The sequence below is a fragment of the Clostridioides sp. ES-S-0108-01 genome (assembly GCF_020662285.1).
Taxonomy (GTDB): Bacteria; Bacillota; Clostridia; order Peptostreptococcales; family Peptostreptococcaceae; genus Clostridioides.
The window spans coordinates 1-57671 of record NZ_JADGMN010000017.1 but is presented as its reverse complement, the minus strand read 5'-3'; the positions used below and the strand labels follow the sequence as shown (position 1 = coordinate 57671).

Below are 57671 nucleotides of genomic sequence, written 5' to 3'. Positions count from 1 at the left end.
ATCTCAATATTTTAGGTGTAGATATACATGAAGATGGTTTGGATTTCAATATGTTAGAAGACCGTTTAATTAAGTACAAAAATAAAATAAAGTTTGCATATATTACACCCTCTTATCACAATCCCACAGGTATCGTAATGACTCCTGAAAATAGATACAAATTCTATAATCTTATGAAAAAACATAACATAGCAATTATAGAAGATGGATTTAATGAAGAATTACTCTACAATAGTTCTCATATATTTCCTATCTGTTCTCTTGATAATATGAATAATGGTGTTGTATATATCGGTAGTTTTTCAAAGATTTTATTTCCTGGAATGAGAATTGGATGGATATTTGCAGATAAAAAAGTAATAGATAAATTGGAAAGTGTGAAAAGGTGTAGAAACATACATGTATCCTTTTTGGACCAGGGAATTCTATTTGATTACTTGAGTAATGGTGGTTTTGAAAAATACGTAAAAAAAATACGTAAGTTCTATGGAGACAAATTCAACTTTGCATATGAATGTGTAAAAAAATATATAAAAACAGAATACATCTTGGGTGATGGTGGTTTGCATATATTTATAAAACTAAAAAATATAGATACTAGAGCTCTATTAGAAAAATGTTATGAAAAAAATGTTATATTTATGCCTGGAGATTTATTTTTTACAGATAACTCTGGCTCTGACACTTTAAGACTTGGATTTTCTAGGTTATCTTTTGAAGAGATTGAAATTGGAATAAAAATAATTGGAGAAACTATAAATGAAATCTTCTAGGTTAGCTAAATATTGTTAGCCTAGTTTATTTTTATGAGGTATAATATATATAGTTTATATGAATCTAATACTGGGGGATAATATGAGTAAAAAGTCAAGACGAAAAAAAACTAATAAATTAAAATTAACAATTGTAATAACTGTATTATTTCTTGCCTTATTATCTATATATGAGATACTTTTCTCTAATTCCAACAAAAAAGATAATATAAAAAGTCAAGAGACTATGCAAAATAAAAATAATACAACAGATGATTCTAAAAATAATCAAAGCTCTATTAAAAAACAGGAAGATAACAATATTAAACCAACTTTTTCATATTCTTCAATACCAGATAATATAAAAAATAAAATGATTGGTAAATCTATGCCTTCTGATGAACCTATAAGCTTTGATAGTCTATCTTATTTGAAACTTACATACTATGGATTTGATGAAAAAACTCATCAAGGAGAAATGATAGTAGACAGTGAACTGGCTCCAGAAGTCGTGGATATTTTTAAAGAATTATACGAAAAAAAATATCCAATTGAAAAAATCAAGCTAATAGATGATTATGATGCTGTAGATGAAAAATCTATGTCTGATAATAATACCTCATCATTTTGTTATAGAACTATAGCTGGTACAAATGTAGTTTCAAATCATGGTAAAGGACGTGCTATAGATATAAATCCATTACAGAACCCTCAAGTTTCTGGAGATAATGTTAGCCCTAAAGTAAGTACAGTCTATGCTGATAGGTCTACTGTGAAATTTGGAATGATAAAAAAAGGTGATGATTGTTATAATGCTTTTGTAGGCAGAGGTTGGAGTTGGGGTGGATATTGGAAAAACCCAGATTATCAACATTTTGAAAAATAATAGATTAGAAATAAAGGTGAATTATATGAATTTAATGACATTGGAAAACATAAGTAAAAGTTATTCTGAAAAAAAATTGCTTGAAAATATATCTCTTGGAATAAATGAAGGTGAAAAAATAGGACTTATTGGTGTAAATGGTACTGGTAAATCTACTTTGCTTAAAATTATTGCAGGAGTTGAAGAAAGCGAAACTGGTAATATAATAAAAACTAATGGTATTAGAATAGAATATCTACCTCAAAACCCAACTTATAATGAAAATTCAACTGTACTTGAACAAGTATTTAATGGTACTTCAGAAGAATTAAAGCTACTTGGTGAATATCAAGAAATTCTAGAAAAACTTAATTCAAACTTTACAGATGAATTAAATAAAAAATTATTATCAATACACGAAAGAATAGATGCCTTAAACCTTTGGGATTTAGAAAGTGAAGCTAAATCAGTGCTTACAAAGCTTGGTATAAATGACTTCAATCAAAAAATAGAAGAACTTTCTGGTGGACAAAGAAAAAGAGTTTCTTTAGCATCAGCTCTTATTACACCTTGTGAGCTTTTAATACTAGATGAACCTACAAACCACTTGGATAATGATACTATAGATTGGCTTGAAGAATATCTTAATTCAAGAAAAGGTTCATTGCTTATGATAACTCATGATAGATATTTTTTAGACCGTGTTACAAATAGAATTATTGAACTGGATAAAGGCAGATTATTTAGTTATGATGGTAATTATTCAATATTTTTAGAAAAGAAAATGGAAAGACTTTCATTAGAAGCAAGTATTGAAGATAAACGACAAAACTTAATTAGAACAGAACTTGCTTGGGTTAGACGAGGAGCTCAAGCTCGTAGTACAAAACAAAAAGCTCGTTTACAAAGATTTGATGAACTAATAAATAGAGAAGCTTTCAAACCTAATGAAAATCTCGATATATCCGTTGCATCAAGTAGACTTGGAAATAAAATAATAGAAATACACAATGTATCCAAATCATTTGAAGGAAGTACTGTTATAGATAATTTAGAATATACCTTAGCTCGTACAGATAGAATTGGTATAATAGGTAAAAATGGTATGGGTAAATCAACCCTTATAAACATAATTGATGGGAAAATAGAACCTGATAGTGGGTATATTTCAATCGGAGAAACTGTTAAAATAGGTTGTTTTTCCCAAGATGACTCTCATATGGATATTAATATGAAAGCTATAGACTATATAAAAGAAGCTAGTGACTATATAGAAACATCAGATGGAACTAGAATTACAGCTTCTCAAATGTGTGAAAGATTTCTTTTTAATGGTACTATGCAGTATACTCTGATAGGAAAATTATCTGGTGGTGAAAGAAGAAGATTACATCTTCTTAGAATCCTTATGCTGGCTCCTAATGTACTTCTTCTTGATGAGCCTACAAATGATTTAGATATTGAAACGCTTAAAATATTAGAAGAATATCTCGACGAATTTAGAGGTGTTGTAGTTACAGTATCACATGATAGATATTTCTTAGATAGAATTTGTAATAAAATATTTGCATATGAAGGCAATGGAAAAATTCATATCTATACAGGTAATTACAGTGATTATCTTATTTATAGAGAGGTTCAAGGAATTGAGTTTGAAGAATCTAAAAAGGAATCAGTTAAAAAATATAACTCCACTATATCAAAAAAAGAAAAACCTAAAAATGATAAAAAACTTAAGTTTTCATATAATGAACAAAGAGAGTTTGAGAATATTGACTCCGACATAGAAAAACTTGAATCTAAAATTTCAACACTTGAGGAAAGTACTTCAAAATTTGCAACCGACTTTACTAAACTTCAAGAAATTTTGGATGAGAAATCGAAGCTAGAAAAAGAACTTGAATATAAATATGAAAGATGGGAATATCTAAATAACTTAGCTGATGAAATAGCTAATAATAAATAATATTAACGTAATCTTTAGTTTAATAATTTTTACTTTAAATCTACAAATTCTAAACATCTTAAAGAGATTGTCTCAAAATGAACTTTTTTAGTTCATGAGACACTCTTTTTTGTATTAAATCAAATATATGTTAATCATTTTAACAAAAAGAGGCTTTTCTCTATTTTGAGACAGCCTCTTTTATAATTCTCTTCTAACTTTTACGTACTGAGATATCTTACAATAATTTTTCTTATATCTATATATCCAGCCTTTCAATATAGTGACAATTAACTTCAATATGATTTAAAAAAACTAACAATCTTTCATAAAGCGGATGAGATTCTTCTCCGTATTTAGCTTCTAAGTTCTCACCTATTTTTCTAACAGTCTTTTGACCATCGATTTGTAAAAACACGAAACTAGAATATTCATCTAGTTCTATTTTTTTATATTTAGGTATTCTAGCTTTTAACTTTCTAAAAAACCTTTGAATCTTGTGGTCCTGTTTTTCAAGTATAGTAACAACACTATTTTCATCCACTTCATACTCAAGTCCATTAGTGATTTTAAATACAATATCTAAAACATCATTACTCTTGCTCATTATTTTTTACTTTAGATAAAATAATAGGTAATATTGTAAGTATAACTAAAACTAATAGTAAAGCAATTGCCATTGAATTTGTTGCAGCAAATCCACTTGGTACTTTTGGAGTTATAACTTTAGTTACTTGTAATATTATACCTATTAAACCAATGATAGAACCACCAGCAACAAGACCAGAAGATAAACTTACACCATTAGAAACTTTAACTTCTTTTTCTTTTTCAGTTTTAGATGCTAATTCAACAAATAAACGAATTAATGCTCCAACTAATATTATAGAAGTAGTTGCAATTGGTAAATAGAATCCTATAGCTATAGTCATTATTGGTAATTTTAACGCATATAAAACAATTGCCATAAATACACCAACAATAATCATAACCCAAGGTAAACTACCTGACATAATACCAGAAGTTAATGTCGACATCAAGTTTGCTTGTGGTAATGCAAATTGTACATTATCACCAGTTGCTCTAAGTTGGTCAGAAAGTAATAAAATTACTCCTACAACAACTATAACACCAACTATACTTGCAATTGTAAAGTAACGTTGCATTTCATTTTTGCTACCACCAATGATGTAAGTTACTTTTTGAGATTGAGTATAACCTCCAGCTATAGCAATAGCAACAACTATAAATGAACCAAATAAAAGTAATGATTTATTAGATTCTAAATCAGTCCAACCCATTATAACAAATACTAATGTTACAATAACTAGAGAAGCTATAGTCATACCAGAAACTGGAAGATTTGATGTTCCTATTGTTCCTGTTAAACGACCAGCTACTATGACAAATAATAAAGATAATAAAAGAGATATGATAGCTCCAATAATTGCCATAGCAATATTACCAGAAATTAAAAACGCTGCTAAAAATCCAACTACTACTCCACCTAATAAAAGTATCATTTGTATAGATGAACCTTCTTCTCCTTCTCCAGTACTTGATTTAGCCTTAAGTGTTTCTTTTATAGAAGCGATTATAGTTGGTATAAGTTTTATTGCACCAATGATACCTCCACAAAGCATCATACCAGCACCTATATATTTTACATAACTGCTAGATATAGCTCCAACATCCATTTGGTTAAGAGGCATTGCAGGGTTATTCCATACCATAGCTCCATCTTTAGCCATGTCTGTAAAATATCCTATTAAAGGAGCGATACCAAAGTTTGATAAAATACTTCCTGCAAACATTGTTAAAGAAACTTCAATCCCTACTATAAATCCAATTCCTAAAAGTAGAGGATTTACTTCAATATCAAATTTCCATTTGTAGAATTTGCTTCCTACAAGACTCATTACATTGTTTGCTACATTTAAGAATGAACCAGTTAATACAGTAATAAATCCACTTATTATAAATCCAATTCCCATGTACTTAATTGAATCTCCACCAGCCTCTGAAGCAACAAGTGTCTCAGATATAGCCATTGATTCTGGGTACATAAGTTTACCATGTTCTTCAACTATTAGATAGTTGTGAACTATAGAAGCAATTCCTATACCAAATAAAACTCCACCAACTCCAACAGCTAAACCTTCTAAGAATGTAATTTGACTTCCTATCAATATAACTGCTGGTAATACGAAAATAAATCCACTTGCAACAGATTCTCCACCACTTGACATACCTTGGATTAAGTTCTTCCCAAGAATACCCTTTTGACGAGCAAATGCTCCAACAAAAGCAGAACCTATTATAGCTCCTGGAATACCCGCGGCAACTGTAAGACCGGCTTTCATTCCAGAGTAAGTTGTAGATGCGGCAAAAATTGCAGCTAAAATAATACCTATAATCAGTACAGCTACATTTCCACCAGTTCTGGACTTATCTGTGATGTATGGAACGTAATCTTTTCCACTAACTTCACCATAAGCACCCTTAGGTAATTTTTTGTTCATAAAATTTTCACCCCTTTTCAATTTGTATATATTATAACATATATACATATAAAACTTAGCTTTTTATTCTTTTACAAATAGCGAGCCAAAACTACTAAAATTTAACCTTATATTATTAATTTCTACTTTTAGAGATTTTTATGCTAATTTTCTCTTTATTTTTCAATTCTACTTGAAATTATTAAGATATAAAATAAAAATTTTTTTTAATATAAAATTAATTTTGTTAAAAAAGCACTTTAAAACACGGAAAAGTATAAAAAATACAATAATCATTCTTATAAATAAATTTTCATCACAGTAAATATATGCAGAAAAGTCTTTTTTTTATGTTAATTGATTTTTTCAGAAAAATAAGTGTCATAAAGAAATATCTGAAATCACTTTACAACACCTGTCATAATAAAAAATCACTCTGGTAGTGCTTTTTTATTTACTTTTCCGATTGGTGTAACTGGTATTTTATCTATCCTCATTATTATTGTTGGAATCATATATGGAGGTAGATGTTCATTTAAATATTCTCTAACAGTTCCTTCATTTATCTTATCGTTATCCTCATCATCAATCACATAATATGCACATATATACATACCTCCATCATCGTTTGTTCTTGATATACAAACAACACTTTTAATTTCTGCAATATTGTTTATTATATTTTCAATCTCATATAGCTCTATCCTAAACTCATCAATTTTTACTTGATTATCCATCCTACCAATATAATCTAAATTTCCATCATCAAGCCATCTTACTAAATCACCAGTTCTATACATTAATTTATTATGTTCACAAGTTTGGTAAGGATTCTCTACAAATACTTGCTCTGTTAGCCCTTTTTTATTTAAATATCCTCTTGATATTTGAATTCCTGATAAGCATAACTCTCCTGGAACTCCAATTGGACATAGTTTATTCTTTTTATCTAATACATATGCATAAGTATTAAATATAGGTTTTCCTATTGGTATTTTTCCATATTCTCTGTCCACATAAAAAGAAGTCGATACAACAGTAAATTCTGTTGGTCCATACTCATTATATAGCTCATAATTACGCTTTTTATATCCTTTTAATCTTTCTCCTCCAGTCTGTACAATTCTAAGCGAACTATTGTTACAATTTTGTATAAATAGCCTTGCAAACGCTGTTGGTAATGCTAGTATAGTTATGTCATTTTCCTCACAATATTCATTTACTGTATACTCATCAAATTTAGCTTCTTCAGACATAATATCTATTGACGCACCTATAAGTAAATAAGGGAATAGTTGTTTCATCACAGCGTCAAAGCTGAAACTTAAGTATATACCGCATATATCCTCTTCTGTAGCATTTATAGATTTTACGCTATAGTAACACATATTTACTAAACTCTTATGCTCTATAGCTATAGTCTTTGGTCTACCAGTTGACCCTGATGTAGATATCGTATATGCACAATTTGATGATGTTATTTTTTCAGTTAATTCATATTCAAGCTTAAACATTTCTTCATTATTTATATCAAGTACTATTGTGTTCTCATTTACAACCTTACTTCTAAGTTCATCTGTAGTTATTACTACTTTTGCATTACTATCTTCAAGAAGATAATTCAGTCTTTCTTCCGGGTTGCTTGTGTCTATTGGAAAAAATGCTCCCCCTGATTTCATAATCCCTATAGCTGTAATGATTATATTAATATCTCTTGGTAACATTACAGCCACTATATCTTCACTTTCTACTCCTATATGATTTAAATAACCTGCAAGTTTATCAGTTAGCTCATCCAATTCTTTATATGTTAAATTTCTATTTTCATCTCTAGTAGCTACATTACTAGGTGTTACCTTAGCTTGTTTTCTAAATAAATCAACATAACTTTTGTCATATGGCACTTCATATTGATTATCATTAAAATCTTCTAATAATACTTTTTCTTCCTTCTTACATACAAGTTCTAAATCTTCTATTAAAATATCGTTATCTCTTATTATTTGCTCTATTAGATAGTCAAACTGATTTAGAATTCTTCTAATGGTCTCTCTTTTGTATATAGATGGCTTATACTTTATTTTTATTTTAAGTGCTCTTTTAGTGTATACTATTACAGATAAATCATATCCTTTTTTTTCTATATCATAGTCATATGATAAATCAAAACTTTTAGCTATAAATATTGTATTTATAAGTTTAGTATTCAGATGGTTTTTATTCTCTATATCTGATAACAAATAATATCCATATTCTAAAGACCTACTCCATTGTCTTTTTAACTTCCTTACAACATCTATAAATTTTTCACTTTGTCTAACCTTAACTCTTATTGGAATTATATTCATTGTCTTACCAAAAACCACATCATCTTCATATATATACTTTTGAAGTATAAGACCATATATAGTTTCTATAATAGAGCTTATGCTAATATTATTCATTTTAGAATACTGAATCAATCTTTCATGTTTCTCAATATTCATCTTAAAAACTTCATCTACTACTTCATCAGAACAGTCTTTATAAAAAAAATCATTTGGAATTTTTGCTATATTCGTATAATCATCTAACAAATCCATCCAATAATTCATAGCTCGTTCTAAATTAACTTCATACATATCAAAATTCCCCCTTACTATTAAGTCTATAGAAAAAAATTCTTTTGGAATTTTATTTTTTGCAATATATAAATATACTAATAATACATATGCAAGCTCTAAAAACATTAGCTTGCATAAAATTATATCTATTATTACTATTAAATTCGTAATATTTACAATGTTTAAAATATATTATAACACATATATGATTTTATTTTTCTACATTTATATAATATATAAGTTACAAATAGTTATTTAATTAATATATAGCAATACCTTTTGGAATATGATATATTATATTAATTAAAATTTTATAAGATAAGTTATATTTATAGAAAGGAGCCATATAAATGAATATTTATGCTCATAGGGGTTTTAGTGGAAAATATCCAGAAAACACTATTCTAGCTTTTAAAAAATGTTTAGATATGGACATATATGGGATAGAACTTGATGTTCACAGAACTAAGGATGGAAAAATTGTAGTTATTCATGATGAAAAAATCGATAGAACTTTTAATGGACATGGATTTGTAAAAGACTTGACTTTAAGAAAATTAAAGACTTTAAATTCATCTTTTGAGGGGTATCAAGATAATAAAGAATGTAAAATTCCAACTCTAGAAGAAGTATTAACTTTAATTTTACCTACAGACCTTGTTTTGAATATAGAACTAAAAACTGACAAAGTAAACTATCCTAATATAGAAAAAGATGTTTTAGAACTTATTTTAAAATACAATATAAAAAATAGAGTTCTTATATCTAGTTTCAATAGCAATAGTTTAAAAAACTTTCATAAATTAGACCCTAGTGTAAAAACAGGATTATTGTGTTATTTACCTATAAACAATGTAGTCAATTTTACTAAATTTCTAGGTAATAGTTATCTTCATCCACCTCTAATTTTAGTAAATGAATCTCTAATTGAACTTTGTCACAAAAACCTACTTGATGTTAATGTATATACTGTAAATGAAGAGGATGATATACTACACTGTCTAAAGCTCAATGTAGATGGTATTTTTACCAACTATCCAGATATAGCTTCAAATTTTTTACAATCCAAACAATATAGCTAACTACACAATAGTTTGTACTCCTTGACTTTTATATTATTAATATGTACAATTTTATTAAATTTAGCTTGGAGGTATAACTATGGATAACTTATTAAATGAACTTGAAGCTTTAAAAAGTAATTTAAATAATCTACCTACAGAAAAAATAGAAAATTATGATTTGGATAAAACTGCTTTGTTTATAATTGATGTTAATAATGGTTTTGCAAGACAAGGAGCTTTATACTCTCCTAGAGTAGAGTCTTTAATAAAGCCAATCGAAATGTTTACAAAAAAAATATCAAATAAATTAAATAGAGTAATAGCATTTACTGATTCTCATACTCCTAAGTCTATAGAACTTTTGAGTTATCCTGTTCACTGTTTGGAAAATGATGTAGAAAGTGAATTAGTTGATGAGCTTAAATCAATAGAGAATCTACAAATTCTTCCTAAAAATTCTACTAATGGATTTTTTGCATTAGAAAATTTGAATTTTGATGATATAGACAATATAATTATAGTTGGTGATTGCACAGACATATGTATATATCAATTTGCAATAACTCTAAAATCCTATTTTAATCAACATAATGTTGAAAAAAATATAGTTGTACCTATGAATTTAGTAGATACTTATGATATACCTAATGTTCATCCTGCTGATATTTTAAACTTAGTATTCTTTAACAGTATGATTCAAAATGGAATTAACGTATTAAAAGAGATTCATTAATAATCCAATACTTTATATCCTATATAATCTAATTATCAAATAATCTATTTTTAATAAAAACTCTAATAGAAAAATACAGTTTTAACTAAAATATTATAATTTACAACTACTATTTATTATAACTAATCTTTATAATATAAAAAATCGCAGTTTAGATATTCTTTACATGTTTTTGTAAGGAAAAATAAATTGCGATTTTTATTTTTAAGTAATACCACTAATCGATACTACTTCAGTAATTAAATATATTTTTTAATAGTCATACTTATTTGTAGTTTCACACATTACTACCTTTATTTTTTTATTAAACATATTCTTATATTCTAATAAAAACTCATTTAGTTCTGAGTCCATAAGATTTATTTTTTTATCACTACAAAGCATTATCTTTTCTTGGTCTATTATTACATTAATATCATTCAAATCATTTTTTATGAATGTTGTTATGCAACTCTTTGGCTGGATTTTTTCACCATATTTCTCATAAAATCCTGCACTCTTCTTAAATGACTCTAAATCTTCTGTAGATACTTTGCTGGAAGTATTATTACTCATAAAACCTGCTGTAGAAGGGTCGATTCCAAAGTTTCTAAGTTGTTTTTCTACTTCTTCAGTGTCCATACCATATCTCTCCATAAATTGCTTTTGTATTTTCATAAATTTTTCTTGAGATATGTTGTTATCTCTCATATAATCAAATATTTTTCTTGAAAACTCAGCCATAGACATCTTTCCATCCATAACAGAAAAATATAAGTTATATATGTATTGCTCAAATTTATCTACATCAGAATCTTTAACTTTGTTCTTTAGTTCGTTAAAGTCTATTATTCTATCATCAGACATTTTTCATCCTCCTAGCTAAATTTTTACTTGTATAAGATTATACCATATTTCTATTATATTTATATACACACTATTTGTTTAATTTAACGATTTTTTCTGTAGCATTTAATTCACACATTCTACCCAAAGGAATAGTTATCATTGGGATACAATGTCCCGATTGAAGATTATATATAGAAGGTTTATTGACCTTATTTGCAAATTCTATCAGTAATTCCATCAAATCATTTTCTTCTATGCAATCTTTAAAATCTCCAAAAATTATACCATTACATTCCTCAAGTTTTCCTGAAGAATATAATTGAGTTAACATCCTATCTAGTTTATATTGAGATTCTCCAATTTCCTCAATAAACAAAATTTTATCTTTTGCATCTATTTCATACTTTGTTCCCATTGTGGCAATTATTAAGGATAAATTTCCTCCCATTATTATTCCCTCTGCTTTACCTTCACATACAGTATAAATCTTTTCTTCTTTTGGATTTTCTAAATATAAGTAATCTTTAAATTCTAAGGCATTTACTAAGGATTTATAGGTGAATTCATCCCATTTAGCTACATTTGCTGCCATTATTCCATGATATGGTAAAATGCCACAATTTTTATAGAAAGCTAAGTTTAAACCTGTTATATCAGAAAAACCTATAAATGGTTTTGGATTTTGTTTTATTATCTCATAATTTATTTTATCTAATATTCTTGTTGTTCCATAACCTCCTCTTAAACACATAATCATATCTACATCTTTATCTAAAAATATATCTTCTATATCTCTTGCTCTAATATCATCATTACCAGCTAAATAACCTTTATAATTTAAACTACAACTTTCAGAAAATTTAACTTCATAACCATAATTCTCTAAATTAAACTTTATTTCTTCCAAACTTGTATTTCTTAATGGCCCAGATGGAGCAATTATTCCTAACATTTAAACACCTCTTCTTCTAAAATGATATATTCTTATCCATGCTAAATATCTCTACTATAATTATAAGATATTTTATTTGTACTTGATACAGAATAATGATTTATATAGAATAATATAATTAATGAAGAAAAATAAATTTTTAATATAGTTAGGATGTGTTTTATGCTTAATATAAAAACTCTTTGTCATGAGATAAATGATTGGGTTATAAATATAAGGAGGGATTTACATAAGACTCCAGAGCTTGGATTAGAAGAATTACAAACCAAGAAAAAAATTATTAAATACTTAAATGAAATAGGTATAAATTATATTGAATATAAGAATCATACAGGGATAACTGCATACATTAACGTGAATCCAAACTTTGAAACAGTTGCTATAAGAGCTGATATAGACGCCTTGCCTATAACAGAAGAACTTAATTCTTCTTACAAATCTATTAATCTTGGTAAAATGCATGCATGTGGTCATGATGCACACACTGCTATTTTACTTGGTGCTTGTAATATACTATTTAAATTAAAGGATTACTTAAATGTAAATGTAAAATTCTTTTTTCAACCTGCTGAAGAAACTATTGGTGGCGCTCAACTTATGATAGAGGATGGATGTCTGGAAAACCCAAATGTAAAATATATATTTGGACTTCATGTAAATCCCAATATCAACAAAAATCTAATTGAATTAAAATACAACACTCTAAATGCTTCCACTGATACACTCCGATTGACTGTACACGGTTCAAAATGTCATGGAGCTTACCCACATCAAGGTATTGATGCTATAGTTATATCTGCTCATATGATAACATCTCTACAGACAATCGTTAGTCGCAACACAAACCCTACTGATTCTGTGGTTATTTCTCTAGGAAAGATTGAAGGTGGAATCAAGGAAAATATAGTTTGTGACAAAGTGGTTATAAGGGGTACTTTGAGAACCTTGACTCCTGAAACTAGAGAGTTTTCAAAAAAACGAATTAGAGAAATTTGCGATTTTACTTGTAAAACATTTGGAGGAAGTATTTCTGTTGAAATTGAGGAAGGTTATCCAGCTCTTATCAATTCAAACCATCTAGTAAATTATGTTAAACAAAATGCTATAGAATTGTTTGGAGAAGAAAATATTATCCTTAAAGAAGCACCCACTCTTGGAGCTGAAGACTTTTCATATTTTCTAAGCTACTGCGAAGGAGCTTTTTACCATCTTGGTTGTGCAAATCGTGAAAAAAATATTGTTTCTCCTCTGCACACTTCTACTTTTGATGTTGACGAAGATTGTCTTATTACTGGTGTCATGCTTCATGTAAAAAATGTATTATCATTTTAACTATTAATATTTTTATTTATTATTTTTATATTGACCCTCACATGATATCATGTTGTACTCTAAAATTACAAATGACAAACCAAATAATTGGAGGTAATATTATGAAAGAAACATTAATAAACCCTATAGGTAAAATACGTATTCAAGGTTAAGAAGTCTTTATTGAACTAGACAAAAAATACATGCCTACATTAAATGAACTCAATGATTTTAGCCATTTAAATGTATTTTGGTGGGCTGATGGGTTCAATAATATTGAACTAAGGAATATTATTAGGATTTCCAATAAATCCTATTTTAACAATAAGTATCTTATTTTTTATTAAAAATAAAAAGTATAACTAAAATAATATATTTCGGTTTTGAGAATAGACTATTTCGTCTATTTTTGATAAATTAAATTTTTCTTTTACTCTACGATTTTATAATAATTAATTTAACTTAAAAATAATACCTAACTATTTTAACTATGTTAAACTAGTAAATGTAACCACTTATATGTTACAATTTTATATAAATATTAGATATAAAAAATTATATAAATAGATAATACATAGTGTTATATTTTTAATACCAGTTTAGTTATTTTTCAGTTGCAGATTTAATAATAGTTAATAGTAAGACATAATATTTTTATGCCTTTATTGATTATGTATTTTCTGTTATCTGTTATTATCATTAATAAAGAAAATAGATTCTCAAACAATACTATTTGAAACAGAATACTATTATGAATTTTTAAGAATGTTATTATTTATATAAATTTCATGTCATAAATTAAGGAGTTGATTAAGATAAGTAATAAAAGAAGAATTCCTTTAGGCGAATTTATTTCTGTGTTTTTATTTTTTGCTGTTTTTTTTGCTATAACTTTTTGTATTTTCACGTTTATAGGAATTGGCTTCTTATCATTCTTAGGATTTGAATATAAATCTCTTGGAGCTGTACTAATTTTCTTTTTAATATATTTTTGTATAACTACTCCAATTGATTTTCTATGTACTACTATTTTAGATATATTCAGATATGTAAATAAATTACCATACTCAATATATAAACTTTGCGAATTTATAATTGACTTTATACTAACTTTTCTAGCTATGAACATAATTGATACCTTTATGGATTCAGTAACGATTCCTTTAAGTACAGAAATCTTATTCGCTTTACTTTCTTATCTTTTATCAGAATGTATAGATTTTTTTGATAAGGATAAGAAAAAACCTTAATAAAAAAGATAGATTTCTTAATAGAATACATCTTTTCGTATTTCTATTATTTAATCTATCTTTATTTTATTTGACAATTTTTTATTAATTAAAATATAGTTTCTTCTATCTCTCTAGTCATTTGCTTAGCATTATCAAAAAATTCTTCTATATATACTACCTCATCACTAACTCTAGAATATTCAGCTGCAAACGCCATTATATGACTTTGTATAGCTTCTTTTACTGCTACTCTACTCTTTTCTAGTTCTTTATTTGAAACTAATTGAATAAATTCAGCTATAAGATTTCTATCATATTCCTCTACCATATTCTGTTGATTTGATGGATTCATAACTATTTCTTCGTTTTTTCCAAATTCTTTAATTCTTATCTCATTTTTATTTAAATCTCCACCAACTTCACCATGGCTAAACATTAACTTTATAGTTCTTCCATTTTCTTTAGTAAATGCACATAAATTAAAAGTAGCCGTCACTCCATTTTCAAACTGTAGTATATTTACCATATTGTCTACAACATTATTATCACATCTGTAAACACATCTTCCATATGGACTTGTCTTGAGTATATTTAATAGATTCTCTTCAGTTGGATTTATGTGAACAGCTCTATTTATACTTCTATCTTTTTCTAGATAAATTTTCTTTGCTGAATATGGACATTTTTTTTCGACCAAGCACTGAAGACAATTTTGTGCCATCTCTCCACTAGAATTTTGGTTATTAAGATGCTTTAAACTTCCAAATGCAGATATCTTTTTACATCTACTTCCTACCAAATATAACAAAATATCCATATCATGACAGCTCTTAGCTAAAATTAAAGGACTTGTTTCATTGCTGTTTCTCCAATTCCCTCTAGTAAAACTATGTGCAAAATGCCAATATCCTATATTTTCATTATATTGTATACTAACTAGCTCTCCTAATTTTTTGCTTTCTACAATTTCTTTTAATTTATTATAAAATGGAGAATATCTCAGTACATGACAAATCATAAAAATCTTATCTTTATACTTATCACACAAGTCATCTATATGTACCAAACCATCTAAACTATTAGACATTGGCTTTTCTAATAATACATGATAACCTTTTTCAAGAGCTAGTTTTGCTACATCATAATGTCTATCATCATTTGTAGCTATTATGACTGCATCTGCCATCTTGTCCTGTTTAAAAAAGTCTTCTAAAGTTTCAAATACCTTTTTACTATCTAGGTTATATTTTTGTGTAAATAATTCTCGTCTTCTTTTTTTAGGTTCTGCTACAGCAACTATTTCACATACATCAGAATTTTTATAAATATATGGAGCATATGCATATGTTCCTCTATTACCTGCCCCAATCACAGCAACTTTCACTTTTTCCATACTTTAATTTATCCCCTTTATATTATTTATACTATTATATTATAGTCTATTTTCATAGACATTTGGATATTTTTAATAAAAGAAACAGCAGTTATAATTTTTCAATTTTAACTGCTGTTATAAGTCAATACATCAAACATTTTCAACTCAATCTTCTTTAATTTTAATAAAAAACCTTAAATCTTCAATATAAATTATAAAAACACTTTTATTTAGCTTACTTCTTCTTTTCTTTATCTAGTTTATCTAATTTCTTATTGTATAAAAACATATAAAATGCCGCCGAAAATACTATTAAATATCCAACAACACTTAGCATATCTGGATAAACATTGAATAAGAATATACTTAAAATTGCCGAAAATATTATATTACTATAATCAAATATAGAAATTTCCTTAGCAGGTGCATACTTATATGCTAGAGTTATTCCAAATTGACCTAGACTTGCAAATACTCCACCTAGTAATAGATATATAAGTTGCATAAAAGTCATTGGTTCATATACTGCAAAAGCAATTGGTCCTACAGTAACTAATGAAAAAACCGAAAAGAAAAATACGATTGTATAGTAATCTTCTCTGTCTCCAAGAACTCTCAAACAAGTATATGCCATTGCTGCAAATATAGCTCCTGCAACTCCTCCAAGATACGGAATTACTTCTACACTAAATGTTGGTTTTATTATGAATAAAGCTCCTATAAAAGCAATTATAATAGCTCCTATCTGCTTTACATTTATTTTTTCTTTTAGAGCAATTGCACAAAATATTACTACAAGGAAGGGACTCATTTTATTTAGCATATTAGCATCTGAGAGCATCAACCTATCAATTGCATAATAATTAAATATTACTCCTAGAGTTCCAAAGATTGACCTATATAAAAGTACTTTTAAATTTTCTTTTTTACCAGTTAGACTACCTTTGTGTTTTACGATAAGCCAAAAAGCTATTACAGCTGATACCAGATTTCTAAAGAACACTTTTTGAAAACTTGGTAAATCTCCAGCTAGTTTTACAAATGCAGACATCATTGCAAAGCCAAGAGCTGATGCTATTATAAACATTATACCCTTTATTCGATTTGATTTGATTGTACTACTCATACTTACCTCTTTTCTATATAAACATATAAAGCCATATTAATTAAAGACTTCGACTCATACATTAAATAATAATTATCTAAATATTCCAATTTATACTATAATTAAAATTGTAATTTATGTCAAGTAACTAATAAATCTTTTCAATTAATAACAATAATAATTATAGTTAAAAAGTTATATGTTTTTATGGATTATTATCAAAATATATAATATAATTTTATATAGTATAGACTTTTTTTAATTTATTATTTAGATTTTTAATAGATTTTTTAATTATGGAGGTATTTAAAACATGGAAATAAAAAGATATGAAGGAACTGGAAGAATGAGCAGAGCTGTAGTTCATAACAATACAGTCTATTTATGTGGACAAACTCATGCTGAAGGCGGAATAATTGAACAAACTACTGAAGTTTTAGCTAAAGTAGAAGATTTATTAAACAAATATGGTTCAGATAAACAACATTTACTATCTGTCACTATTTATTTAAGAGACATGAAAGATTTTGAAGCTATGAACTCTGTTTGGGATGCTTGGGTTGAAAAAGGATTTGAGCCTGCTAGAGCTTGTGTTGAAGCTAGACTTGCTAGAGAGCATTTATTGGTTGAAATGAGCGTTGTTGCAGCTACAAAATAATTAATTTAACTTATATGGAGGGTGTCTCAAAATGAACTTTTTAGTTCATGAGGCACTCTTTTTTGTATGAAATTAAATATATTTTCATCATTTCACCAATGAAAAAGAGACTTATCTCTATTTTGAGATAGCCTCCTTACTATTTAATCTATACAAACTTGCTTTATTCTCTATTGGCAATATCAATTTAGATGGATATTTACCTCCATGGTAAATTGTATTCTTTGCTTCTATATACTCAATACTATTATACCCCTCTGTTGTGTTACTATTTTGGAAAATAAAATTTTTAGCACTAGATGTTATATCTAGTCTAATTTTATGACCAGCTTTAAATGTGTTTGATATTTTTGAGGTTATAATTGTAAACTTATAAATCTCTCCTTCTTCCATAAGCTCTGACTTATAAAAACCATTTCTAAATCTAGCACTAAGTATACCATCAGCTAATTTAATTGAATTTCCATCTAAATCTACATCCATAATTTTTATAACCCAGTCAGTATCTCTAGCAGAACTTGATGCAAAAAACTCTAACTTTATATCACCTGTTATAGTGAATTCTTCACTAAAAGCATCTGATGTATAACACAACATGTCACTTCTTTTTTCTAAATCCTTGTAGTTATTTGGAACTCCAACTTCATTTTCTGACATATCAATTAGCTGTATTGATGGGTCTTTTGGATTATATATATAACTATCACACTTTTCTTCTAAACCCTTATCAAATATTAATCTCCCATTTCCCAAAGATGTGTTAGCATTTCCATCACTTATTAAATACATACTCTTATCTATCTTGTTTGTTATCGGCCAATTTTCTTCTGTCTTCCACTTGTTAGAACCTACAGAGTAATACTCTATTGGAGCAGTCGTATCTATGTTATTTTCTATGCCTTTTAAGTATTTATCAAACCATAATAGATAATTATAATCTAAATCATATCTTAGCGAACTATTTCCCAAAGAAATACCATTTATATCTCTCAAAGTATTTGAATTATGCATCCACGGACCTAAAATAGCCTTTCTCTTTCCTTTTTTATAATCCTTTATAACATCTAAGGCCTCTGTAGTTCCCATACCATTATCATCATACCACCCAGATATAACCAATGCAGGTACATTTATTTTATCTTTTTGTAAGTGCCAATCCATCATATCCCAATACTCATCTTTTTCTACTCTCTTTAGCCATTCTTCCAGAAACTCAATTCTATATCCAAGAGCTTCAACAGGTATATTCTCTATTGGTCGTATGTTTAAAACATCATCCCAATCATCTCTTACCATTTTACTTCTATCAACTTTATTTCTTGATACCATAAATGCCCATGCAAGCATACCAGATACAAAAGCTCCTCCTTTTCTTGGTATATCAACAAAAGGGCTTCCTGATGTTACTATACTAACCAAAGCTTTAAGATGCTTATTACCTGAAGATGCAGCTGCCCATTGAACATAACCAAGATATGACGCTCCAAGCATTCCAACTACTCCATTTGACCATTTCTGTGATACTATCCAGTTTATAGTACTATCTCCATCTTCTCTTTCATGAATCATAGGTTCCCATTTACCTTCTGATTCATTTCTTCCTCTAACATCCTGTATTACAACAGCATATCCTCTTTGTACATATTTATAATATATTTCTTTATCATTTTCTTTTCCATATGGAGTCCTCATAAGAATTGTTGGTGCTTTTTTAGTAGAATCTATAAAATTAGGAAGATATACATCTGTAGAAAGTTTTATTCCATCTTTCATATCAATCATATAATTTCCATCAAATTTTATAGAATATATCTCTTCATTTCTATGAGTTTTCTTCCATTCTTTTAATACAGTATACTCTTCATATCCATCCATAATTAATATGGTACAAGTTTCTCTAGACAAACAGATAAAACCGACTATTTTATTATCTACAATAATTATATCTAGCGGAAACTTTTTATTTCTTTGAACCCATATGTATTTATTAAGCTTAGAATGCGTTTCTCCTAATTTATTTGTGACTGTGTCTTTATCTGAATTTACTAAACTTTTAGTATATACATTAAAGTTATCAAATAAAGACTTTAAATCTATTTTTGTAAGATTTAAATAGTATGTATTTTCTTCTCTGCTTATTGGTTTTAAGCTTTCTATTTTATTTGTAAAAGGATTCAACTTTTCAATTAATAAATCATCATCAAAGATTACATTTCCACTATATAACCCAGATATATATAATTTAAACTTTACCAATTAAACTCCCCCCTATAATCCCAAAGACATCTTTATTGCATATGCCACTGATATACCTGCATAATTTCCTAATACTCCACCAATTACTCCCATGACGACTGCTATACTTACAAGTGAATTCCACTTTGCAGAAGCAGCCACTAAAGCTGAAGTAGGACCATCAGCAATTGCTCCTACTATAGATAGTATTACATATTGATACTTTATCTTTAAAAGTCTAGTTATACATAAATGGAAAACAAATGAAGCAAAAATTATGCTAAAACAGTAAAGTGTTATTGTAAAAGTTGAGCCTAAAAACTCTTTTATATCTACCGAAAAACCTATAGTACATAAAAAGAATAATGCAACAAATAACCCTAAATCTAAATTTCCCTTTAATTTCTTTACTGGCTTTAATTGAGCAATTATAATTGAAATTGTTGTAACTAAAAGAATTCTTGCTGCACTGCTAAAACTTGAATTAAAATATCCAGCAAGTATTGTTGCAACCTCTGTAACAACAAAACCTATAGCCAACATCCAAGCGATATCTTTAATACTCCACTCTTTTGACTCCATAAATTCTTCATTTTGACAATCCTCTAATTCCGATTCTTCTACATGATATGGCCAAAGTTTTTTAAACTTCTTTGAGTTTTTTAGCATAGCCGGTAGAGCAAACATAAATATCAATGTCGGTACTCCAATTACATAATCTGCTGCATTTGCAGCAGCAAGAGTCTGCCTACTTACATTAAGACCTGTTCCAATGGCTGTAAGATTAGCACTACCTCCAGTGTATGTACCTACAAACATTCCAGCAACTTTCCATCCTTCTGATATTTTTTCTGCAAATACAAGTCCAAATAAAAACGCCATAATACTTACTGTTAATACCGCTACAAAAATTGCAATCAAAGGTTCTCTTGATAACTTCGTCATTTCTTTTAAATCAACACTCATCAACATTATAGTCATAGAAACCGGAATAGCATATGTAGAAATAGTTCCATATAACTCAGTACTTACTGGAACTACCTTCAAGTTTGAGAGTATTATTCCCATTATGATTATTGTAAGTGCTGGTCCTAAGCTTTTAATGGCTTTGTATCTTTGTAAGTAAAAACCCAATGCAATCATTGATGTCATTACAGCAAGTATACTACCTGGATTTGAAAAAAGTGTATTCATATTTAACCTCCAATTTTATCATATTTTATCATAAGTTTACTTCTATTCCTAAGCCTGGTTTATTGACAAGATTCATAATATCTCTATCCATTACAAATCCTCCAGATATACTTTTTGATTCTTCACAAAACATAAAACTATCAAGGTCAGCTTCTGTTATGTTCTTTTTAGATGCTATTAAATTTGCTGCTGCCGTTATACCAATTCTCGTTTCTAGCATACATCCTAACATACAATTTACTCCGCTTGCCTCAGCTATGTTGTTGATTTTTATAGCAGGATATATTCCCCCTGATTTCATCAGCTTAATATTAAATGTATCAACTGCATTCTTTTTTATAGCTTTAATTGCATCTACTGGTGAATGTAATGATTCATCTATCATAATCTTTGTGTTACTCTTATTTCTTATGTAAGCAGTTCCATCTAAGTCCCAATGTGGAAGTGCTTGTTCAATTGCATCAACATCAAATTCTTCTAATTTTTTGATAGTATTTATACTGCTATTTACGTTCCATCCTTGATTTGCATCAATTCTAATCCTTATACTCTCTCCAACAGCCTCTCTAATTAACTTTACAGCCTCAATATCGTCTTCAGGATTTATTCCTGCTTTAAGTTTCAATATCCTAAAGCCTTCTTTAACTCTCTCTAAAGCTTCTCTTGCCATTTTTTCTGGTTTATCTATACTTATAGTAATATCTGTTTGAACTTTATTATCAAAACCTCCAAGAACCTTATAAACAGGTACATTCATAATCTTGCCTTTAATATCGTATAAAGCTATATCAATAGCTGCTTTTGCAGAAGTATTACCTATGATAATTCCATCCATGATTGTATGTATCATTTCAATATCTAGCGGGTCTTTCCCTATTAGTTCTTTTTTAAACATAAGTAATACTGAAAGTACATTATCCAAAACTTCACCTGTGACTGCTGCCAGAGGAGCAGCTTCACCAAATCCATAGTATCCTTCATCAGTTTCAATTTTTAAAATTATACTTTCTCCATATTCAATTACTCCAAATGAAACTACTACTGGTTTTTTTAATTTAATTCTCAGTTTTTCAAATTTGATGTCTGTTATCTTCATATAATCCTCCCCATTTTTAAAGTTATAATTTAATTTTTTAAATTTTATACTTAAAATTATATTATTACTTCAATATTTATGTCAAGGTAATTTACTGAAAATTTATTCTTTTCTAAAATCTACTCTAATAATATTACTTCAATTAGTACTCCTCCATTAAATTCTTTTTTATTATCATTTTCTTTATATTAATTCAGCAATAATTCATTTTCATAGATTTGTATTTACTTTTAATTAATTTTTAATTATCCAAATCTACTATGTATTCTTATTGCTACTAGTTCTATGTTATGCTATAATTACTTTGTTTTAAGCGAATATTTTATATTAATTTTATTATTTGGAGGTTCTTATGCTAGGTGAAAAGATGAGAAATATAAGAAAAAGCAAGAAAAAAACATTAAGTGATGTTTCCAAATTAACTGATTTATCTATAAGTTATATCTCTCAAATAGAAAGAGATGCTATTGAACCATCCTTGTCTTCATTGAGAAAAATCGCTGAAGTTTTAGACACTCCTTTATATATGTTTATGGATGATAACAATACTGATGATTTAGTCATTAGAAAAGAAGACAGAGTTATGATGAAATTTCCAAAGAGTGAAATGTTTTACGAAATATTATCTCCAATGCCTACATCTGCGTTTACACCTTCTATCTTATTTGTAGAATTTGAACTTAAACCAGAAAGTGAGGATACTAAAAATTATATCTATCATGTATCAGAGGAAATCATGGTAGTAACAAGTGGTATGGTTGATATTTGTATGGGTGAAAAGGTAGTGAGATTAAATCCAGGTGACTCAACATTTATAAAAGCTAATGTAGCACATAAAATCATCAATCCAAGCAAAGATACAATAGCTCGTGGATATGGCGTTATATCGCCTCCAATTTGGCCAATAAAATCTAAATAAACTCGATATAAAATATCTACTTTTTATAGATACTACAAAATAGTTCCATATAACTTTTATTTCCAAATTGAGGTATTTATTTAGATTTAAGGTATTTATTTTGTAAAAACTTTATAAGGTATTAAGCGTACCACGAATTAACGACTTCCAGTTTGCGAGCAGTTAGTCTAACTAAAAAATAGCTATTTAACCAATCTAAACCATCTTAATCATGGTAAATAGTAAATAGCTATTTGTAAGTTATATTTTAAATTCTAATAAATATTATGTTTATTAAGATTAAATTAAACTGCTATATCGCTTAATACTTTTGCTTTGACAATCCTTATATTCTTCATACTCTTATAAATATCCTGAATCATTTCTTCTTGTTCTCTCAGCAATCTATGTGCTTCATATATATCTACAAATTCAAATTTTACTACATCATTTGGTTTTGCTTGTGCCAACTTATACAAATCTACACTTATAACATTTCCTATCTTAGTATAACCACCACTAGTCTGTCTATCTGATAACATTATAATAGGTTTTCCATGCCCGGGTACTTGTATAGCTCCGTAAGAAATACCATCAGATATAATGTCCGCTCCATTAAGGTGCTTTATACTCTCTCCATCTAGTCTACAACCCATTCTATCTATTTCATTTGTAACTTTGTATTCATTTGATAAAAATTTTTCTACTTCATCTTTAGAAAAGGCATCATATTGAGGTCCTTTTACAATTCTTAATACCATTTCTGAACTATAATTCGGAATATATTTTGAATTTAATTTTTTATTTATTGTAAAATCTTTTTCCTGAATGAAAGTATTTATATAATCACCTTTTTTAAGTGCTCTACCTTCAAATCCACCAATCTTAGCTCTTGTATAAGTTGACTTACTTCCCATTGCAAGTGGGACGTCTATTCCACCAGCTATTGACACATATGCTCTAGCACCTGATTTTACACCTCTAAATGATAATACATCACCTGGATTTATTTGATATGACCTCCAGTTTTGAATTTCTTTTCCATTTATTCTAGCTCCTAAGTCTCCCCCAGTTACTGCTATTTGTGTATATTCATCAAATGTAATTGTAGGACCTAACATTAAAACTTCTAATGAAGCTTCCTCTTCAGAATTCCCAACCAATATATTTCCTACTCTATGTGCATACTCATCCATTGCTCCACATCCAGATACACCATATTGCCCGTATCCAACTCTACCTCTATCTTGTATTAATGTTTGGAAACCTCCCAATTCAACTTTGAACCCCATATATACCACTCCTTGTACTATAACAATATTTAAATACTTAAGTAATTTTTTTCGATTTCTATAAATTCATCTAATGTTATTGGAACAAATTTTATAAAGTCTCCAGCTCTAAGTAAAATCTGTTCTTCTCTATTTTCATCATATAACTTTAAAGGTGTCCTACCAATTATTTGCCATCCACCAGGACTATCGATAGGATATACACCAGTCTGAGAACCTGCTATTCCAACACTCCCACCATAAATTTTAGTTCTTGGTACCTCTAATCTAGGTGTAGCTATTCTTTCATCCATACCCCCTAGATATGGAAATCCAGGAGTAAACCCTAACATATATATTAAGTACTCTCTACTTGTGTGTATTTTTATAACCTCATCTACAGTGAGATTATTGTGACTCGCAACATTTTTAATATCTATACCAAAAACCTCGTCATAACATACTGGAATCTCATGTATTTTAGGTTTTGGTAACACTATACTTTCCAAATTATCTTCTATTTTTTTCAGACTCTCAATCAAACTATCAAAATCTATTTTTAATGGATTATAACTTATCATAAGTGACCTATATGTTGGAACCATCTCTGTTACAATCCCTTTAAGACTTGATATTTCTATTGCTCTCATAAATGAAATTACTTTTTTATTTACATCTTCTGATATCTCATTTCCAAATTCAGCAACCACTGCCTTATCTCCTGATAGCAAGTATCTAGTTTCCATAAATGTCACCTCTTTTAGACTAAGCAAACAAAGTAGCTAAACTACTAAGGGAAGTTATTCCTGTATAGGCAGATATTAAAACTACTATCAATCCAAATATTAAAAGCCATGTAGGATGTTTGTAATCTCCAACAATATCTTTTCTTTTAGATGCTATAAGCATAATTCCTAATGTGATTGGAAGTATCAATCCATTTAAAGCTCCTGCTAAAATTAATAAAGTAGCTGGTTTTCCTACAAATGCCATTATAAGTGTTGATATTGCTATAAATGCTATTATGAAATATTTTTCATACTTATCTATAAAAGAATTTAGCGTCTTTAAGAAAGAAACTGATGTATAAGCAGCTCCTATAACTGATGTAATTGCAGCAGACCATAATACAAGACCAAAGAATTTATATCCTATTGCTCCTGCACTAAATTTAAATGCTGAAGCAGCTGGATTTTCTGGGTCAAGTTGAAGACCCTTTGAAACTACTGCTAATATTGCTAAAAATAAAAGAACTCTCATCATTGTTGCAACTAATATACCTAAAAGAGAAGATTTAGTTATTTCTTTTATATTTTCCTTCCCTGTTATTCCACCATCTATTAATCTATGTCCTCCAGCAAAAGTTATATAACCTCCAACACTTCCTCCAAGTAGAGTTATTATTGGGAATATCAATCCTTTTGGGTTTTCTGGTTTTACCATTTTAAAAACTGCTTCACTAACAGGAGGATGATTTGATATTGCCACATACCCAACTATAATTATCATTCCTAATGCTAAAAACTTAGTTATCTTATCTACTAGAGAATTTGAATTTTTTGACATAAATACAAATATTGCTATTAATCCACTTAATATAGTTCCCAATGTCATATTCATATTAAACATTACATTCATACCAAGTGCAGCTCCACCAACATTTCCTATGTTAAAAGCTAATCCTCCAAGAGCCACTAGAAAAGCTACTAAATAACCTAGTCCAGGCACTATCTTATTTGCTATATCTTGACCTCTAAGACCTGATACGCCAATTACTCTCCATACATTTACTTGAGCCCCAACAAAAAGAATTGTTGTAATTAAGATTACAAATGAAAAACTCGACCCAAAATCTTGAGTAAATTGTGCTGTCTGAGTTAAAAATCCTGGTCCAATTGCTGATGTTGCCATTATAAACGCAGCCCCTATAAGTGCTCCAACATCTTTTTTATTTTTAGCTTTATCTGTAATATCTTTTGTACTCATATTTTATTTCCCCCTCATGTTATCAGCCTTATACTATGTTCTCTGATGAATAAACTTCCATATTTTCTAATGGGCAAACTTCTATATTTTCTAATTTAAAACGCTTTCTTATTTCTTTAACAAACTCTATTGCTTTTGGATTATCTCCATGTACACATATAGAATCTGCTTTGATATATATAACTTCACCTGTTAAAGTCTCTACAGTTCCTTCTTTTACCATCTTAACAACTCTATCTATTGCACATTTTGTGTCATGTATAACTGCCCCTTCTACACTTCTTGGAACCAAAAAACCATTATTATCATAAGCTCTATCTGCAAACACTTCATTTGCAAATCTAAGCCCAATCTCTTTAGCCGAATTTATCATTTCACTATTATATAGACCTAACAATATGATATCTTTATTAACTTCATATATAGCTTCACAAATCCCCATAGCCAAATCTTTATCTCTGGCCGCCATATTGTATAAGGCTCCATGTGGTTTTACATGTTGTATGTTACATCCATTTGAATTTGCAAATGCCATTAAAGCGCCTAATTGGTATTTTGTATAATCTTTAGCTTCTTGCTTTGTTATTTTCATCTCACGTCTTCCAAATCCTATTAAATCTAGAAAACCTGGATGTGCTCCTATTTTCACTCCATTTTCTTTAGCGAGTTTTACTGTTTTATTCATATAACTAGGATCCCCTGCATGAAATCCACAAGCTATATTAGCTGATGAAATATATTTTAATACTTCTTCATCTAAACCAATCTTATACGTTCCAAAACTTTCTCCTAAATCACTATTTAAATCTACTTTATACAATTTATGACCCCCCTTGCTAACATTTTGATAGAATAAGTAGTTTTAATTTTTAAATTTTGTTTATTTTATATATTGCATGAAATATTTTATTACTTGTATTCAATTTTATTTTTACAACTATTCTATTGCATTTAATTAATATAATTTTACCATTTAAGGAATATTTTTGCAATTATTTTAATCAACCATTCATTTGTATTTCTTTTTCAAAAAATGTTTTACCATTTTTTAGTTAATAATTAATTATTTTTATTTAAAACAAGGGTCTTAGCCTTCATTTTTAAAATTTTTTTCATCTTTAATCACTTTATATGCAAGACAGAATCATTTTTCTTCATTCATTTGTTTGTTTCATCTATATAATTATCATTCTTTGTAAGTAAAATATTTTTATATTTTTATAAGTAATTCGTATATAGTTTTAATCATAATAAAATCATGTATACTAAATGCATGTTAAAATATTATTTTAAAACATGCACAATATTTGTACATATTATAGACATATAAACCTATAAATTATACAATAGTATTGTTAAGATTATATATTTTTTAACATAAATTTTGTATTGGGGGAAAAACAATGGATAAAAACTATACGATGCCAATATACCAAAAAATAGCGTTGGATATTGCAAATAAAATATACACGGGCGAAATACAAGAAGATTCAGTATTATTTGGACGCTCTGTTTTAGCTGGTAAATACAATGTATCTCCAGAAACGATAAGAAGAGCCGTAAAAATTTTAGAGGACATTGGCGTTGTTAAAAGCATAAAGGGTAAAGGTGTTATTGTACTATCTCCAGACAAAGCTTCTTCTTTTATAAAAAAATATAGGGATATTACAAATATATCATCATATAAATCAACACTTTATAATTTAATAGATACTAAATCTAATTTAGAAAATGAAATATTAGATACTATAAATAAAATTTTAGACTATTCTAACAGACTTGAAATAATCAATCCTTTAGTGCCCGTTCAGTTCACCATAAACTCTAATTGCAAATATATTGGTCAAACAGCTGCACAAACTAAATTTTGGCAAAATACAGGCGCTACAATAGTTGCAATTAAAAGAGGTGAAGAACTTATAATATCTCCTGGACCGTATATTGAATTTTTAGAAGGGGATATTCTCTTAGTTGTTGGTGACCAACACATTTACAACTCTATACCAATGTTTTTATATGAAAATGAAAAATAAGTATACGATTTAGTATGATTGTACAAAATTCAGAATTAATAATAAAAAAAGAGCTTCATATTTTACATAAAGCTCTTTTTAAAGTCAAATAAATTTGCCTTTGATTAATTTTTAAACATCCAATTCATCTTCTTTTTCCCAGTTTAAAGCTCTTGATACAGCTTTTTTCCAACCTTTATATAACTTACATCTCTTCTCTTCACTCATATTTGGATTAAACTCTTTTTCTACTGACCACTTTGACGTAATTTCATTTCTTCCAATATAGAATCCAACAGATAATCCTGCTAAATAAGCAGCTCCTAAAGCTGTAGTTTCTACTATCTTTGGTCTATCTATATCTACATTTAATATATCTGACTGAAATTGCATTAAGAAATTATTATTACTTGCTCCACCATCAACTTTTAATGACTTTAGTTTTAATTTTGAATCATTTTGCATTGCTTCTAAAACATCCTTTGTCTGATAAGCAATTGACTCCAATGTAGCTCTTACTATATGTTCTTTTTTTGCCCCTCTTGTAAGACCTAAGATTGACCCTCTAGCATACATATCCCAATATGGAGCTCCAAGACCTGTGAATGCTGGCACTACATATACACCATTAGTATCCTCTACCCTATTTGCATACATTTCACTATCTTTTGCAGATTCAATTATCTTTAATTCATCTCTAAGCCATTGAATAGACGCTCCTCCAATAAATATACTTCCTTCTAATGCATATGTTACTTTTCCATCGACACCCCAAGCAATTGTTGTAAGTAAACCATGCTTAGATTTAACTATGTTACTGCCTGTATTCATAAGTAAGAAACAACCTGTTCCATAAGTATTTTTTGCAGTTCCTTCTTCAACACAATTTTGACCAAACAATGCTGCTTGTTGGTCTCCAGCACATCCAGCAATAGGTATTTTAGCTCCTGATAACATGCGTTCATCTGTATGACCATAAACATAGCTAGAAGGTTTTACTAATGGCAACATGCTTATTGGTATATCCAATTCTCGTAGTATATCTTTATCCCATTCTAAATCATTTATATTGTACATCATTGTTCTAGATGCATTTGAGTAATCTGTTACATGTACTTTTCCACGTGTTAAATTCCATATTAACCATGTATCTATAGTTCCAAATAATAGTTCACCTTGTTCAGCTTTTTCTCTAGCCCCTTCTACATTGTCTAATATCCATTTTACTTTTGTTGCTGAAAAGTATGCATCTATTAAAAGACCTGTTTTTTCTTTTATTGATTCTTCCAATCCTTTATTTTTAAGTTCATCACATATTTCTGATGTTCTCCTACATTGCCATACTATTGCATTATAAATTGGTTTGCCAGTATACCTACTCCAAACAATCGTGGTCTCTCTTTGATTAGTTATTCCTATTGAAGCAATTTCTTCTGGCCTTATGCCTGCTGTTTCTATAACTTCTCTCATTACCCCACTTTGTGAACCCCATATTTCCATAGGGTCATGCTCTACCCATCCAGCTTTTGAATAAATTTGATTGAATTCTTTTTGTGCAATTTTTACTATTTCTCCTTTTTTATTAAATAGTATAGCTCTTGAACTAGTTGTTCCTTGGTCTAATGCCATTACATACTTCTTTTCCATCACTACATTCTCCTTATCATATAATAATATTTAATTTATTAAAAAGAAAAATCTAATATTACATATTTCAATAAATAATCATACTTAATATAAATTTAATAGATTAGATATTTATAATAAGACACTTATTTTCTATCATATCTAGATAATAATATTATACATTATAGCTTACATATTAATTAATAAATTTTAAAGGTATATAATAAACAACGTTCATAATATTCAATACAATAATTTTTTAAAATAGAAAAGTACAAAGATGATTTTTCATAAACAACTTTCAAGTAAAGTATAGGAAGCTTTAGAAAAAGAAAAATTTTTTAATGGCGATAAATTAGTATGCAATATTATAATAAAAATATTTTTTTCATACTCAACAAACCTTTATATAGAATTTGAAGGCTTAAAATCATATATTAAAAAATTAAGAGTAATGGAATCTCAAAAGAAAAAACTACAAAGTAAGTTAAATGATTCTATAAATAAAAAGAAAGATATGCAAAAAGACTTAATACAATGGAACAGCAAAAAAATTGCTTCAAGCAATTTTAGCAAAAACACAGGAAGTAAAAACTGAAATACCAAAAGCTTTTGATAAATCAAAATTAGATTATATAAATTCCATAGAAAATAATAGAAAATAATAGAACCAAAATAGATAATACACTACAATCTACTCTAAATTCAGGGTTTAAACAGATGTATATAACAGTACTCTGTATAAATTTACTGGTATTCTTAATATTATTGTTCTATAAAGAAAACAAAACTAGATAAAAGAGTGTTATAGTATTATATTGTAAATTTATCTTATATCTTAAATACTTAGTCTTAAATATTAAATGCATAATTTTTTATGATTGATTAACATATACTACAATATAATACTATTATTCTCTTACTATTTTTCATTTTTATAATCAATCAAAATGCAATCTTAGATTATAAAAATAAATTTATAAGTTAATTTATAAAATCTATTCATAAACTCTTTCATGTTTTATAACAAGTACACCTATCGAAATATATACAAATCAAAATAAACCACATATTTTCAACTATAATATGTTAAAATCATATTATGAGCATATTAATTTAAGTAAAATGTCATTTAGACTTTAATTTAATAGTTTCATGTTATAAATTTAGATATTTTTAATTTTTAAATGTCGTCTAGACATTATATATAAAAAGAAAGGAGTGTATTTTGTGGATACTTTAGGAAAAAGAATTGCTTATTTGAGAAACTCAAAAAAACTTACACAACGTAAACTTATGGATATCTTAAAGTTTGAAAACTTAGGTAAATATGAAACCGGAGATAGAAAACCTAATTGCGATATACTAATGTCAATAGCTGATTATTTTAATGTTACAACTGACTGGCTTCTGTATGGTAAAGAAAAAGTAAACTCCAATAATAGTGTAAAAGAAGAGAAAGAAGATTACCTACATGTGACTAATGATGAGATGACAATATTAAATCTCTATAGACAGCTAAATGAACGTGATAAAATAAAAATAGAAGGAATACTTGAACTTAAGATATCTGAATACAAAGACTTAAAAAAGCATTCCTCTAATAATAATGAAGATAAAATGGTTTAAATATACATAATTTGATACGATTTTACATCATCTATTAATTTTATTTTTTTGTAGTAGATTACTAAAATATGGATATTAGGTTATTTAAAAGCAAGTGTAGTACAATTTCAAGCATATTTATAATATTAGATTATCTTATCCATATTTTAGTTTACGTATTTTGAAAAACATTGTACATTTCTATGTATCATTTATATTCCTAAGAAATGCATTATTCATGTTTTTAATTCTTCCAGCATCTTTTTATATACAATTGTACATCCTTTGTAATTACCCTCTTTAAGAAGGCTTGAACATGTACTAGAGTACTTAGTTAAAATATTCAGTCTCTCCATATTTAAACTTTTTACACCATTAAGAGCTGTAATAAAATCATCAATTGCTCTACAGCACTCTATCAATCCATCTGAATCTAATTTACACACAAGAATATTCACCTACTTTATATACTATTTATTAATCATCTTCTGAATATTCTATATTAAGCAATTGATAAATTGATGATTTATATTTTTTACCTGTTCTTCTTCCATTTAAAATAGCTGATAAATAGTTTTCATTAACACCTATTTTCTTTGCTAATTCTCTTTGAGTCATATTTAATTCAATAAGCCTTTGCTTGACTTGTACTCCCAAAAAAGGTATCCATTTTTTTCGAGCATCCATTTCTGAACCTCCCATGACAAAGTCACAGGGTTCCTGCTTCATAGAATCTTGCATACTAAAATATGTATTCTCCACAGGCTATCCCCGTAGTTCCTACGGTTCTTACATAAGTTATTTATTTTGAACTTTTATTAGTCTTAATCCTTCTTTTAGTATATTTATACTTGCATTTATATCTCTATCGTGAGTTTCATTACAACAAGGACAAATCCATTCTCTTATATTTAAATTCTTAACTTCCTCGTTTTTGTACCCACATTTATTGCATATTTGTGAACTTGCAAAGAATTTACCTACCTTTACAATTTGTCTACCATGCCAATTAGCCTTGTATAATGCTTCAATATCTACATCAGTACAGCATAATGATACATAATATTTACCACTTGGTTCTCTAGATATAGTACATTAAGTATCCTCCCTTATTAAGTATTCTCCCTTTAGGGACTTGTTTATCCCTTACTTTAACCATACCAAGTTTAGGTAATTTTATATATTGACTAAAGTACATAATATTTCCATTTGTAAAGTTAGTTTTATATGAAAATCTATTAGTTTTCTTTGATTTAAATTTAGGAAATCCTGCCTTTTCTTTAAATAATTTTTTATATGCCTTTTCTAAATCTTTTAAGGCGTTTTGTAGTGAAAATTTGTCAGGTTCTTTAAGCCACTTTAATTCTTTTTTTAAATTGGTCAAATCAGAACTGCACTGTTTATAAGTAAAAGTTTCTTTATCATTTTTATAAACTTCTATTCTTTTAGCAAGATACTTATTATATACAAATCTACAACATCCAAAAGTTTTGTTAATTAACTCTTGCTGTTTTTTATTTGGATACATTCTAAACTTATAAGCTTTTTCCACTACTATCACCTCACTTTAATTGTTTTTTCTGATTATGTTAATAGATTATGTTAATACTGGTTAATAGATTATGTTAATACTGAATGTCTATATTTTACATACTATACTATATAGTATTGTACTAAATATACATATCTGATTCACTTCCATTTTCATCACCCATCCTAATATTAACAAACGTAATTATTTAAAACAATTATTTCGAAGGTTTTTATATTTATTTTTAAATAACATATGTAAGAACCGTAAGTCTTAACTTTTATCATTTTTGAGGTTGTCGTTCACATAAGTTCGCTACTACCTATGCAGTTCTCTTATGAACTTCTTACACTTTCATGCAAGCACAGACTATATCTTATCCTTCGGCATTATCCGTTAAGGTCTACCCACTTCCACTACCAATAGCTTGTAGTGTACTTCCCTCAAGAGGAATAGTCGTTGAAGTTTCTCCTATTCGGAGCTTACCTGCTGATTGCCCATTTTAAAGTACTTAGGATTTAACCTTATACCATCTAACCAATTTTTTCTACTTTCGTAACTTTCACACTTAGGTTTATTTCATCCTTATGTTTTAGTTTGGTTAGCTTTAGGGGTTTTTAGCAATTCAAGTAGTATTGGATAGGTTCTATCCTATCTCTACATATAAGTTTCCCTATATGCTGACTATTTTAGCTACTAACTCATGACCAAAGTCACGAGTGTGCATAGCTACTTTTTAATCAACTTTCCTTTCTAAGTGATTTATATTTATTTTTATATTTTAGTCTACACACCTGCTACTATAATTTAGTCCACTTCCATAATCCTAGGTAACTTCATCTACTATTATTCCTTTAGCATTTGCATATTGTCTAAGAAACTCTACTTGATTTTTCAAATTATCTTTTTGATTAGAAGTTGAAACTCTTGTATAAATAACAGTTTTTCTATTTACTTGTTCTTTATATATCCCTTTATATTCTAAATATTGTTCATAAGTGTAGTATCTTCTATCTGTTGGAGTTCTAAAAGCCTTTAATTTCCCTTCAATATCCCAATGTTGCATAGTTCTGACTGAAATATTAATTAACTCTGCAAACTCTTTTGGTTTATAGTTATTATTTTTCATATAATCACTTCTTGGCTATATCTTATTGTAAATAACTATATTTATCTATGTTTTCATTAACTAAAGATAACCTCCTTTTATTTAGTATATATTTTTAATATGTACAAATATTAAGTATATAAATTTATTTGATACTAAATAAGATTTTTTGATTACTTTGTGCTAAAATTAGGATGTAAATTCGTATCATTAAGTTAATTATAAAGTCATTTTGACCTTAAGTCAATATTTTTTATGTCATTTTGACCTTTATTTTTCAATTATTTACATCTCAAAAAGTCTTTGTGACATTAATTGAATGGAGAGTGTTTATGGATACTTTAGGAGAAAGAATTGTTTATTTGAGAAAAACAAAAAACCTCAAACAATATGAGCTAGAAGAAATGTTAGACTGTGATAACTTAAGTAAATTTGAGAGAAATATTAGAAAACCAAATTATGAAATATTAAAATCTATAGCTGAGATATTTAATGTTTCAGTGGATTGGCTATTAAATGGAGATAATCTATCACATAAATCAGATTTAATTTGCGATTCCTCCTCAAACTATCCACTTAATAGCATAAATTCTAATGAAATAAACCTTTTAAATAATTTTAGAAAGCTAAATGATTATGATAAGGCCAAAATAGAAGGTATGATTGAATTAAAACTTCATGAATACGAAAAAGAGAAAGATTTAGGAAAAACTGAGTATAATAAAAATAAAGATAAGAAAATAGATAAATAATTTTTATGTTGCTTTTGATACGATTTTACACCATTTCTTAGTTCTAATATTTTTATTTCATTTATTTTCTTTTTTATAGTTTTATGATAAAATAATTAGTATATTTTGCTTTACTTGAATGTAATTATTTATACAAAAGTCAAACATAATATAAATGTAGTAAATTTTTAGTTTCAAGTAATATCTCGTTATTATAACTAAATATTTATTAAAATTAGGAGGATAAAATGGGCTTAAGAGACAAATTCGCGCAATCATTTGCTAGGTCAAAAACTATGAGTGGCCCTGAGAAAAAGGCTAATGAAATAATGGGTAAATTGCTTCTTAAGAAAGCTATATTACCTATCGTTTTAATGTTCGTGATAATAATCGCTGGAGCTATGCTTAAAATCAATTCTTGGGTTACACTTGGCATAAATTTAGTTATTGCTGTTGGTGCTTTCTTCTACATAAGAAATTCTAGTAAAAAGTATCAGAACTTTAAACCTTATGTTGGCAATTTGATTAGTTTAGAGAAAAAAGGTAAAAAAGAGTATATTGCTATTATAAAACAAGGTAAGTTACCAGTTAAGTTACAAATTGCTTATGGTGGCGAAGACCTTGAACATATTAAGAAAAATCAAATGGTTCAGATAAGTTATAATCCAGATGCTAAAATAGCTATTTTGGTTAATAGACAGTAATTTAATAAAAAAAGGAGTTGTCTTAAAATTGATTTTTTCTAATCAAGTTTTAAGCTCAACTCCTTTTTGAATTTTTATATGTTATTTTTTATTGCTTTTTTTTTAATTAATGACTTAAACTATAAAATACTTCTCAATGAAATAGGACATTATATACAATACTACTGTATCTTTTCCTAGCAATATATAACCTGATGCTATTGCTACTTTCATGTTAAACATCTTCTTTTCGTAACATATCTTTAGTGTTCATTTTATTTTATATACATGGCTATTTGTCAACGTTTTTTAATGTTTATACTATTTATTTTCTTAACTTTTGTCAGTCAAGTGTCAGCATAATATCTTATCCTTAAAAGAGTACTTTGGTATATATTCAAGAGCCTATCTAATACAATTATTGCGTGTCTTATGTTTTAGTATGACAATTTTCGTTCATTTTATTGTTACAACCTTTGCCCTAGTTTTATGCGATTTGTTAATAGTTGTAATATTTTAGATACTTTTTATACTTGTTATACTGCTATACTTTGATTAAGAAATTTAATTTAATACAATATGAGTTAGCAATTATAAAAAAGAAAGTAATATTTTAATAAATTTGGCAAAAAATTAGGAGTTGTAATGTTAAGCATGTATTGGAGTTTGTGGCACTTACCACTAATATTTACATTATATACACCTGAAACGCCAATATTAGGATTGATATTACGTTCAGTACATATAATTGGAATTTCAATATTTTTAGGATATCTTTATATAAAAACTAAAAATATATGGTTTTGTGCTATAGTTCATATTTTAAGTAATAGTGCTTTTCTTATCTCAAATTCAAAAGAATCAATTATTACTTATTATGATATATTAATAGTGTCTATAGTTGTTATAATTTTTTATGTCCCATTTCTATTTACAAAAGAATATAAATAAAACACACAAAAATTATTATGTAAAGGAGATATAATATATGAACGTTTGGAATATCTATCTTATACTTACTGGAACAGGAATTATAATATTAACTACAATAATATCCTTAATTAAACACAAATTTGGTTTTTGTAGTAATGAATATTTAGATAAATTAGAATTAAAGTATGGAAATATAGATAGAAAAAAGACTGTTAAACTGGAAGTACTTTATCGCTATGTAATAGGACTTGAGTACATAGCAATAGGTTTATTCACAAGAAAATTAGATATTGCAATAATAGCAATGATATTAGCAGTTATTATAACAACAGTGTTGTATTATTTAGTTAGAAAGATGTATATTATTCTATAAACTTTAAATTTATTAAAAAAGAAGGTAGCAACTAATTCCAGTTTCTACCTTCTAATCATCAATGCTTAAATTTTGATACACTAAAATTTTTAACTTGAGACTTAAATAACTGTTCAATCTCATCAACTATACTTTGTATCTTATTTTCATATTCTAAATTATAATATATATTTATCTCACCTATGTTATTTATACTTATAGAATATTCTTTTCTTTCTATTATACATATATTTCCACAATCTGATAAATCATTCTTGTATATTGATTTTAGTTGTCTTTTTATCTTTAGAAAGTCTATTGCTGGATAAACATTATTTGGATAAAAACTCTTATCATGTATTAACATCTTATCCACCCCTTATCATTTAGTTACTATATTTTATACCTTAATTAAAATCATATTAAACATATTTTTCCATATTTTCATAATTATTTATAACAAAATATTAAGTCTATAGCTTAGCTCTTACAAACTCTCTAGCTATATCCATTGTTGACCACACGTCATCAGAATAAATTTCTGTAAATTTTTCTCCTGTAGTCTTACTTATTTCTTTCATCTTATTGCAAGTTACTCCACCAATTACATATAAATTTTGAGTTTGATGTGGCTTATAGTCTTTCACATCTACAACTAAATAACTTTCTTTTGCTCTCTTATAATATAGTCCTAAAATGTCTGCTGATACTTTATCATCACCACTGTACACTATTGTATGTTTAACCATCTTTTTCACCTCTGTATTATCGATATCCTTATTTAAAACTCCTCCTACAATTAGCTTAGCCATTCCTTCATACCCAAGCTTTCTAGCTCTCTCATAATCTTCTTTATTGTCACAGAAAAAACTTTCAATCAGTATTGCTGTAGGTTTGGAACTATTTAAGATATATAAACTTTTATCTAATTTAGCACCTCTATTGCCTACTTCTTTATCTCCTTTTTTTCTTATAAAAGGTTTAGATAATTTATCTACTATCCTTTGGGAATATTCTTTTCCCTTTTCACTATAGTAAAATACTTCAGTTCCAAAAGCATCTACTCCACTTGAATTTAAATGTAATTCTATAAGTAAGTCATATCCTCCACTATTAACTCTAGGTATTTTATAAGTTTTTTCCTCTAATTTAGTTTTAAACTGTCTTTCAGGGCATATTATTACATCTGCCTTATGACCTTCTTTTCTGAATATATCTGCTAATACTGGTGCAAGAGATTTATTGTATTGATACTCGTTAACCACTCCATCAGCAGAAGTACATGCACCACTTTTTAAAATACTGTGTCCTACTGTAATACATATCTTCATTGTTTATTTTCCTCCTTTAACTGTTTGTAAGTTTGATTTATACCTATTGATATACCCCAACAAATTACACCTTGTAAGACTGAAGTTGGATTTAATCCTAACATCCACACTGAAAAACCTATTCCAAGTACTAATAACACTACTGGAATATATTTATTGTTTAGTTGTTTATATTTTTTGCAACCTTTACCTATAATAGAGAGAGCAGCTACTAAAATTAGCAACTGCTCTGGTATAAAACTTATTAAATTATTCATTTATTTTCCTCATAATTAAAATATTCCTTTCTGTATTGTAAATATAAAGAATCCTAAAAGTGTTGTAATCATTGTTCCAATTAGCCACTTGAGCATATTTGTTAGGGAGTTTAAATTCTCGCACAAGGCTTTTAATTCTGCTTTAGACTCTATATTCGCTATTTTTAATTCGTCTATTTCTTCTCCATGTTTATTTATTCTTGTTTCGTGTCTTTTTAAGTTAGCTTCTAAAAGTTCTTCATTCATGTAAGCCTCCTAAATTTTTATATTAAAAAAGAACCTATTTTGTTGGTTCTGTTCCTTCTACTACTCCACTATGCTCTATAATGTAATCCTCTACAGCTTTTCTGTAATCTGTGTTAGTTACATCATCTAATTGAAATTCTCGATTTTTCAAAGGATTTAATCCTTTATTTAAAATCCTTTCTGCTAATATTCTTACAACAACATTATTTATATTCATTATAATAATCCTCCTACTTTCTCGTTTTCATTTAGCAAAATTTGATTTTCTAACTCTTGTATTCTCTTTTCTTCTTCGCTTAAATAGATTGGTACTTCTTCTAAAATTGGTTGTTTAGTTTTCATATTTATACCTATAATTCTATTTTTATTATAATCTATACTTCCATACGGAACATCAATATAAAACAATTCAGTTATTATATCATGCTCTAATACGTCTCCTGTCGCTTCTCCTGTCTGTAAAAGTATTTCACCTGTTTGGTTGTATATTATTCTATTTGCTCTATTCACTTTATCACCTCCTAAATAATAAATTTAATAGCGCGCCAAAAATAGCTCGCATCAGCATTAACAGCAGTAAAAGCAGGCATATGAATAAGATTATCAGTAAATTTAACATCAAGCTTATTGTTATAGTAAAGACCATGAGAAGTAGTAGTATAATCATTATCAACGCTTCTCAAATTTATATCACAAGTAAATACAAAATCTTTATTAGAGAAAGTAGGTACATCACAACATGCAAAAACAAAGAGTTTGTTTTTACTTTTAGTATAGCTATTAACATAATCACACTCAGCATAAAAAATATTAGGCTTAAAACCTAAATTATTAATAGTAATCCAATTATAAAATTGTTTTTCATATGTTGCATTATATACAAGAACTTTTTCAACACCACCTGTATAAACGGGGTCAGTCCGCCCACTGGCAATTTTATATCTAGCATTTAATTGTGATATAGTATTATTAGCACTTGTTAATTGACCTTGTAATTGACTTAAACTAGCGTCGCTACTATCAAAAAATGTTTTTATCTTCTCTGAAAATTCTACTAGTGTGTTATCTAATGAAACTGAAACATTTTTAAGTGCTAAAGTATTTATAATACTTGTTTTACCAGATTTAAATGCATCTTTAATTTCCATCCATTTGTTTGTAACATCTTCTAAACTAGAACTACTTGGCAAAGGTGCAATGCCTTTGCTGATAGTTAAAACTTTTTCTACTGTAGCATTATTACTGTCTGTAACAACTATTTTTAAAGTGTGTAGTGCATTATCTTCTAATGTGTAGTTAATTGTTTTTTCTTCTGTCAAATCTGTTGTTATTGTTTCTTTTAATACATCATCTATAAAATATTCTATCTTAGTTAACATCGCTGGGTCTGTGTGGTCAGCTTTGAATGTTGCTGTAGTTGAGTTATAAGATAATACTGTTAAAAAAGGTAATGCTTGTAGTAATGTTATTTTAGCATAACCATTTTTAGAAGTAGTATTTCCACCAGTTACTAAAATAGGATTTGTCATATAATATTCAGATGTAGGAAGTCTATCGCTAAAATTAATGCCTATAGGCTTATAACTATCTTTAGTCAAAACATAACCACTTCCTCCACCACCATTACATTCTAATCTATTAGCAGTACTCCTTGCACAACTAGCACCACCATACCAACCACCACCACCACCTACATCATTTTGTGGAAGAACACTAGTAGAATAACCAAATTCACCATCTTGACTTCCAGAATAACCTCTACCACCATTAAATTGTGTACCTCCAGGAGCATACGCATAAGCAGTATCAGCAAAACCATTACCACCTTTTTCACCACCACCATGTGCATTACCATTAACATACCCCTGGACAATACCACCTCCACCACCTGCAACAATTATACGAGAAGGAATTGACCAAGGAGCATCCCATTGAGTTGTAGTATATCCGTCGAGTCTTATATCTGTAGCACCTCCACCTTTGGCAACATTACCTCCGCCTCCTCCGTTAAAACCACCTATAATATCAGTATTACTAGGGTCACCTCCATCTTGCCCAACATAAACATATAACGTTGTTTCTTTTTTTAGTGTTAATTCACCACTAGTGTAACCACCACGACTCCCAGAATCTTTAGGAACACCACTAGCACAACCACCAGCAGCACCCCAACATTCAAGTTTATACTTACCAACTGGTAAAGTAACAGTTTCACCTTTCCCTGTATAATTAAAATTCCATTCCGTTTGCATTATATCACTCCCCTATCTTAAATAGGCAACATATCATTTTGTATAGATATATTAACCTCATTGAAATTTTCTATTTTTCTAACAACTTCATCTATTGCTCCTTGCACAGTAGTAGCAGTAAGTTTACTTGTTGCATTATTATAACTTGTTTTCTCTGCTGTTGTTTCTATACTATCTACACTAGTTTTTACCTCATTTATTGCACCAACAAGAGTTGTTTTATCTGTTGTTTCAAGTAGTGTTGTATCTCCTATTTTAGCATCTAAATCTGTCTTAGCAGTTTCTATGTTGGTTGTTAACTCTGTTTTAGTTGTATCAATTTTAGCATCTAGGTCTTGTATATCTTTTAAAGTTGCTAATATAACAGTAGGGTCTACTTTTAAATTTACACTCGAAGTGTTAGAAACTACTAAAATAATCTTTATAACTAAATCTTTTACGCTTCCACTATCAGCAGTTGGTTTGTATGTTTCTGGATATTTAGATACTGCTATTAGTTGATTTAATGAGTCAAATATCCCGACCTCTCTTATCATAAACCCGCCCACGCTACCTGGTATTACAGTTTCTATTACTACCCAGTTTGGATTTTCTTCGTCTATCTTTACATTATTTACAGAACCCTCCCAAACTACTCTTTTAAGCTCGGACTGTTCTTCCGTTGGATTGTATTCTGCTCCTGCTCCATCACCAAGTTGTAATTTAACTAAATCTACTTTATTGCCAAGTGCAGTAGCATTTGCAATAGATGCCTTGCCAACCTTTGTTAAAAGGGTATAATATTTTTGTTCTGCCAATTATATCGCCTCCTGTTTTGGGTATAAAGTTACTTTTTCCATACTCCTATCATTACCTGTAGCTATGGTTAATTCTCCAAAACTTTCAAAGTTTGTTGGAGTATATGGATATATTGTAACTGTTTCACCTGTATTCATTATAAAACCTGCAAACATAGGATTTTGATTAAATAAAATCATCTCAAATTTATGCTCTAAATGTGCAGGTTTTATTTCTTCTATTTTTTTATCTAATTCTAAGATAGTGTTATAACTGCAATTATTTGTTATAAAACTTAGTGTAAAACTAAATAGATTACTAAATACTTCTACATTAACATTAGTCTTTGTATAAGCTTCTCCTATAGCTTTTATAACTTCTATAGTAGTTGTACCCTTTCCACGCATTTTAGCTTTTATATTACTTCTTCTGTCTTCTATACTTAAATCGAATCTATTTTTAATAGATAAAATATTTTCCCAGTAATCAAGTCCCCATGTGGCTGTGTCAAGAAAAAACTGGTCAAAGGTATCGTCATATATTTCTCTAAGTGTTTCTAATTCTATGTCATAAGCATCTTGTATTTTACTAGTAATAGAATTGTTATAAAAACTTGGCAGTTTATCAATTAATTTCAATTAAACCACCTCGCTAAATTCTAGTGTTGTTACGCTTGGCACTTTGTCCTCTTCAAAACTTATATTTTCAGATTTAGAATTTAATAGTAAATTACTAAAGTCATGTAGACCTTCCACACTTGCAAGTATTGCACTTACTTTAGTATAAATTATTTCTTTATTTACATTTATTAAATAATTATTAATACTTTCTAAGAAACTTTCTTTTACAAAGTCTAGTGTGTATCCTGCTTCTAATTTTATGGATGCACTTATGTTTATATCTAAAATAGTTGGGGTCAAAACTGTTAAAGCAGGACCTATTGGCATTTCTTCTTCGATATGTTCTTTGCATCTTTCAATTACCTCTGTATCAACAGCTTGATTATTTTCTCCAAATATCAAAACTTTAATTGTTCCTGGACCATCCCATCTTGGATAAATTTTAGCATTATATACTCCTTCGACCTCTAAAGCCCATTCTTCATAGTGAGCCTTATTTCCACTTGTAGCTTGATTTTTCTGTATTTTATAGAATCTCTCTTTTAATTCCTCATCTGTTTCTATTTCAGTGCCACCTTGAAACGCTAAATTGTTATAAATTTTAGTTATACCGCTTATTTCGTTTTGTAGCTTAAATTCAGTATTTGCAGGTATATTATATCTAATTCCAACCTCTAGAGCTTGTACTTGACTTGTATTTTGTTCAATTTCAGAACCTATTTCTATATCTTTAATTACTACGAATAGTAAATCGTTGTAAGAAATAATAGTCCCGTTTTGAATAACTGTTCCGACTTTTCCTTCAAATATAACCTCTCCAGTTGCTTCTGTTCCTAACTTTCTATATACTCCAAACTCGTTTACCCGCTTATCCAAGAAATCGTCAAAATTATCCTCGATAAAAACTTTTTTATGGAGATATGAAAGTTCTATATAAAACTTAGCTAATTCGGTATTGATTGGAGATACCATATCATTTAAAAAAGAACCCTCACCCTTATAGACGTCTAAATCTATATTGGATAGAGTTCTATTTTTAATTACATCATATGTTTGTGTGCTATACATTAACTTCCACCTCCCCATAAATTGTTGAAATTTGTATATCTACACTTAATAAATTATCTGTAAACTTTGTATTCTCAACATTAACATCTAAAATATACGGGTTAACTAATAGAGATTCTTTTATATATCTACTAGCTTCACTTTCTGCAAGTTCTTTACTGTACTTTTGTCCTATTAATTCAGATAATTCAGTTCCATAATCCCATGAATAAATTTCATGCTCATATTTGTTAGTTTTAATACATTTATACACCCAAATTTTTATTGCTTCATTACATTCAACAATCTTAAAATCACCTTTTTCTAAAATAGGTTCATCTTTTTCAAAATTCCATGCGACTTCACGAAATATTTGCAATTCTTCTGTTTTAGGCAAGATATAATCTTCTGGCACACCTATAAAAGGAAATATTGTACTCATTATAAGCTCACCAACTTACTTACAACAGCAAATTTTTCGCCTATTTTAAACATTATTACCATATCTTCAGGTTCAAAATTATCTATAAATGGATTTTTTATTTCATGCTTATGCTCTTGACTTGTTTCTGTATCAAATGATTCTATCTGTCTATCGAATAACCAGCTGTCTATTAAAATATCTTCTTTTTCTAATATGATGTTATTTGTCTCTATTTTTAAATCTGGTAATTTACTTTTAATTCTTCCAATAAAAAAAGAAGGTTGATTATGATACTTTCCTTCTTCTCTTATTATTCCTATAAATTCATTTATTGGATTAGCCATTGTATCACCATCCTTTTTATAAAACTCTTCTAGCTGTTACATAGTTTTTAGTGTAATAATTTCCACTTAATTTACTTATTTTCACTACATCACCAGTGTGTGGTGCATGAATAAATTCTCCATTTCCAATGAACATACCAACATGGTCTATTGTTCCCTTCGACCCTTTGCTAGAAAAGAAAACTAAATCTCCTTCCTGCAAATTATTTTTTTCTACTTTCTTACCTTTAGTTGCCTGCTGTCTTGATGTTCTTGGTAGATTAACATTAACTTTCTTGAAGCAATAGACCATCAATCCAGAGCAATCAAAACTACTTGGTCCATTTCCACCCCATTTATAAGGTTTACCTAGATGTTTTTTTGCCTCTGATATCACTGTTTTAGCTTTATCAGATACACTACCAGCATAACCACCAACAATAATTTTTCCTTTTCTTCTTCCAAATTTACTAGCTTCTTCAACATTTCCAAATAAAATATCTATATGGTATGTTCCATCCTTTTCTATAGTTATTGCAGGTCCTACATCATTTACTTTATAGACTCCATCTCGCCCAGAAACTCCTGTAATTATTTGTATTTCATCTCCATAGTTCAACAGAGGATGTTTGTTTAAAAACTCTTTTGTATAATGAGTTTGCTCATATTTACCAACCATGGGAGCAGCACAAGTTTTTTTAGACGGGTCAAGTTTTTTATTTCTACAATCTGTATCTCCACCTTCCTCTTTTCTAGGACAGTAAGCTGTGAATTCTGCTGTAAATTCTCTCCCTCCTGTATAACCTTCTTCTCCTAAATTACTTTCTTCCTTTGGTTCATCTTGTCCTGCTGACTTTTCATCCATAAGATTTTGAAAGTTAAGTTCAAGTTCAATTTGATACTCTCCATTTTGCCAGATATGCTTATCTGTATCTATATAAAATAATCCTACAAGCTTTGTATAAGAATCTTTAACTTTTACCCCTCTACCGGTTATACAACTTACATCTCCATAACCTTTAAGAGAACAGCTTTTTTCTATTCCACTAAACTCGCTATCTACATCTATATCTTGATTTTCTTGTTGCTGAATTACTTTTTGCATTATTACATTTACTTCTTTAAAAATTTTACTATCTATTTTTTCGCTAATCTTACTTCCATACTGGTCTACTACTATTACCTTATTTTTTACATTTTCCATGCTCTCTGAAAAGGTAGTATTTATAATATTAAATCCCTCTTCAAACATAACACTTAATGTAACAGTTCCTTTTTCAATAACATTAAACTTATCTAAATTGGCCTCTATCATATACTTTTTCTTTGTCTTTTTACTTGCCTCTGTATATGCACTCATTATCGTGTCATAACCATTTACTCCTATAAACATCTTTGTATACTTGACATTGGTCTTTGCTACTGTTCCAACTGAAAGCCTATTTTCAGCAAATACTTGCTTTGCTATGTCTTCAACCAACTTATCTTTAAAGTTATATGACACTTCACTTTGTGTAAGTAAAAATCCCATATCTTTAGATACAAAACTAATTTCATTACTGCTTGAATCTTTAGACCTATTAATTATCATTCCTCTAAAGAGTTCTTTCTCATCTACGTAGAAACAAACTGTACTAGCTATTGGTATATCTATCTGTTGAAAATTTACATCAAATGCTGATTGTATTATTGAAAACTCTAGTGTTCTTGATGGAGATTTATAGTCGCCTGACCATGAGACTTTATCTACTATGTCAGTTATATCATATATACTTCCATTTTTTATGTGTACCCAAATCTTAATAATAAAAAATCACCTGCCTTTTCATTTAAGTCTATCAGCAGTTATTTACAACTTATTATCTATAATAGTTATTGTTTTGGAGTTACTTTTGGTATTTTTATTCTTTTATACTCTTTTAAGTCTAATGTAAAATACACATCTCGAGTCCCATCTCTTTCTTCATAGCTAAAACCCTCAATTATAACCTCCATATTTATATTTGTTTCTGTAATTGTAAATCTTAGTATAAAACCTTCCTTCATCCATTTTTCAATCTTATTTACACAATCATATGGTGATGGAAAGCCTGTATAGTCACAGAAAGTATAGTCTTTATTTGGAAAAAAACTTGATATTGAAATACTTTTAAGAGCTACACCTCCAAAAGTTGCTATTTCACCTATTTTGAGTACACTAGAGGAGTTTACAACAGCTTTTCCATTAATACTAAAGGATGATGGAAATACTGGAAATCTAAATCTATCTTCTGCTTGTCTAAGCCACATTTCCATTATAATACACCTCCTAATTGTGCTATTTTTATGCTTGAAACCAATTTTGATGTAACTTTTTCTATATCATCTTCTTCTCTAATTACTATTGTATCAGCTAACTTGGCTATACTTATATTTCCACCATTTTTTCCACTTCTATATTGATTTGCTTCTTGTTTAGTTAAAACCATTTCACCTTCATGAAGCCTTGTTGGGTAATCATTATAAGGAACATAGTTTAATCCAAATGCATTACTTCCAGACTTACTTGTACCTGCGTTCCAATCATCAATTATAGATCTAACTGTCTCAATAATTGGATTTTTATTAATTTTTTCAACTAAATTTTGCCACCATTTACAAACATCTTTTATAATATTACATATATCGTTAAATAGATTAAAAAGGCCTCCTAAAACTGGTTCTACAATAATCCAAGCATCCTCTAAAAGTGGTCCTATTGTTGCCCAAACTGTCTCCCAGATAACACCTAGTGTCTCTATAAAATTATTTATTTGAGGGGCATACTCACCTAAAAAAGTGAAAATTCTTGTGATAATAGGGCTAACAGCTTCAACTACAGGCCCAATTAATTGGAATGCTGTAGTTACTATTGTCCCAAATATACTTATTAATCCTTGTGCAATTGGTGATTTATTGTTTATACTATCTAGTAAATTATTTACTAAGTTTACTACTGGAAGTAAGGAATCTATTAATGCTGTAAAATCAATATTTTGTAATAGTGTACTTCCTGCATTAACAATTGCTTTTGGTGCATTCCCTATCATTGTTGCTGCATGATTTTCAAAACGTTCTTGCTTATTTTCAACCATCATTTTACGCTTTTCAACCTCATTAGAAATTCGATATTGAGTAGAATCAGAAAACTCTTTTCCATTTTTTACACTTCTAGATTGCATCTGGTCATATTTGTTGCCAATAATTATCTTACCATTCATTACATTGCCTATTTTACCAGCCATTTTTTCAGATAAACCAGCTAAATTCCCTAATCCACTTTCTATAAAAGTTTTTATTTTCTTTAGTCCTTGACCTAAAATATCATCGAAAGGTTTAACAATACTCTTCAAACCATTGTTAATGCTTGTTTGAGCACTTGCTATTATACCTGGTATTGTATCACTCATTCTTTCAGCTAATCCCCTCTGCTTTACACTTATACCTTCCAATGCTTCATCAAAAGTTTTATAATTTTCTCCTACCAGAGTATTAAGAGATTCCATATTTCCTTTTGCTGCACTTAAGAAAGCTGCTGATACATCTTGCTCACTACTTGTATTCATATTTAAAGCTCTAACATCCACCATAGCCTGAGTTATATCTTTTTCTTTTTTACCACCAGTAATATTACTAATCATTTTAGCTTTAGTTCCCATTGCAACAACATCTTCAGGATCAAAAGGTGTCTTATCTGCTATATCTAACAAATCTTCATAATAATTATCAACATCTCTTTGATTAACTTTTCCAGTATTTCTTTTCATTACACTTTCTAAAACAACTTTCTGATTTTGTTCCTGACCAAGTAAATCAACACCTTTTTTTACAGCGACACCTATAGTAGCACCATTTGTCAAATCAGATATCTTCCCCTTTATTGAACTAAGTATTCCACTTGCCATATCCTTTACAGCTATTGCACCTTTCCATACCTTACCTGCAAACAATCTCAACTTAGGAAATACTTTGCTTATAATGCCACTTGCCATATCTTTTATAGCTATTACACTACTCCAAAAAGAACTTTTAAATAGCATTAACTTAGGTAAAATTCTGCCTATAGCACTACTTGCCATATCTTTAAGATTAATAATCCCTTGCCAATGATTTTTAGTTATTTGTTTTAATTTTTCCAAGGTACTACTTACCACTCTCTTAGCCATATCTTTTGCTTTTATTACAATCTGCCATGCCTTGCCACTAATCTTTTTTAAACTTCCAAGTACTTTATTTTTAGTTTTTTCTATTTCATCACTTTTAGCTTTAAATATTAACATAATTATAAGATTTGAATTCAACTCATTTTTCTTTTGAATCAACTTACTAAAATAATCAATAATCATAGCTATAGTTACTGCTAGTCTCATAATACTTCCATTTAAACTTCCAATAGCTCCTGAAACAGCATTCATACTAGAACTTAATTTTGTCATAGTAGAACTTACACTACTAGCAGTAGTCTGAACTTTTCTTAGTGATGAATTTAAGCTGTTTACTCTACTACTTGCACTTCCAATAGAATTTTTTATACTATTAGCCATTACATTAGTTGAAAGTGAAACAGCCACAGTTGCTCTCCTAAAATTATCAGTTACTGATATAATTTGATTCATTTTCGGTGTGTAATTATCTGTAAGATACATATTTATACCTTCTTCTCTTACATTTCCCACTATATACCACCTCCTGTCAAAGGACACACTCCATACCCATGTTTCACTTTTTCAACTTCTTCCTCAATTTCCAAGGCGAAAAAAGCTTCAATAAGCTTTAATTCGCCTTTATCCATTGCATAAAAAAGGGACGGCCTAATACCTTTTTTCTTCCAATAATAATACATTATTGTAGTCTTAGTATCCGTCCCTATTAGTTTTTTATCTCTTCTATCACTGCATTTTTACCATAACCCATAACATCTTGAAGGATTCTATATAAGTTAGTAATTTCGCCTGGTAGTAATAATTTTCTTGCTAATTCTTTTGGAGTCGGAGCCTTAAATTTATCCATTAACTCCTTATTTTTAAATAAAAGCTTTCCATCTAAATCACAAACACCTTCTATAATTGTAAGCATCTGCATCTCTGGTAAGTCTATATCTGTTTTCATATTTTCATCAATTTTAAGACAAGTATTTTGTATCTCCTCATCTTTACTTATTGTTAAAGCTCTACACATTACTTTAAATTCCTGCCCAAATATACTTGATAATCTCTTAAGTTCAACTATAGTACTCGGTCTTTCTAAGTTTTCTGTATCTGCATTTAAAAGTAAATCTACTATGTTTATATTTTTTGATAATCCATTTTCACTCATTATTATTTGCTCCTTTATCAATCAATTTCAATCAACTAACTTTTTTACTTATTAACTATCTGAATTTATTAAGTATATATTTACTAAATATCAATATAAAACCAAATATAAAACTAAATTATATCAAGAAAATCATATTCGGTAAATGTGAAGGGAGCCTCTATCTCTCCTTTTACTCCAACTTCCCAATCAGCTAAAGTTAAATCCTGAACCTCCCATGACTAAAGTCACAAGGTTCCTGCTTCATAGAATTTTGCATACTAAAATATGTATTCTCCACAGGCTATCCCCGTAGTTCCTACGGTTCTTACATAAGTTATCTATTTTGAACTGTTATTAGTCTTAATCCTTCTTTTAATATATTTATACTTGCATTTATATCTCTATCGTGAGTTTCATTACAACAAGGACAAATCCATTCTCTTATATTTAAGTTCTTAACTTCCTCGTTTTTGTACCCACATTTATTGCATATTTGCGAACTTGCAAAGAACTTACCTACCTTTACAATTTGTCTACCATACCAATTAGCCTTGTATTCTAATTGACGAACAAATTCTGACCACGATACATCAGAAATAGAGAGAGATAGTTTACGATTTTTAATCATGTTCTTTACTTGTAAATCTTCTATGCAAATAATATCATTCTCTTTTATTAGTTTAGTAGATAATTTTTGTAGAAAATCCTTCCTTTGATTAGCTATATGTTCTTGAAGTCTAGAAACTTTTAATCTTGCTTTATTTCTATTTAAACTACCGATTGTTTTTCTCGATAATTCTCTTTGTAATTTAGAAAGTTTTCTTAATGACTTCTTAAGATACTTAGGATTTTCTATAAATTCTCCACAACTTGAGATACAAAATTCTTTAATTCCTAAATCTAAACCTATATGATTATTAGTATTTTCAAATGCTTCAATATCTACATCAGTACAGCATAATGATACATAGTACCTACCACTTGGTTCTTTAGATATAGTAGCATTAAGTATTCTACCTTGAGGTACTTGTTTATCCCTTATCTTAACCATACCAAGTTTAGGTAGTTTTATATGTTGACCACAATACATAATGTTTCCATTTGTAAAGTTAGTTTTATATGAAAATCTATTAGTTTTCTTTGATTTAAATTTAGGAAATCCTGCCTTTTCTTTAAAGAATTTTTCATATGCATTATCTAAATCTTTTAAGGCGTTTTGTAGTGAAAATTTGTCAGGTTCTTTAAGCCACTTTAATTCTTTTTTTAAATTGGTCAAATCAGAACTGCACTGTTTATAAGTAAAAGTTTCTTTATCGTTTTTATAAACTTCTATTCTTTTAGCAAGATACTTATTATATACAAATCTACAACATCCAAAGGTTTTGTTAATTAACTCTTGCTGTTTTTTATTTGGATACATTCTAAACTTATAAGCTTTTTCCACTACTATCACCTCACTTTAATTGTTTTTTCTGATTATGTTAATACTGAATGTCTATATTTTACATACCATACTATATAGTATTGTGCTATATATCTAATTCACTTCCATTTTTCATAACCTATTATAATATTAACAAACGTAATTATTTAAAACAATTATTTAGAAGGTTTTTATATTTATTTTTAAATAACATATTTAAGAACCGTAAGTCCTAACTTTTATCATTTTTGAGGTTGTCGTTCACATAAGTTCGCTACTACCTATGCAGTTCTCTTATGAACTTCTTACACTTTCATGCAAGCACAGACTATATCTTATCCTTCGGCATTATCCGTTAAGGTCTACCCACTTCCACTACCAATAGCTTGTAGTGTACTTCCCTCAAGAGGAATAGTCGTTGAAGTTTCTCCTATTCGGAGCTTACCTGCTGATTGCCCATTTTAAAGTACTTAGGGTTTAACCTTATACCATCTAACCAATTTTTTCTACTTTCGTAACTTTCACACTTAGGTTTATTTCATCCTTATGTTTTAGTTTGATTAGCTTTAGGGTTTTCCAGCAATTCAAGTAGTATTGGATAGGTTCTATCCTATCTCTACATATAAGTTTCCCTATATGCTGACTATTTTAGCTACTAACTCATGTCTAAAGTCACGAGTGTGCGTAGCTATTTCTTAATCAAATGCTATATTCTTTACTGCTATTCTTTCTGCTCCATAAGAATCTGGGTCATTTAATTTAGATATAGCAACAAATCTAGGTTCAGAACCTCTCTTTATCTTTTCTCCAATTAATTTGTGCATTCTTGAACTAACATGATATAAAGTTATTGAACCTTTTCCTTTATATCCCATATACTTTGTATCAGTACCCATTTGACCTGCTATTATAATATCCTCTTTTGTAAATTCCATCTTTGCTTGAAACTTCTTTACTTCTGCTACTTTGTTTCCATCAAGCCAAAGCTCTCCCCAAGTACCACTCATTACATTCCTAGCTTCCATATTTGCCATATTAATAATCCTCCTATATCTCTATTGATAAATCTATATCTTCCATAGCATCTAACATCTTTATCTTTGCTGTTAAGAATACTTTTGAACCTGTATTTGCTTCTCTTATTTCTTGTTCTTTCATATTAGATATATCTATATTTTTAGATTTCAAATACTGTTTTTGTGATTCTATGTCTATATCTACAATTGAGCCAGCTTCTATTAATTCTCCCTTTTCTAATTCTTCTAGGTATTCTTTTATTGCTACTATTAGTATGCATTTATTATCATAACTATTAGGAACTCTGCCTATATAATCATCTATTATTACTTTCTTAATATCATTATTTATAATATCTAAAGTATCAACTATTTTTATCTTCTGGAACATTTCTCCTTTTTCTTCTGTTAATTCAGTTAAAGAATTTACTCCTCTAGCAATTCTTATAGCACCAGCTTCCTTAATAAGTATAAGCTCTCCTTTATTAACCCTTGATTCTGCATCAACTTTTGTCATCTTAGGTATATCAACTACATCACTAAGCTTAGTATAAGTTACTGATTGACTTAAAGGTGTTCCTGCTATAAGTCCAGCCACCCTACTTGTAAACTCATCAACACTGTATTTCTTTTCTCCAACTAGCACATCTTCTGTAGTAAAATTAATTATACCTTCATGATTTCCTACAAAGTTTCCTAATACAGCCTTAACTTTCACTTTATCTATATCTCTAAGTTTAATTATCCAATTTTTTATAGCAATCTTATCAGCTTCTACTGCTTTAGGCATACATAGATAATTAAATTCCCTAGTCTCTAAAAAATCTAATGCAGTTTGAATATCTGTTTCTCCTTCTATTACATAAACTATTAACTTATTTGGAGTATTAACATTTCCCATCAAAGCTAAGTTTATATATTCTTTATTTTCAGCAGATAAATCAGTTGGTATGTCCTCTTTTTCATGTATTTCATTAAGACCTAGTGCCTTAGTATCTTTAAGCACCATTGCAATTATCCCTCTAGCTGAACGTTCTTTAACAGTTGTAGCTAGCTCCTTAAATGATATGTTGATACTTGGTAATCCTATAGCCATACTATCACTCTCCTAAATTTAAATTAATTTCTTCCATATTTTCATATACTGCTTCTTCTTCATATACGCTATCAAGATAGTTTAATGTAATTGAAAAGTTTAATGCATAAATTGACTCCTCTTTTTTTATACTTTGTTCTAATTTTGTTATACTTAATTTTCTGTCTGTTACATTTATATTTCTATTGAATAACTTATTTAATTCGTCTGAGATTTCATACATTCTAATACTGTTTGATTGTGATTTTGGTAAGTATTTTATAGAGATAACAATATCTTTGTTATTCTTATTTAACATTATAGGTGTACAAACAATTGACAGTATACTTACAAAAAAACAAGACCCTTCAGAGCCTTGCGTACTTTCATCATCAATAAAAACACTTTCAGTAAAGTTTTTTTTGAGAATCCCAATAATTGTTTCTAATATTTCTTTGTGTTTAAGCAAACAATCACCACTCTATCACTAAATATTCTTGCTTAGTCTGATAATCTTACTATAAATGATATAAGTCATTTTTAAATAAACATCTCATTTATTCCCGTCAAGTATCTTCTATATTTATAGGTAATATTATTCTTTTCAATTTATCACCTCCTTCAATATGGATTTCTTTCACAATAACATTATCTCACATATTTTATGGTCTATTGTTGCAATGGTGTATATAAAGTGTTGTAAAATTGTCCTATTTTTTATAATATCTCACTCAATTTAAATATCATCTTTTTCTTTAAGTTGTAGCAAGATGTTCTATCTAAATGCAGTTTCATAGAAATATACGTCATATTATTTTTTGTCTTACTATTATAAAAAAGATTAAAAAACTCCATTTCCATATCATTTAGACATGTTAGAGCATTTTCTATCTTTTCTTTTTCTATTTCTATATCTTCTTTTTCCATTTTTAATTTTATTAGCCTTCCCTCTCTTTTTATCACCTCATTTTCCACAGAAGAACTTATATTATATGTGTTGCTAGTCTTTTCTGTATATACCATTGCTCCACATCCAGAATATTCATTTTCACATCTTTTTATGTCCAAGTTAATATTCTTTATCTTTATATCCAAATACTTATAGTTATGTAATCTTTCATCTGTTTCTTTAAATAATATATCTTTATTGTTTTTCATAATATTTCTCCTTTTTATATGCTTATTATTAGCTTCAAATTTACAATAATTTCTTTAGTGCATAGTTTGTTTACTAATCCCACAGCTCTTCAAGAATATATTGTTCTATAGTTATATAAAAAAAACTTCATCTATATTTTGTTCTAAAATAACAGAAATTTTCTTAGCCATAAGAAGTCCAGGATTTTTTATACCTCTTTCTATCTGAGATATATAGTCACTTGTAATTCCAGCCCTTTTAGCAAGTTGAATTTGTGTCATACCTTTGCACTTTCTATAATATTTCAAATTATTTTTAAACATCATCTTTATACCTCCAATACTATTAAGAATATTTTATTCTTATATATTTACATTATATAGAATCATTTGTTCCTTATCAATAGTTTTTAGAAAAAAACATTCTTTTTGGGATTTCTTCGTTTTATTTTTTAGAACAATTTGTTATAATCTATACATAAGGTGGTGATATAATGTTTGCCAAAAGATTAAGAGAACTTAGAAAGGAATTTGGATTAACCCAAAGAGAACTTGGGGAAAAAGTAGGGGTTTCTCAAAGAGTCTTAGGATACTATGAAACAGAAAACAGATTTCCTGATGAACACATTTTAAATAAGCTGGCTGATGTGTTTAATGTGTCAGTTGATTACCTTCTTGGGAGAACATTGGTTAAGGAAAATATTGATACTGTAGCTGCACATAGAAAAAATCCACATGAAGAATTACCTGAAGAAGCCCAAGAACAACTTAATGATTATATAGAATTTTTACTAAATAAATATAAAAAAAAATAAACCACATGATGAGCAGTCTATTCTTCTGCTCTTTTAATATAATTTTAAAACAAACATACATTCTATTTTAGGGGGATTTTTATGAATAATTTGGATAAGCTTTTTGAATTAGCTTCTCAAGAAGAGATAATAATTCATTATACTACTTATATTGCAGGAGATTTAGAGGGACTATATATAAATAAACATGGTATGAAAATCATATCTTTACTCAGTACTCTAAAACAAAATACTAAAAAACTCACATCCATCTTAGCTGAAGAGCTTGGACATCATTTCACCAGTCTTGGATACTATGTATCTTCTTATAACGATTATTATACAAAAATCGTTATAGACAAGTGCGAAAATAAGGCATTAAAATGGGCTTGTGAATTCTTAATTACTGAAGAGGATATAATAAACATAATTAATTCTGGTGTCACTTGCGTTTATGAAATGGCAGATATACTTAATGTAGATATTAATTTTTTTCAAAAAAGATTGGAATTTTTATCATTAAAAAAACAATCTTTATCACTTGGAAACAATAAATATCTAATATTAACCAACTTGCCATATTTCTACATATTTGATCCAATTTCATAATAAAAATGGTAGTAGTTTCAATTTACATAACAGTAAAAGGTATATATTTATTTTAACAAATTTTGGTTTCTATAAATTCAATATTAATATATAATAATGGTATTACGTTATTTAAAATTCTAAAAACAAATACATGCTTTTGTTAAGAAAGGTTGTTTGATGAATGTATAAAGAAAAGTTGTTTGATAATTATTTTAAGTTATTAGCACTATTATTTTGGCCAATCATGTGGTATAAGTGGATAGTAATTTCAAATGGTACTCTTGAAAATATGTTATTTACCACATACGCAATTGTCGCAATTGTTTTCATCATTTTATATTCAGCATTTATGATAAAATATAAAGACATTACACAAATAGATTTCTTTTACAGGATAAGTACTCTACTTGCTTTTATATTTACACTTTTTAGCTTTTTAATATACCCAAAGAGTTTATTTTTCTTGTATTTAAAGATTATTTTTACTGGAATATACCTTTATTATTCAATGGTAAAAACCCTCAAATTTAATCACGACGAAGGTGTAGTGGGTATTATGAGCTCACTTTTATTGATTGTAATAACTTTGTTCTACTAAATTTAATTCTATTTGACCTAATATGACTTTAAATGTTAGACATCTACATTGTTTTCTGATATTATTTAAGATGGTAGTTTTTATATTAATAATGAAATACACTATGAAGGAGTTAACTATTATGGAAAAAAAAGTTTTAGCAACAGTTGGAGAAAAAGAGATAACTAATATTGATATTGAAAATGCATTAAAATCGTTAGACCCTTATCAAGCTATGCAATTTAAAACTGAAGAAGGAAAAAAACATTTATTAAATGATTTAGTAAATCAAGAGTTATTCTTCTTAGATGCTAAAGAAGAAAAATTAGATGAAGAAGAAGTATTTAAATTAGAAATGAAAAAGATAGAAGAAAATGTATTAAAACAATTTGCTATAAATAAAGTTTTATCTAGTGTTGATGTAACAGAAGATGAAAAAGTAAAATTCTTTGAAGCTAATAAGAGTTCTTTCTCTAAACCAGAAAGTGCAACTGCTAAACATATATTAGTAGATAGTGATGAAAAAGCTAAAGAAATACTTGCTCAAATAAAATCAGAAGAAATATCTTTTGAAGACGCAGCTCTTAAACATTCTTCTTGTCCATCTAAAGACACGGGTGGTGATTTAGGAACATTCGGTAGAGGACAAATGGTTCCTGAATTTGAAGAAGCTGTATTCTCTATGGCTAAAGGTGAAATAAGCGAGCCAGTTAAAACTCAATTTGGATACCATATAATAAAATTAGAAGACCTTCAAGAAAGCACAGAGTCTACATTTGATGAAGTTAAGGCTGAAGTTGAAAAAAGTTTATTATATCAAAAACAAAATGAAGTTTATGGAAATAAAATAAATGCTCTTAATGCTAAGTACGGAAACCTTGTAAAATACAACGATTAATCGTAAAGTAATGTATAAAAAAGCTGTCTTTTCACAATATCTATTAGAAAAGACAGCTTCTTATATTAAAGTTTAAACATTCAATTTAATATTATTATTCTTTTATTATAAAGAACTCAGTTTAAAAATTGGGGCTGTAAGTAGATTTGTGTAAAAACAAATTTACCTATAGTCTTTTTGGTATACAAAATTGGTAAATTTGGAATAATATTCATATAAAAAATTTTGGAGGTTTTGAAAATGAAAGATATGATTGTTCCAGATGTTGATTATCAAACAGAAGTTAAAAAATGCAAGACAATGGAAGATGTGGTTGGGAAAAATGGCCTTATGCAAAAACTATTCAAAGATGTTATTCAGCAACTATTAGATGCAGAAA

At 28.3% G+C, this 57671-nt stretch carries 59 protein-coding genes and 4 pseudogenes (1 of these 63 running past the window's edge); 22 read left to right on the top strand and 41 right to left on the bottom strand.

The window, feature by feature from the left end; all coding sequences use genetic code 11:
* From ddlR to IR152_RS14835, 3 genes are all read left to right on the top strand, one after another.
* Positions 1–773 carry the 3' portion of a transcriptional regulator DdlR gene (gene ddlR / locus IR152_RS14845; RefSeq protein WP_227452710.1) on the top strand. It extends 676 nt beyond the left edge of the window, so only the last 773 of its 1449 coding nucleotides appear in the window; its start codon lies beyond the left edge, outside the window; it ends in the stop codon at positions 771–773.
* A gap of 82 nt (positions 774–855) precedes the next feature.
* A complete protein-coding gene (locus IR152_RS14840) occupies positions 856–1638 on the top strand; it encodes a M15 family metallopeptidase (RefSeq protein ID WP_227452709.1) in 783 nt (260 codons plus the stop codon).
* Positions 1639–1663: 25 nt separating this feature from the next.
* Complete coding sequence (locus tag IR152_RS14835; RefSeq protein WP_227452708.1) at positions 1664–3583, top strand: ABC-F family ATP-binding cassette domain-containing protein; 1920 nt, start codon at positions 1664–1666, stop codon at positions 3581–3583.
* 238 nt (positions 3584–3821) lie between these two features.
* Here IR152_RS14835 and IR152_RS14830 read toward each other — a convergent pair whose 3' ends face one another.
* The 3 genes from IR152_RS14830 to IR152_RS14820 form a co-directional block, all read right to left on the bottom strand.
* Positions 3822–4169, bottom strand: coding sequence for a PqqD family protein (locus IR152_RS14830; RefSeq protein ID WP_227452707.1), 348 nt, complete (start codon positions 4167–4169; stop codon positions 3822–3824).
* Positions 4156–6084, bottom strand: a complete 1929-nt coding sequence (locus IR152_RS14825; RefSeq protein WP_227452706.1) for an OPT family oligopeptide transporter — start codon at positions 6082–6084, stop codon at positions 4156–4158. The genes IR152_RS14830 and IR152_RS14825 overlap by 14 nt, the downstream gene beginning before the upstream one ends.
* Positions 6085–6494: 410 nt before the next feature.
* Entirely contained in the window at positions 6495–8684 is a 2190-nt protein-coding gene (locus tag IR152_RS14820; protein ID WP_227452705.1) for an amino acid adenylation domain-containing protein, read from the bottom strand.
* Positions 8685–9016: 332 nt separating this feature from the next.
* On the opposite strand from IR152_RS14820, the gene IR152_RS14815 reads away from it, so the two are divergent.
* A complete protein-coding gene (locus IR152_RS14815) occupies positions 9017–9748 on the top strand; it encodes a glycerophosphodiester phosphodiesterase (RefSeq protein WP_227452704.1) in 732 nt (243 codons plus the stop codon).
* A 79-nt stretch (positions 9749–9827) separates the two neighbouring features.
* Positions 9828–10463, top strand: coding sequence for an isochorismatase family cysteine hydrolase (locus tag IR152_RS14810; protein ID WP_227452703.1), 636 nt, complete (start codon positions 9828–9830; stop codon positions 10461–10463).
* A gap of 252 nt (positions 10464–10715) precedes the next feature.
* Here IR152_RS14810 and IR152_RS14805 read toward each other — a convergent pair whose 3' ends face one another.
* Together IR152_RS14805 and IR152_RS14800 are read right to left on the bottom strand one after the other, a co-directional pair.
* The gene (locus IR152_RS14805) at positions 10716–11309 is read right to left on the bottom strand and encodes a DUF3867 domain-containing protein (RefSeq protein WP_021384146.1); all 594 of its coding nucleotides are present in this window, start codon (positions 11307–11309) and stop codon (positions 10716–10718) included.
* Positions 11310–11379: 70 nt separating this feature from the next.
* Positions 11380–12243 carry a S66 peptidase family protein gene (locus IR152_RS14800; protein ID WP_227452702.1) on the bottom strand — a complete coding sequence of 288 codons (864 nt, stop codon included), beginning with the start codon at positions 12241–12243 and terminating at the stop codon, positions 11380–11382.
* 162 nt (positions 12244–12405) lie between these two features.
* On the opposite strand from IR152_RS14800, the gene IR152_RS14795 reads away from it, so the two are divergent.
* Both IR152_RS14795 and IR152_RS14790 read left to right on the top strand, forming a co-directional pair.
* Positions 12406–13575 carry a M20 metallopeptidase family protein gene (locus IR152_RS14795; RefSeq protein ID WP_227452701.1) on the top strand — a complete coding sequence of 390 codons (1170 nt, stop codon included), beginning with the start codon at positions 12406–12408 and terminating at the stop codon, positions 13573–13575.
* Positions 13576–14411: 836 nt separating this feature from the next.
* Positions 14412–14804, top strand: a complete 393-nt coding sequence (locus IR152_RS14790; protein WP_227452700.1) for a regulatory YrvL family protein — start codon at positions 14412–14414, stop codon at positions 14802–14804.
* Positions 14805–14892: 88 nt separating this feature from the next.
* Here the strand turns inward: IR152_RS14790 and IR152_RS14785 are convergent, their stop codons facing one another.
* The gene (locus IR152_RS14785) at positions 14893–16179 is read right to left on the bottom strand and encodes a Gfo/Idh/MocA family protein (RefSeq protein WP_227452699.1); all 1287 of its coding nucleotides are present in this window, start codon (positions 16177–16179) and stop codon (positions 14893–14895) included.
* Positions 16180–16396: 217 nt separating this feature from the next.
* Positions 16397–17287 carry a DMT family transporter gene (locus tag IR152_RS14780; protein ID WP_227452698.1) on the bottom strand — a complete coding sequence of 297 codons (891 nt, stop codon included), beginning with the start codon at positions 17285–17287 and terminating at the stop codon, positions 16397–16399.
* A gap of 292 nt (positions 17288–17579) precedes the next feature.
* Between IR152_RS14780 and IR152_RS14775 the strand changes: the two genes are divergently transcribed.
* Positions 17580–17924: a RidA family protein gene (locus IR152_RS14775; RefSeq protein WP_227452697.1), complete on the top strand. Its 345-nt coding sequence runs from the start codon at positions 17580–17582 to the stop codon at positions 17922–17924.
* A gap of 117 nt (positions 17925–18041) precedes the next feature.
* Here the strand turns inward: IR152_RS14775 and IR152_RS14770 are convergent, their stop codons facing one another.
* The 3 genes from IR152_RS14770 to IR152_RS14760 are packed head-to-tail and all read right to left on the bottom strand — an operon-like array spanning position 18042 to position 22449.
* Positions 18042–20180, bottom strand: a complete 2139-nt coding sequence (locus tag IR152_RS14770) for a CocE/NonD family hydrolase (RefSeq protein ID WP_227452696.1) — start codon at positions 20178–20180, stop codon at positions 18042–18044.
* Between the two features lie 12 nt (positions 20181–20192).
* Positions 20193–21353 carry a DUF819 domain-containing protein gene (locus IR152_RS14765; protein WP_227452695.1) on the bottom strand — a complete coding sequence of 387 codons (1161 nt, stop codon included), beginning with the start codon at positions 21351–21353 and terminating at the stop codon, positions 20193–20195.
* Between the two features lie 28 nt (positions 21354–21381).
* Positions 21382–22449, bottom strand: a complete 1068-nt coding sequence (locus tag IR152_RS14760; RefSeq protein ID WP_227452694.1) for a mandelate racemase/muconate lactonizing enzyme family protein — start codon at positions 22447–22449, stop codon at positions 21382–21384.
* A gap of 352 nt (positions 22450–22801) precedes the next feature.
* Here IR152_RS14760 and IR152_RS14755 point away from each other — a divergent pair, with 352 nt between their 5' ends.
* On the top strand, positions 22802–23368 hold the full coding sequence (locus IR152_RS14755; protein WP_227452693.1) for a helix-turn-helix domain-containing protein: 567 nt from the start codon (positions 22802–22804) through the stop codon (positions 23366–23368).
* Positions 23369–23652: 284 nt separating this feature from the next.
* Here the strand turns inward: IR152_RS14755 and IR152_RS14750 are convergent, their stop codons facing one another.
* Genes IR152_RS14750 through IR152_RS14735 form a run of 4 tightly spaced genes read right to left on the bottom strand, consistent with a single transcriptional unit; the run spans position 23653 to position 27424 of the window.
* Complete coding sequence (locus IR152_RS14750; protein WP_227452692.1) at positions 23653–24639, bottom strand: biotin-dependent carboxyltransferase family protein; 987 nt, start codon at positions 24637–24639, stop codon at positions 23653–23655.
* A 29-nt stretch (positions 24640–24668) separates the two neighbouring features.
* Complete coding sequence (gene pxpB / locus IR152_RS14745) at positions 24669–25364, bottom strand: 5-oxoprolinase subunit PxpB (protein ID WP_227452691.1); 696 nt, start codon at positions 25362–25364, stop codon at positions 24669–24671.
* A 19-nt stretch (positions 25365–25383) separates the two neighbouring features.
* Entirely contained in the window at positions 25384–26604 is a 1221-nt protein-coding gene (locus IR152_RS14740) for an NRAMP family divalent metal transporter (protein ID WP_227452690.1), read from the bottom strand.
* Between the two features lie 28 nt (positions 26605–26632).
* Complete coding sequence (locus IR152_RS14735) at positions 26633–27424, bottom strand: LamB/YcsF family protein (protein WP_227452689.1); 792 nt, start codon at positions 27422–27424, stop codon at positions 26633–26635.
* Positions 27425–28007: 583 nt separating this feature from the next.
* Between IR152_RS14735 and IR152_RS14730 the strand changes: the two genes are divergently transcribed.
* Entirely contained in the window at positions 28008–28637 is a 630-nt protein-coding gene (locus IR152_RS14730; protein WP_003438469.1) for a TrkA C-terminal domain-containing protein, read from the top strand.
* A gap of 111 nt (positions 28638–28748) precedes the next feature.
* Here IR152_RS14730 and glpK read toward each other — a convergent pair whose 3' ends face one another.
* Complete coding sequence (glpK, locus tag IR152_RS14725; RefSeq protein WP_227452688.1) at positions 28749–30263, bottom strand: glycerol kinase GlpK; 1515 nt, start codon at positions 30261–30263, stop codon at positions 28749–28751.
* A 433-nt stretch (positions 30264–30696) separates the two neighbouring features.
* On the opposite strand from glpK, the gene IR152_RS14720 reads away from it, so the two are divergent.
* Positions 30697–30840, top strand: a complete 144-nt coding sequence (locus IR152_RS14720) for a hypothetical protein (protein WP_227452687.1) — start codon at positions 30697–30699, stop codon at positions 30838–30840.
* A gap of 632 nt (positions 30841–31472) precedes the next feature.
* A complete protein-coding gene (locus IR152_RS14715; protein WP_227452686.1) occupies positions 31473–31871 on the top strand; it encodes a helix-turn-helix domain-containing protein in 399 nt (132 codons plus the stop codon).
* A 215-nt stretch (positions 31872–32086) separates the two neighbouring features.
* Here IR152_RS14715 and IR152_RS14710 read toward each other — a convergent pair whose 3' ends face one another.
* The 3 genes and pseudogenes from IR152_RS14710 to IR152_RS14700 all read right to left on the bottom strand — a co-directional run bounded on the left by IR152_RS14710 (position 32087) and on the right by IR152_RS14700 (position 33411).
* On the bottom strand, positions 32087–32296 hold the full coding sequence (locus tag IR152_RS14710) for a hypothetical protein (protein WP_227452685.1): 210 nt from the start codon (positions 32294–32296) through the stop codon (positions 32087–32089).
* A 31-nt stretch (positions 32297–32327) separates the two neighbouring features.
* Positions 32328–32612 carry a transcriptional regulator gene (locus IR152_RS14705; protein ID WP_395970747.1) on the bottom strand — a complete coding sequence of 95 codons (285 nt, stop codon included), beginning with the start codon at positions 32610–32612 and terminating at the stop codon, positions 32328–32330.
* 36 nt (positions 32613–32648) lie between these two features.
* Positions 32649–33411 (bottom strand): annotated as a pseudogene (locus tag IR152_RS14700) (RNA-guided endonuclease TnpB family protein).
* Positions 33412–33737: 326 nt separating this feature from the next.
* On the opposite strand from IR152_RS14700, the gene IR152_RS14695 reads away from it, so the two are divergent.
* Positions 33738–33887 (top strand): hypothetical protein, encoded by a 150-nt coding sequence (locus IR152_RS14695; RefSeq protein ID WP_021358895.1) that lies wholly within the window; start codon positions 33738–33740, stop codon positions 33885–33887.
* Positions 33888–34210: 323 nt separating this feature from the next.
* On the opposite strand, the pseudogene IR152_RS14690 reads toward IR152_RS14695, so the two are convergent.
* A pseudogene (locus IR152_RS14690) lies at positions 34211–34510 on the bottom strand (MerR family DNA-binding transcriptional regulator); the annotation flags it as partial.
* Between the two features lie 311 nt (positions 34511–34821).
* On the opposite strand from IR152_RS14690, the gene IR152_RS14685 reads away from it, so the two are divergent.
* From IR152_RS14685 to IR152_RS14670, 4 genes and pseudogenes are all read left to right on the top strand, one after another.
* Entirely contained in the window at positions 34822–35241 is a 420-nt protein-coding gene (locus IR152_RS14685) for a helix-turn-helix domain-containing protein (RefSeq protein WP_227452684.1), read from the top strand.
* Positions 35242–35468: 227 nt separating this feature from the next.
* Positions 35469–35924, top strand: coding sequence for a hypothetical protein (locus tag IR152_RS14680; RefSeq protein WP_227452683.1), 456 nt, complete (start codon positions 35469–35471; stop codon positions 35922–35924).
* A gap of 588 nt (positions 35925–36512) precedes the next feature.
* A pseudogene (locus IR152_RS14675) lies at positions 36513–36854 on the top strand (type II CAAX prenyl endopeptidase Rce1 family protein); the annotation flags it as partial.
* A gap of 37 nt (positions 36855–36891) precedes the next feature.
* Positions 36892–37209 carry a hypothetical protein gene (locus IR152_RS14670; RefSeq protein WP_227452681.1) on the top strand — a complete coding sequence of 106 codons (318 nt, stop codon included), beginning with the start codon at positions 36892–36894 and terminating at the stop codon, positions 37207–37209.
* 58 nt (positions 37210–37267) lie between these two features.
* Here IR152_RS14670 and IR152_RS14665 read toward each other — a convergent pair whose 3' ends face one another.
* From IR152_RS14665 to tnpB, 17 genes are all read right to left on the bottom strand, one after another.
* Positions 37268–37555, bottom strand: a complete 288-nt coding sequence (locus IR152_RS14665) for a hypothetical protein (protein ID WP_227452680.1) — start codon at positions 37553–37555, stop codon at positions 37268–37270.
* Between the two features lie 106 nt (positions 37556–37661).
* Positions 37662–38519: an N-acetylmuramoyl-L-alanine amidase gene (locus IR152_RS14660; protein ID WP_227452679.1), complete on the bottom strand. Its 858-nt coding sequence runs from the start codon at positions 38517–38519 to the stop codon at positions 37662–37664.
* Positions 38516–38776 (bottom strand): phage holin family protein, encoded by a 261-nt coding sequence (locus IR152_RS14655; RefSeq protein ID WP_227452678.1) that lies wholly within the window; start codon positions 38774–38776, stop codon positions 38516–38518. The genes IR152_RS14660 and IR152_RS14655 overlap by 4 nt, the downstream gene beginning before the upstream one ends.
* Positions 38777–38791: 15 nt before the next feature.
* Positions 38792–39022, bottom strand: a complete 231-nt coding sequence (locus IR152_RS14650) for a hemolysin XhlA family protein (protein ID WP_227452677.1) — start codon at positions 39020–39022, stop codon at positions 38792–38794.
* A gap of 34 nt (positions 39023–39056) precedes the next feature.
* Positions 39057–39239 carry a hypothetical protein gene (locus IR152_RS14645; protein ID WP_227452676.1) on the bottom strand — a complete coding sequence of 61 codons (183 nt, stop codon included), beginning with the start codon at positions 39237–39239 and terminating at the stop codon, positions 39057–39059.
* A complete protein-coding gene (locus IR152_RS14640) occupies positions 39239–39532 on the bottom strand; it encodes a hypothetical protein (protein ID WP_227452675.1) in 294 nt (97 codons plus the stop codon). Before IR152_RS14640 ends, IR152_RS14645 begins: the two co-directional genes overlap by 1 nt.
* An 11-nt stretch (positions 39533–39543) precedes the next feature.
* Positions 39544–41274, bottom strand: a complete 1731-nt coding sequence (locus IR152_RS14635; protein WP_227452674.1) for a glycine rich domain-containing protein — start codon at positions 41272–41274, stop codon at positions 39544–39546.
* 17 nt (positions 41275–41291) lie between these two features.
* Positions 41292–42071, bottom strand: coding sequence for a phage tail protein (locus IR152_RS14630; RefSeq protein ID WP_227452673.1), 780 nt, complete (start codon positions 42069–42071; stop codon positions 41292–41294).
* A complete protein-coding gene (locus tag IR152_RS14625) occupies positions 42072–42689 on the bottom strand; it encodes a putative phage tail protein (RefSeq protein WP_227452672.1) in 618 nt (205 codons plus the stop codon).
* The gene (locus tag IR152_RS14620; RefSeq protein WP_227452671.1) at positions 42690–43739 is read right to left on the bottom strand and encodes a baseplate J/gp47 family protein; all 1050 of its coding nucleotides are present in this window, start codon (positions 43737–43739) and stop codon (positions 42690–42692) included.
* Positions 43732–44160, bottom strand: coding sequence for a DUF2634 domain-containing protein (locus tag IR152_RS14615; protein ID WP_227452670.1), 429 nt, complete (start codon positions 44158–44160; stop codon positions 43732–43734). The genes IR152_RS14620 and IR152_RS14615 overlap by 8 nt, the downstream gene beginning before the upstream one ends.
* Positions 44160–44486, bottom strand: coding sequence for a DUF2577 family protein (locus tag IR152_RS14610; RefSeq protein ID WP_227452669.1), 327 nt, complete (start codon positions 44484–44486; stop codon positions 44160–44162). The genes IR152_RS14615 and IR152_RS14610 overlap by 1 nt, the downstream gene beginning before the upstream one ends.
* A 16-nt stretch (positions 44487–44502) precedes the next feature.
* A complete protein-coding gene (locus tag IR152_RS14605; RefSeq protein ID WP_227452668.1) occupies positions 44503–46056 on the bottom strand; it encodes an NlpC/P60 family protein in 1554 nt (517 codons plus the stop codon).
* Between the two features lie 281 nt (positions 46057–46337).
* Complete coding sequence (locus IR152_RS14600) at positions 46338–46760, bottom strand: phage baseplate protein (protein ID WP_227452667.1); 423 nt, start codon at positions 46758–46760, stop codon at positions 46338–46340.
* Positions 46760–49159, bottom strand: a complete 2400-nt coding sequence (locus tag IR152_RS14595) for a hypothetical protein (protein ID WP_227452666.1) — start codon at positions 49157–49159, stop codon at positions 46760–46762. The genes IR152_RS14600 and IR152_RS14595 overlap by 1 nt, the downstream gene beginning before the upstream one ends.
* Positions 49160–49352: 193 nt before the next feature.
* On the bottom strand, positions 49353–49799 hold the full coding sequence (locus tag IR152_RS14590; RefSeq protein ID WP_227452665.1) for a phage tail assembly chaperone: 447 nt from the start codon (positions 49797–49799) through the stop codon (positions 49353–49355).
* 316 nt (positions 49800–50115) lie between these two features.
* Complete coding sequence (tnpB, locus tag IR152_RS14580) at positions 50116–51234, bottom strand: IS200/IS605 family element RNA-guided endonuclease TnpB (protein ID WP_227452664.1); 1119 nt, start codon at positions 51232–51234, stop codon at positions 50116–50118.
* A 285-nt stretch (positions 51235–51519) separates the two neighbouring features.
* Here tnpB and IR152_RS14575 point away from each other — a divergent pair, with 285 nt between their 5' ends.
* Positions 51520–51669, top strand: a complete 150-nt coding sequence (locus IR152_RS14575; protein ID WP_021358895.1) for a hypothetical protein — start codon at positions 51520–51522, stop codon at positions 51667–51669.
* Positions 51670–51899: 230 nt separating this feature from the next.
* Here the strand turns inward: IR152_RS14575 and IR152_RS14570 are convergent, their stop codons facing one another.
* From IR152_RS14570 to IR152_RS14550, 5 genes are all read right to left on the bottom strand, one after another.
* Positions 51900–52238 carry a phage tail tube protein gene (locus tag IR152_RS14570; RefSeq protein WP_227452663.1) on the bottom strand — a complete coding sequence of 113 codons (339 nt, stop codon included), beginning with the start codon at positions 52236–52238 and terminating at the stop codon, positions 51900–51902.
* Positions 52239–52251: 13 nt separating this feature from the next.
* Positions 52252–53316, bottom strand: coding sequence for a phage tail sheath subtilisin-like domain-containing protein (locus tag IR152_RS14565; RefSeq protein WP_227452662.1), 1065 nt, complete (start codon positions 53314–53316; stop codon positions 52252–52254).
* A 4-nt stretch (positions 53317–53320) separates the two neighbouring features.
* Entirely contained in the window at positions 53321–53764 is a 444-nt protein-coding gene (locus IR152_RS14560; RefSeq protein ID WP_227452661.1) for a DUF6838 family protein, read from the bottom strand.
* Positions 53765–54012: 248 nt separating this feature from the next.
* Positions 54013–54453, bottom strand: a complete 441-nt coding sequence (locus IR152_RS14555) for a hypothetical protein (protein ID WP_227452660.1) — start codon at positions 54451–54453, stop codon at positions 54013–54015.
* 111 nt (positions 54454–54564) lie between these two features.
* Positions 54565–54759: a helix-turn-helix domain-containing protein gene (locus IR152_RS14550; RefSeq protein WP_227452659.1), complete on the bottom strand. Its 195-nt coding sequence runs from the start codon at positions 54757–54759 to the stop codon at positions 54565–54567.
* Positions 54760–54926: 167 nt separating this feature from the next.
* Here IR152_RS14550 and IR152_RS14545 point away from each other — a divergent pair, with 167 nt between their 5' ends.
* The 4 genes and pseudogenes from IR152_RS14545 to IR152_RS14530 form a co-directional block, all read left to right on the top strand.
* Entirely contained in the window at positions 54927–55247 is a 321-nt protein-coding gene (locus tag IR152_RS14545) for an XRE family transcriptional regulator (protein WP_003428185.1), read from the top strand.
* 81 nt (positions 55248–55328) lie between these two features.
* On the top strand, positions 55329–55835 hold the full coding sequence (locus tag IR152_RS14540; RefSeq protein ID WP_227452658.1) for an ImmA/IrrE family metallo-endopeptidase: 507 nt from the start codon (positions 55329–55331) through the stop codon (positions 55833–55835).
* 701 nt (positions 55836–56536) lie between these two features.
* On the top strand, positions 56537–57292 hold the full coding sequence (locus tag IR152_RS14535; RefSeq protein WP_227452657.1) for a peptidylprolyl isomerase: 756 nt from the start codon (positions 56537–56539) through the stop codon (positions 57290–57292).
* Between the two features lie 249 nt (positions 57293–57541).
* Positions 57542–57671, top strand: a pseudogene (locus tag IR152_RS14530) (IS256 family transposase); the annotation flags it as partial.

Bases quoted from the DNA above. Each gene is read 5' to 3' on its own strand.
- IR152_RS14840 (WP_227452709.1), top strand. From the start codon at position 856: ATGAGTAAAAAGTCAAGACGAAAAAAAACTAATAAATTAAAATTAACA.
- IR152_RS14835 (WP_227452708.1), top strand. From the start codon at position 1,664: ATGAATTTAATGACATTGGAAAACATAAGTAAAAGTTATTCTGAAAAA.
- IR152_RS14830 (WP_227452707.1), bottom strand. From the start codon at position 4,169: ATGAGCAAGAGTAATGATGTTTTAGATATTGTATTTAAAATCACTAAT.
- IR152_RS14825 (WP_227452706.1), bottom strand. From the start codon at position 6,084: ATGAACAAAAAATTACCTAAGGGTGCTTATGGTGAAGTTAGTGGAAAA.
- IR152_RS14820 (WP_227452705.1), bottom strand. From the start codon at position 8,684: ATGTATGAAGTTAATTTAGAACGAGCTATGAATTATTGGATGGATTTG.
- IR152_RS14815 (WP_227452704.1), top strand. From the start codon at position 9,017: ATGAATATTTATGCTCATAGGGGTTTTAGTGGAAAATATCCAGAAAAC.
- IR152_RS14810 (WP_227452703.1), top strand. From the start codon at position 9,828: ATGGATAACTTATTAAATGAACTTGAAGCTTTAAAAAGTAATTTAAAT.
- IR152_RS14805 (WP_021384146.1), bottom strand. From the start codon at position 11,309: ATGTCTGATGATAGAATAATAGACTTTAACGAACTAAAGAACAAAGTT.
- IR152_RS14800 (WP_227452702.1), bottom strand. From the start codon at position 12,243: ATGTTAGGAATAATTGCTCCATCTGGGCCATTAAGAAATACAAGTTTG.
- IR152_RS14795 (WP_227452701.1), top strand. From the start codon at position 12,406: ATGCTTAATATAAAAACTCTTTGTCATGAGATAAATGATTGGGTTATA.
- IR152_RS14785 (WP_227452699.1), bottom strand. From the start codon at position 16,179: ATGGAAAAAGTGAAAGTTGCTGTGATTGGGGCAGGTAATAGAGGAACA.
- IR152_RS14780 (WP_227452698.1), bottom strand. From the start codon at position 17,287: ATGAGTAGTACAATCAAATCAAATCGAATAAAGGGTATAATGTTTATA.
- IR152_RS14775 (WP_227452697.1), top strand. From the start codon at position 17,580: ATGGAAATAAAAAGATATGAAGGAACTGGAAGAATGAGCAGAGCTGTA.
- IR152_RS14765 (WP_227452695.1), bottom strand. From the start codon at position 21,353: ATGAATACACTTTTTTCAAATCCAGGTAGTATACTTGCTGTAATGACA.
- IR152_RS14760 (WP_227452694.1), bottom strand. From the start codon at position 22,449: ATGAAGATAACAGACATCAAATTTGAAAAACTGAGAATTAAATTAAAA.
- IR152_RS14755 (WP_227452693.1), top strand. From the start codon at position 22,802: ATGCTAGGTGAAAAGATGAGAAATATAAGAAAAAGCAAGAAAAAAACA.
- IR152_RS14750 (WP_227452692.1), bottom strand. From the start codon at position 24,639: ATGGGGTTCAAAGTTGAATTGGGAGGTTTCCAAACATTAATACAAGAT.
- pxpB (WP_227452691.1), bottom strand. From the start codon at position 25,364: ATGGAAACTAGATACTTGCTATCAGGAGATAAGGCAGTGGTTGCTGAA.
- IR152_RS14740 (WP_227452690.1), bottom strand. From the start codon at position 26,604: ATGAGTACAAAAGATATTACAGATAAAGCTAAAAATAAAAAAGATGTT.
- IR152_RS14730 (WP_003438469.1), top strand. From the start codon at position 28,008: ATGGATAAAAACTATACGATGCCAATATACCAAAAAATAGCGTTGGAT.
- glpK (WP_227452688.1), bottom strand. From the start codon at position 30,263: ATGGAAAAGAAGTATGTAATGGCATTAGACCAAGGAACAACTAGTTCA.
- IR152_RS14720 (WP_227452687.1), top strand. From the start codon at position 30,697: ATGGAATCTCAAAAGAAAAAACTACAAAGTAAGTTAAATGATTCTATA.
- IR152_RS14695 (WP_021358895.1), top strand. From the start codon at position 33,738: ATGCAAGCACAGACTATATCTTATCCTTCGGCATTATCCGTTAAGGTC.
- IR152_RS14685 (WP_227452684.1), top strand. From the start codon at position 34,822: ATGGATACTTTAGGAGAAAGAATTGTTTATTTGAGAAAAACAAAAAAC.
- IR152_RS14680 (WP_227452683.1), top strand. From the start codon at position 35,469: ATGGGCTTAAGAGACAAATTCGCGCAATCATTTGCTAGGTCAAAAACT.
- IR152_RS14670 (WP_227452681.1), top strand. From the start codon at position 36,892: ATGAACGTTTGGAATATCTATCTTATACTTACTGGAACAGGAATTATA.
- IR152_RS14665 (WP_227452680.1), bottom strand. From the start codon at position 37,555: ATGTTAATACATGATAAGAGTTTTTATCCAAATAATGTTTATCCAGCA.
- IR152_RS14660 (WP_227452679.1), bottom strand. From the start codon at position 38,519: ATGAAGATATGTATTACAGTAGGACACAGTATTTTAAAAAGTGGTGCA.
- IR152_RS14655 (WP_227452678.1), bottom strand. From the start codon at position 38,776: ATGAATAATTTAATAAGTTTTATACCAGAGCAGTTGCTAATTTTAGTA.
- IR152_RS14650 (WP_227452677.1), bottom strand. From the start codon at position 39,022: ATGAATGAAGAACTTTTAGAAGCTAACTTAAAAAGACACGAAACAAGA.
- IR152_RS14645 (WP_227452676.1), bottom strand. From the start codon at position 39,239: ATGAATATAAATAATGTTGTTGTAAGAATATTAGCAGAAAGGATTTTA.
- IR152_RS14635 (WP_227452674.1), bottom strand. From the start codon at position 41,274: ATGCAAACGGAATGGAATTTTAATTATACAGGGAAAGGTGAAACTGTT.
- IR152_RS14620 (WP_227452671.1), bottom strand. From the start codon at position 43,739: ATGTATAGCACACAAACATATGATGTAATTAAAAATAGAACTCTATCC.
- IR152_RS14615 (WP_227452670.1), bottom strand. From the start codon at position 44,160: ATGAGTACAATATTTCCTTTTATAGGTGTGCCAGAAGATTATATCTTG.
- IR152_RS14610 (WP_227452669.1), bottom strand. From the start codon at position 44,486: ATGGCTAATCCAATAAATGAATTTATAGGAATAATAAGAGAAGAAGGA.
- IR152_RS14605 (WP_227452668.1), bottom strand. From the start codon at position 46,056: ATGATAATTAATAGGTCTAAAGATTCAAGCAGTAATGAAATTAGTTTT.
- IR152_RS14600 (WP_227452667.1), bottom strand. From the start codon at position 46,760: ATGGAAATGTGGCTTAGACAAGCAGAAGATAGATTTAGATTTCCAGTA.
- IR152_RS14590 (WP_227452665.1), bottom strand. From the start codon at position 49,799: ATGAGTGAAAATGGATTATCAAAAAATATAAACATAGTAGATTTACTT.
- IR152_RS14575 (WP_021358895.1), top strand. From the start codon at position 51,520: ATGCAAGCACAGACTATATCTTATCCTTCGGCATTATCCGTTAAGGTC.
- IR152_RS14570 (WP_227452663.1), bottom strand. From the start codon at position 52,238: ATGGCAAATATGGAAGCTAGGAATGTAATGAGTGGTACTTGGGGAGAG.
- IR152_RS14565 (WP_227452662.1), bottom strand. From the start codon at position 53,316: ATGGCTATAGGATTACCAAGTATCAACATATCATTTAAGGAGCTAGCT.
- IR152_RS14555 (WP_227452660.1), bottom strand. From the start codon at position 54,453: ATGAAAAACAATAAAGATATATTATTTAAAGAAACAGATGAAAGATTA.
- IR152_RS14550 (WP_227452659.1), bottom strand. From the start codon at position 54,759: ATGATGTTTAAAAATAATTTGAAATATTATAGAAAGTGCAAAGGTATG.
- IR152_RS14545 (WP_003428185.1), top strand. From the start codon at position 54,927: ATGTTTGCCAAAAGATTAAGAGAACTTAGAAAGGAATTTGGATTAACC.
- IR152_RS14540 (WP_227452658.1), top strand. From the start codon at position 55,329: ATGAATAATTTGGATAAGCTTTTTGAATTAGCTTCTCAAGAAGAGATA.
- IR152_RS14535 (WP_227452657.1), top strand. From the start codon at position 56,537: ATGGAAAAAAAAGTTTTAGCAACAGTTGGAGAAAAAGAGATAACTAAT.